General features: G+C 74.0%; 46 protein-coding genes, 2 tRNA genes, 1 pseudogene and 1 riboswitch. Of the genes and pseudogenes, 27 read left to right on the forward strand and 22 right to left on the reverse strand.

All coding sequences use genetic code 11. The features are described from left to right. Positions 1-291: 291 nt before the first annotated feature. Positions 292-1,593, reverse strand: a pseudogene (locus ACIG5E_RS33295) (SpoIIE family protein phosphatase); the annotation flags it as partial. 170 nt (positions 1,594-1,763) lie between these two features. Further along, complete coding sequence (locus tag ACIG5E_RS33300; RefSeq protein ID WP_396539904.1) at positions 1,764-3,212, reverse strand: NAD(P)/FAD-dependent oxidoreductase; 1,449 nt, start codon at positions 3,210-3,212, stop codon at positions 1,764-1,766. A gap of 477 nt (positions 3,213-3,689) precedes the next feature. On the opposite strand from ACIG5E_RS33300, the gene ACIG5E_RS33305 reads away from it, so the two are divergent. Continuing rightward, a complete protein-coding gene (locus ACIG5E_RS33305; RefSeq protein ID WP_396539906.1) occupies positions 3,690-4,562 on the forward strand; it encodes a TetR/AcrR family transcriptional regulator in 873 nt (290 codons plus the stop codon). Positions 4,563-5,009: 447 nt separating this feature from the next. Next, positions 5,010-7,268 (forward strand): sigma-70 family RNA polymerase sigma factor, encoded by a 2,259-nt coding sequence (locus tag ACIG5E_RS33310; protein WP_396539908.1) that lies wholly within the window; start codon positions 5,010-5,012, stop codon positions 7,266-7,268. A gap of 122 nt (positions 7,269-7,390) precedes the next feature. On the opposite strand, the gene ACIG5E_RS33315 is transcribed toward ACIG5E_RS33310, so the two are convergent. From ACIG5E_RS33315 to ACIG5E_RS33325, 3 genes are all read right to left on the reverse strand, one after another. Beyond that, complete coding sequence (locus ACIG5E_RS33315) at positions 7,391-8,095, reverse strand: DsbA family oxidoreductase (protein ID WP_396539910.1); 705 nt, start codon at positions 8,093-8,095, stop codon at positions 7,391-7,393. Between the two features lie 115 nt (positions 8,096-8,210). After that, the gene (locus tag ACIG5E_RS33320; RefSeq protein WP_396539912.1) at positions 8,211-8,732 is read right to left on the reverse strand and encodes a universal stress protein; all 522 of its coding nucleotides are present in this window, start codon (positions 8,730-8,732) and stop codon (positions 8,211-8,213) included. Positions 8,733-8,853: 121 nt separating this feature from the next. Further along, positions 8,854-11,016, reverse strand: a complete 2,163-nt coding sequence (locus ACIG5E_RS33325; RefSeq protein ID WP_396539914.1) for an asparagine synthase-related protein — start codon at positions 11,014-11,016, stop codon at positions 8,854-8,856. A 719-nt stretch (positions 11,017-11,735) separates the two neighbouring features. Here ACIG5E_RS33325 and ACIG5E_RS33330 point away from each other — a divergent pair. The 9 genes from ACIG5E_RS33330 to ACIG5E_RS33370 all read left to right on the forward strand — a co-directional run bounded on the left by ACIG5E_RS33330 (position 11,736) and on the right by ACIG5E_RS33370 (position 22,375). Continuing rightward, positions 11,736-13,163, forward strand: coding sequence for an MFS transporter (locus tag ACIG5E_RS33330; RefSeq protein WP_396539916.1), 1,428 nt, complete (start codon positions 11,736-11,738; stop codon positions 13,161-13,163). Positions 13,164-13,259: 96 nt separating this feature from the next. Next, positions 13,260-13,321: transfer RNA gene (locus tag ACIG5E_RS33335), tRNA-Ser, on the forward strand. Positions 13,322-13,753: 432 nt separating this feature from the next. Then, a complete protein-coding gene (locus ACIG5E_RS33340) occupies positions 13,754-15,331 on the forward strand; it encodes a TROVE domain-containing protein (protein ID WP_396539918.1) in 1,578 nt (525 codons plus the stop codon). 593 nt (positions 15,332-15,924) lie between these two features. Beyond that, on the forward strand, positions 15,925-17,160 hold the full coding sequence (gene lhgO / locus ACIG5E_RS33345; protein WP_396539920.1) for an L-2-hydroxyglutarate oxidase: 1,236 nt from the start codon (positions 15,925-15,927) through the stop codon (positions 17,158-17,160). Between the two features lie 209 nt (positions 17,161-17,369). After that, the gene (gene trmB, locus ACIG5E_RS33350; RefSeq protein WP_396539922.1) at positions 17,370-18,200 is read left to right on the forward strand and encodes a tRNA (guanosine(46)-N7)-methyltransferase TrmB; all 831 of its coding nucleotides are present in this window, start codon (positions 17,370-17,372) and stop codon (positions 18,198-18,200) included. A 116-nt stretch (positions 18,201-18,316) separates the two neighbouring features. Further along, entirely contained in the window at positions 18,317-19,645 is a 1,329-nt protein-coding gene (locus ACIG5E_RS33355; RefSeq protein WP_396539924.1) for a PrsW family intramembrane metalloprotease, read from the forward strand. 65 nt (positions 19,646-19,710) lie between these two features. After that, a tRNA-Met gene (locus ACIG5E_RS33360) sits at positions 19,711-19,784 on the forward strand. A gap of 200 nt (positions 19,785-19,984) precedes the next feature. After that, positions 19,985-20,806, forward strand: coding sequence for a hypothetical protein (locus ACIG5E_RS33365; RefSeq protein WP_396539926.1), 822 nt, complete (start codon positions 19,985-19,987; stop codon positions 20,804-20,806). A 432-nt stretch (positions 20,807-21,238) separates the two neighbouring features. Beyond that, positions 21,239-22,375 carry a hypothetical protein gene (locus ACIG5E_RS33370; RefSeq protein ID WP_396539928.1) on the forward strand — a complete coding sequence of 379 codons (1,137 nt, stop codon included), beginning with the start codon at positions 21,239-21,241 and terminating at the stop codon, positions 22,373-22,375. Here ACIG5E_RS33370 and ACIG5E_RS33375 read toward each other — a convergent pair. From ACIG5E_RS33375 to ACIG5E_RS33390, 4 genes are all read right to left on the reverse strand, one after another. Further along, positions 22,372-22,818, reverse strand: a complete 447-nt coding sequence (locus ACIG5E_RS33375) for a GNAT family N-acetyltransferase (protein ID WP_396539930.1) — start codon at positions 22,816-22,818, stop codon at positions 22,372-22,374. The two genes, ACIG5E_RS33370 and ACIG5E_RS33375, sit on opposite strands and share 4 nt — an antisense overlap. Before the next feature lie 10 nt (positions 22,819-22,828). Next, the gene (locus ACIG5E_RS33380; RefSeq protein WP_396539933.1) at positions 22,829-23,632 is read right to left on the reverse strand and encodes a hypothetical protein; all 804 of its coding nucleotides are present in this window, start codon (positions 23,630-23,632) and stop codon (positions 22,829-22,831) included. Between the two features lie 92 nt (positions 23,633-23,724). Further along, the gene (locus tag ACIG5E_RS33385; protein WP_396539935.1) at positions 23,725-24,459 is read right to left on the reverse strand and encodes a sensor domain-containing protein; all 735 of its coding nucleotides are present in this window, start codon (positions 24,457-24,459) and stop codon (positions 23,725-23,727) included. Between the two features lie 109 nt (positions 24,460-24,568). Next, positions 24,569-25,156, reverse strand: a complete 588-nt coding sequence (locus tag ACIG5E_RS33390) for a GNAT family N-acetyltransferase (protein ID WP_396539937.1) — start codon at positions 25,154-25,156, stop codon at positions 24,569-24,571. A 42-nt stretch (positions 25,157-25,198) separates the two neighbouring features. Here ACIG5E_RS33390 and ACIG5E_RS33395 point away from each other — a divergent pair, with 42 nt between their 5' ends. After that, complete coding sequence (locus ACIG5E_RS33395) at positions 25,199-26,074, forward strand: hypothetical protein (protein WP_396539939.1); 876 nt, start codon at positions 25,199-25,201, stop codon at positions 26,072-26,074. A gap of 77 nt (positions 26,075-26,151) precedes the next feature. Here ACIG5E_RS33395 and ACIG5E_RS33400 read toward each other — a convergent pair whose 3' ends face one another. After that, entirely contained in the window at positions 26,152-27,009 is an 858-nt protein-coding gene (locus ACIG5E_RS33400) for a M23 family metallopeptidase (protein WP_396539941.1), read from the reverse strand. Between the two features lie 12 nt (positions 27,010-27,021). Beyond that, a riboswitch (cyclic di-AMP (ydaO/yuaA leader) is annotated at positions 27,022-27,180 on the reverse strand. Positions 27,181-27,376: 196 nt separating this feature from the next. Between ACIG5E_RS33400 and ACIG5E_RS33405 the strand changes: the two genes are divergently transcribed. The 11 genes from ACIG5E_RS33405 (at position 27,377) to ACIG5E_RS33455 (ending at position 37,511) form a co-directional block, all read left to right on the forward strand. After that, positions 27,377-27,667, forward strand: a complete 291-nt coding sequence (locus tag ACIG5E_RS33405) for a YiaA/YiaB family inner membrane protein (protein ID WP_396539943.1) — start codon at positions 27,377-27,379, stop codon at positions 27,665-27,667. A 100-nt stretch (positions 27,668-27,767) separates the two neighbouring features. Further along, entirely contained in the window at positions 27,768-28,592 is an 825-nt protein-coding gene (locus ACIG5E_RS33410) for an alpha/beta fold hydrolase (RefSeq protein WP_396539945.1), read from the forward strand. 55 nt (positions 28,593-28,647) lie between these two features. Continuing rightward, the gene (locus ACIG5E_RS33415; RefSeq protein ID WP_396539947.1) at positions 28,648-29,226 is read left to right on the forward strand and encodes a TetR/AcrR family transcriptional regulator; all 579 of its coding nucleotides are present in this window, start codon (positions 28,648-28,650) and stop codon (positions 29,224-29,226) included. A 297-nt stretch (positions 29,227-29,523) separates the two neighbouring features. Next, positions 29,524-31,704: a SpoIIE family protein phosphatase gene (locus ACIG5E_RS33420; protein WP_396539949.1), complete on the forward strand. Its 2,181-nt coding sequence runs from the start codon at positions 29,524-29,526 to the stop codon at positions 31,702-31,704. A gap of 281 nt (positions 31,705-31,985) precedes the next feature. Further along, on the forward strand, positions 31,986-33,227 hold the full coding sequence (locus ACIG5E_RS33425) for a sensor histidine kinase (RefSeq protein ID WP_396539988.1): 1,242 nt from the start codon (positions 31,986-31,988) through the stop codon (positions 33,225-33,227). 68 nt (positions 33,228-33,295) lie between these two features. Beyond that, positions 33,296-33,709, forward strand: coding sequence for a roadblock/LC7 domain-containing protein (locus ACIG5E_RS33430; protein ID WP_030289775.1), 414 nt, complete (start codon positions 33,296-33,298; stop codon positions 33,707-33,709). Next, positions 33,706-34,053, forward strand: a complete 348-nt coding sequence (locus tag ACIG5E_RS33435; RefSeq protein ID WP_380416133.1) for a DUF742 domain-containing protein — start codon at positions 33,706-33,708, stop codon at positions 34,051-34,053. Before ACIG5E_RS33430 ends, ACIG5E_RS33435 begins: the two co-directional genes overlap by 4 nt. After that, on the forward strand, positions 34,031-34,657 hold the full coding sequence (locus ACIG5E_RS33440; protein WP_396539951.1) for a GTP-binding protein: 627 nt from the start codon (positions 34,031-34,033) through the stop codon (positions 34,655-34,657). The genes ACIG5E_RS33435 and ACIG5E_RS33440 overlap by 23 nt, the downstream gene beginning before the upstream one ends. Next, positions 34,654-36,138 carry a cytochrome P450 gene (locus tag ACIG5E_RS33445; RefSeq protein ID WP_396539953.1) on the forward strand — a complete coding sequence of 495 codons (1,485 nt, stop codon included), beginning with the start codon at positions 34,654-34,656 and terminating at the stop codon, positions 36,136-36,138. Before ACIG5E_RS33440 ends, ACIG5E_RS33445 begins: the two co-directional genes overlap by 4 nt. Next, a complete protein-coding gene (locus ACIG5E_RS33450; RefSeq protein WP_396539955.1) occupies positions 36,123-37,208 on the forward strand; it encodes a cytochrome P450 in 1,086 nt (361 codons plus the stop codon). The genes ACIG5E_RS33445 and ACIG5E_RS33450 overlap by 16 nt, the downstream gene beginning before the upstream one ends. Positions 37,209-37,211: 3 nt before the next feature. Further along, the gene (locus ACIG5E_RS33455; protein WP_396539957.1) at positions 37,212-37,511 is read left to right on the forward strand and encodes a hypothetical protein; all 300 of its coding nucleotides are present in this window, start codon (positions 37,212-37,214) and stop codon (positions 37,509-37,511) included. Positions 37,512-37,576: 65 nt separating this feature from the next. Here ACIG5E_RS33455 and ACIG5E_RS33460 read toward each other — a convergent pair whose 3' ends face one another. Beyond that, entirely contained in the window at positions 37,577-38,386 is an 810-nt protein-coding gene (locus ACIG5E_RS33460; RefSeq protein ID WP_396539959.1) for an isocitrate lyase/phosphoenolpyruvate mutase family protein, read from the reverse strand. A gap of 11 nt (positions 38,387-38,397) precedes the next feature. Further along, a complete protein-coding gene (locus tag ACIG5E_RS33465) occupies positions 38,398-38,889 on the reverse strand; it encodes a carboxymuconolactone decarboxylase family protein (RefSeq protein WP_396539990.1) in 492 nt (163 codons plus the stop codon). Positions 38,890-39,022: 133 nt separating this feature from the next. On the opposite strand from ACIG5E_RS33465, the gene ACIG5E_RS33470 reads away from it, so the two are divergent. Both ACIG5E_RS33470 and ACIG5E_RS33475 read left to right on the forward strand, forming a co-directional pair. Continuing rightward, entirely contained in the window at positions 39,023-39,802 is a 780-nt protein-coding gene (locus ACIG5E_RS33470) for an NRDE family protein (RefSeq protein ID WP_396539961.1), read from the forward strand. Between the two features lie 236 nt (positions 39,803-40,038). Further along, the gene (locus tag ACIG5E_RS33475) at positions 40,039-40,956 is read left to right on the forward strand and encodes an undecaprenyl-diphosphate phosphatase (RefSeq protein WP_396539963.1); all 918 of its coding nucleotides are present in this window, start codon (positions 40,039-40,041) and stop codon (positions 40,954-40,956) included. A 58-nt stretch (positions 40,957-41,014) separates the two neighbouring features. Here ACIG5E_RS33475 and sigJ read toward each other — a convergent pair whose 3' ends face one another. After that, positions 41,015-41,911 carry an RNA polymerase sigma factor SigJ gene (gene sigJ, locus ACIG5E_RS33480; RefSeq protein WP_396539965.1) on the reverse strand — a complete coding sequence of 299 codons (897 nt, stop codon included), beginning with the start codon at positions 41,909-41,911 and terminating at the stop codon, positions 41,015-41,017. Between the two features lie 168 nt (positions 41,912-42,079). Between sigJ and ACIG5E_RS33485 the strand changes: the two genes are divergently transcribed. After that, the gene (locus tag ACIG5E_RS33485; protein ID WP_396539967.1) at positions 42,080-43,510 is read left to right on the forward strand and encodes a PLP-dependent aminotransferase family protein; all 1,431 of its coding nucleotides are present in this window, start codon (positions 42,080-42,082) and stop codon (positions 43,508-43,510) included. A gap of 85 nt (positions 43,511-43,595) precedes the next feature. On the opposite strand, the gene ACIG5E_RS33490 is transcribed toward ACIG5E_RS33485, so the two are convergent. The 9 genes from ACIG5E_RS33490 to ACIG5E_RS33530 form a co-directional block, all read right to left on the reverse strand. Further along, entirely contained in the window at positions 43,596-43,811 is a 216-nt protein-coding gene (locus ACIG5E_RS33490; protein WP_396539969.1) for a DUF6126 family protein, read from the reverse strand. Between the two features lie 30 nt (positions 43,812-43,841). Further along, the gene (locus tag ACIG5E_RS33495) at positions 43,842-44,477 is read right to left on the reverse strand and encodes a helix-turn-helix domain-containing protein (protein ID WP_396539972.1); all 636 of its coding nucleotides are present in this window, start codon (positions 44,475-44,477) and stop codon (positions 43,842-43,844) included. Between the two features lie 133 nt (positions 44,478-44,610). Next, the gene (locus ACIG5E_RS33500; protein WP_396539992.1) at positions 44,611-46,323 is read right to left on the reverse strand and encodes a pyruvate dehydrogenase; all 1,713 of its coding nucleotides are present in this window, start codon (positions 46,321-46,323) and stop codon (positions 44,611-44,613) included. A gap of 148 nt (positions 46,324-46,471) precedes the next feature. Further along, entirely contained in the window at positions 46,472-48,877 is a 2,406-nt protein-coding gene (locus tag ACIG5E_RS33505) for a glycoside hydrolase family 65 protein (RefSeq protein WP_396539974.1), read from the reverse strand. 218 nt (positions 48,878-49,095) lie between these two features. After that, complete coding sequence (locus tag ACIG5E_RS33510; RefSeq protein ID WP_396539976.1) at positions 49,096-49,842, reverse strand: HAD family hydrolase; 747 nt, start codon at positions 49,840-49,842, stop codon at positions 49,096-49,098. A gap of 101 nt (positions 49,843-49,943) precedes the next feature. After that, entirely contained in the window at positions 49,944-50,744 is an 801-nt protein-coding gene (locus tag ACIG5E_RS33515; RefSeq protein ID WP_396539978.1) for a VOC family protein, read from the reverse strand. A 193-nt stretch (positions 50,745-50,937) separates the two neighbouring features. Further along, a complete protein-coding gene (locus ACIG5E_RS33520) occupies positions 50,938-51,387 on the reverse strand; it encodes an SRPBCC domain-containing protein (RefSeq protein WP_396539980.1) in 450 nt (149 codons plus the stop codon). A gap of 106 nt (positions 51,388-51,493) precedes the next feature. Then, on the reverse strand, positions 51,494-53,149 hold the full coding sequence (locus ACIG5E_RS33525; protein ID WP_396539982.1) for an LCP family protein: 1,656 nt from the start codon (positions 53,147-53,149) through the stop codon (positions 51,494-51,496). A gap of 330 nt (positions 53,150-53,479) precedes the next feature. Then, positions 53,480-55,162, reverse strand: coding sequence for an LCP family protein (locus tag ACIG5E_RS33530; RefSeq protein WP_396539984.1), 1,683 nt, complete (start codon positions 55,160-55,162; stop codon positions 53,480-53,482). A gap of 380 nt (positions 55,163-55,542) precedes the next feature. Between ACIG5E_RS33530 and ACIG5E_RS33535 the strand changes: the two genes are divergently transcribed. Next, positions 55,543-56,262: a G1 family glutamic endopeptidase gene (locus tag ACIG5E_RS33535; RefSeq protein WP_396539986.1), complete on the forward strand. Its 720-nt coding sequence runs from the start codon at positions 55,543-55,545 to the stop codon at positions 56,260-56,262. Positions 56,263-56,412 lie beyond the last annotated feature (150 nt).

Consider the following 56,412-nt stretch of genomic DNA (forward strand, 5'->3'; position numbering starts at 1 on the left):
GGGCTTCGTCATCCAACTCGCTGCTGTCTTCTGCGGCTTGACGCCCCGTCCGACGTTTCAAACTCTAGCCGATCCCCGCTCCGAAAAGCGAATCCGGTCGCAATCCGATAAAACGAGCACGCCGAATAAGCACCGAGCCGCGACGCGAAAAGCGAAACGACCGGTACGGACCGGAGTGGTGTTTCAAGGGATTGGCTGCCCCGGGGCCGTCCGCGCTGATGCGTGTCCGGTGCTCCCTGCCAGGCAACTCGAAGAACATTAGACCTCTGGGGTGGCCGAGTCAAGCGCCGCAAGCGAATTTTCGGCGCCCTCCTCCGCCGGCAGCTGGAAGGCCAGGACGGCGACGTCGTCGTCGTGTTCCGAGGTCACGCCCATCGCCCGCAGCAGCCGGGCGCAGATCACCTCGGGAGCGCCGATCGCGCCGGTGAGGGTGCGGGCCAGCAGGTCGAGTCCCTGGTCGATGTCCTCGTCGCGGCGCTCGACCAGGCCGTCCGTATAGAGGACGCCGGTCGTGCCGGGGAGCAGGCGCAGGATGTGGGAGACGTGCAGGCCACCGCCGGTGCCGAGCGGGGGGCCGTTCTGCTCCTCGCTGCGCAGGATGGTTCCGTCGGGGCAGCGCAGCAGCATGGGGAGGTGGCCGGCCGAGGCGTAGGAGAGGGTGCGGCGCTGCGGATCCCAGACGGCATAGGTGCAGGTGGCGATCTGGTTGGCGTCGATCTCCATGGCGAGGCCGTCGAGCAGGCACATCACCTCGTGCGGGGGCAGGTCGAGGCGGGCGTAGGCGCGCACGGCGGTGCGCAGCTGGCCCATCACGGCGGCCGCTCGCAGGCCCCGGCCCATGACGTCGCCGATGACGAGTGCGGTGCGCCCGCCGGCGATGGCGATGACGTCGTACCAGTCCCCGCCGACCGCGGCCTCGGCGCCGCCCGGCTGGTAGGTGGCGGCGACCCGCAGGCCGGCGGGCTGGTCGAGCTTCTGCGGGAGCAGGCTGCGCTGGAGAGTGACGGCGGCCTCGCGCTGGCGGCGTTCGGCTTCGCGCAGCCGGGCGGCGGCGAGGACCTGGTCGGTGACCTCGGCGGCGAAGATCAGCACTCCGGCGGGCGGGCCCACGATGGGGGTGTCGCCGGTGTCGCCGGTGCCGAGCGGGACGCAGGAGACGTTGTAGTAGCGGTTGCCGGTGAGGCCGAGGATGCAGCGGGCCTTGACGCTGCGGGGGCGGCCGCCGCGGATGACCTGGTCCATCAGGGGCAGGACGCCCATGGTGCCGAGCTCGGGGAGGGCCTCACCCGCGGGCAGGCCGGTGGGGCGGTCGCCGAAGAGTTCGCGGTAGGCCCGGTTGGCGTAGCCGAGCTGGTGGAGCGGGCCGTAGGTGACCGCGACCGGGGCGGGGATCCGGTTGAGGACCTCGCGCAGGTTCTGGGGTTTGTGCGGGTCGAGGAGTTCGGCGGCGGTGGCGGCGCTGATCGGGTCGCGGGGGCCGGGCACGACGACGCCGTCGGTGGAGGGCGTGCCCTCGTCGGTGCCGGCCCCGTTGGGTGGGGCGGCACGCCAGGGGACTCCGGTGAGCCGGGCGCTCCAGCGCATGAGGTTCAAACGACGGCCGCTTCCTCGTTTTCCAGGCATATCATCACTTTTTGTGCGCACATCAGCACACGGGGTAATGACCAGTTCGGGCTGATCCTGTCAGGCGGAGGGCCGGTTCCGGAAGTCGCACGCCCGGCGTGGCCGTCGGATCGGCCGTCGACCCCGGGCGATGGGCGCGTTCATCGGGGAGCTTCCGGCCCGGCCCCGGACGGTCGGCCCGTGCCGGAATCGAAACCGCCCTCGAAGGCCGAACGCGGGTGCTCTATCGCCCCCAGTGAGACCACCTCGCGGGAGAACACCCCGCCCAGCGCCCAGTCCATCAACACCCGCACCCGGCGCTCCGCGCTCGGCAGCCGCCGCAGGTGCCGCGCCCGGTGCAGCCACCACGCCCGCCGTCCGGTGAGCCGACCGCCGCGCCGGGTGTGGGCGACGGCCCGGTGCAGGCCCAGCGAGGTCGAGCAGACGGCCGGGCCGGGCCGGTACGCGACCAGCCCCGGCGCGTGCGGTCCGCCGTCCAGGGCCAGCGCGATGTTGCGGGCCAGCAGCCCGGCCTGGGCGAAGGCGTGCTGGGCGTTGGGCGCGCAGGGGGCGCCGTCCGCGTTCGGATCGGGGACGGCGGCGCCGTCGCCCGCCGCCCAGACGCCGGGCAGGGCGCGTCCGTCCGGCCCGACGGCCTGCAGGGTGGCCAGGCAGCGGATGCGGCCGAGGGCGTCCAGTGGCAGATCGGTGTCGCGCAGCATCGGGGAAGGCCGGATGCCCGCCGTCCAGACCAGGGTGCGGGCGCCGAAGCGGCTGCCGTCGGAGAGCGCGGCGACCCCGCCGACGGCGGACTCCAGGGTGGTGCGCAGCCGGATGTCGACGCCGCGTTCGCGCAGCTGGCCGAGGGTGTGCTCGGCGAGTTCGGGCGACTCCTCGGCGAGGATCCGGTCGGTCGCCTCGACCAGCACCCAGCGCAGGTCCTCGGCGCGGACGTTGTGGTGGCCCCGTACGGCGGTGCGGGCCATGTCCTCCAGTTCGGCGAGCGCACCGACGCCCGCGTAGCCGGCGCCGACGAAGACGAAGGTGAGCGCGGACTGCCGCAGGGCGGGATCGCGGGTGGCGGAGGCGAGGTCGAGCTGTTCCAGCACGTGGTTGCGCAGGTGCACCGCGTCGCCGACGGTGGAGAAACCGAGCCCGTGCTCGGCCAGGCCGGGCACCGGGGCGGTCCGGGAGACCGATCCGGGGGCCACCACCAGGACGTCGTAAGGGAGTTTGAGCGGCATCGGGGTCTCGCCGGGGCCCGCGGCGTCGGCCAGGGCGCGGCGGGCGGCGTGTTCGATCCGGGTGATCCGGGCGGTGAGCACCCGGCAGTGCGGCAGGGCCCGGCGCAGCGGGACGACCACGTGCCGCGGGTCGATCGAGCCGGCCGCGACCTCGGCCAGCAGCGGGTGGTAGGTGGAGTAGGCGTGGGGTTCGACGACGGTGATCTCCACCTCACCGCGCCGCAACCGCTCCCGCAGGCCACGCTGGAGGTGGAGCGCGGTGGCCATCCCGGCGCAGCCGCCGCCGGCGATCAGGATCCTGATGGTGCACCTCCTGCCGATGTGACGTTTCGTCCCGGCCTCGCGGCCGGGAGGGTGTCCCCCCATCACGCCCCCCTATGAAGGACCGGCGGAGGTGGTCTTGTCCACAGTCCGTACGGGGCTGGTTGCGACGGAAGTGACGGCCGTGGCCAGTTGTGCTTGCTGGGCGACTTTCTGACGCACTTTCGGCCGCGAAGAGCCGTGAACTATGGTCGGATTGTGTGCCGGAGCGGCCATCGCCATGACAACCGGCGGCGACGCACCGTGGAGCGGCCACTACGGCCAGTTCCAGCGTTGGCGTGAGAACCCGACTGGGGGACCGTCATCCGGGGAAGGGTAGTTCCCGGACGAGGCCCCGGGCGGTGCCGACGCGCTGAGCCGGACGTCAAGGCGGTCCGGCGGCACGACCGTGGTCACCGGAACGGGACGGGCGGCACTAGCGATGGGTCATCTGGTCATTTCTGACGGGCTGAGCTGCACCGGGGGGTGCAGGGGCGGGCGACGACAGGGTCCGGTTTCGGACGCCTGCGGGGGAGAGTTGGGATGATGGAACAGAAGCAGGTGTTGGGGCGGGCGGGTGCACCGCACGCCGGACAGGGCATGGTGCCGGAGCAGCGCGGCCCGGTGGACCTGCCGCAGGGCGGGAAGGCGTACGCGGCCGTCCCGTACCGGGCGGAGCCCCCGCAGACCACCGCGCCGGTACCCGGGGCCCGGTTACGGGTGGACGCCCGGCGGAACCTCGAGAGCGTGCTGCGGGCCGCCCGGGAGGTGTTCGGCGAGTTCGGCTACGGCGCTCCGATGGAGGAGGTCGCGCGCCGGGCCGGGGTCGGGGTCGGCACGGTCTACCGGCGCTTCCCGAGCAAGGAGGTGCTGGTCCAGCGGATCGCCGCCGAGGAGGTGGCCTGGCTGACCGCGCAGGCGCGGGAGTCGCTGTACGGCGGCGACGGCGCCTGGGATGCGCTGGCCGGGTACCTGGCCCGGGCCGTGGGCACCGGGGCCGGGCGGCTGCTGCCGCCGGAGGCGTTCCGGTACGCGGAGGAGCTGGGCCGGGTGCCCGAGCAGCGGACGCCGGAACCGCCGGCGACCGTCCGCTTCGACCTGCGCGGCGAGGAGGCGCGGTCCGGGGCGGCGGCCGAGCCCTCGTCGGCGGACGCCGATCCGCGGCTGCTGCTGCAGCTGTTGGCCGCCCTGGTGGCGCGTGCGGGTGCGGCGGGCGAGTTGCGGCCGGGCGTCACGGTGTCGGACGTGGTGCTGGTGCTGACCGCGTCGGTGCCGGTGCACGCGGCGCGGCCCTCGGTCTCGGCGCCGACGGCCGCCGGTTTCACGGCGATTGGTCCGCAGACGGACGGTCAACCGGCCGCGGGGCCGTCGGACCGGCTGCTGCAGATCCTGCTGGACGGTCTGCGGGCGCGCTGAGTCGTCACCGGGCGCGCTGATCCGGCGGCGGCCCCCGGCCTTTGCGGTCGGGGTGCCGGACAGGGTGCTGGTCGTGGTGCCGCACAGGGTGCCCGACCGGCTGCGGGCGACGCGTCGGACAGGTACGGTCGACGCGCTGGACGGGCAAGGGAGTTGGGTGAGACACCGGCGCGCGCACAGGGCACGCGCGCCGGGGGCGGGCGTCGCACGACCCCTCGCCGCACGCTGGGCGAACACATCCGCGACGGCCCCTCGGAAGAGTGGGTACCGGCCGGTCCGGCTACCGCCCGTCCCTGCGCTATGCCATCCTTTGCCCGTGGTTGGAGCCAATGTCCCGATGCGCGCCCTTCGCGCGCCGTCGGCGCCGTACGCCGGGGAACCGTGCGCCTACGCACTCCCGCGCGCCCTGCCACACTACGGGGGCTGTCGTGGAATCTGGGGTCCGTTGTGAGCGCCGAGGAACAGAACGACTACGGGTACGGCCTCGACTTCGGGGGGCTCTCCGGTAGTACGGCCGAAGGGTCCGCCGCGGGCCCCGGCGGTACCGACGCCGCCCAAGTACCGGGCGCCACGGCCGGTTCGGGCGCCGGGCACGTCCCGGACCAGGGCGGATGGCCCAGCCGCGAGTCGCTGTCCGCCTCCGCCGCCGCGCTGCCGCCCGGTCGGGTGCCCGGCCAGGCCCCGGCGGGCCGGGGCGGCGTCGCCCCCGAGGCGTTCGTCGGCGACGGCCGCCCGGCCCGCCCGACCGTGCCCGCCCCCGCCGACCCGGTGGACGGCGAGCGCCCGCCCTCCGACGCCGAGTTGACCGCCCGGGTCCGGGCCGGCGACGACACCGCGTACGAGGAGATCTACCTCCGGCACGTCGACTCGGTGCGCCGCTACGCCCGCACCTGCTGCCGGGACAGCTTCACCGCCGAGGACCTCGCGGGTGAGGTCTTCGCCCGCACCCTCCAGGCGCTCAAGGCGGGCAAGGGACCGGAGTTCGCCGTCCGCGCCTACCTGCTGACCGCCGTGCGCAACGTCGCCGCCGCCTGGACCCGCAGCGAGCGGCGCGAACAACTCGTCGACGACTTCGGCGTGTTCGCCCAGAGCTCGGCCGCCGTGGTCGACTTCGACCTGGCCGACCCGGGCGCCGACGCCTGGGCCATGGCGATGGCCGATCAGCGGATGGTCATGCAGGCCTACGCCGAACTCCCCGAGGACGACCGGGTGGTGCTCTGGCACACCGAGGTCGAACGGGAGTCCCCGAAGACCGTCGCCGTGATGCTCGGCAAGACCGCCAACGCCACCGCCGTCCAGGCCCATCGGGCTCGCGACCGGCTGGCCGCCGGCTTCCTCCAGGCGCACGTCTCCGGCAGCCAGGAGAGCACCTGCGAGGTGTACGCCAACCGGCTCGGGGCGTACGCGCGCGGCTCACTGCGCAAGCGGGCCTCGGCGGAGGTCGGCCGGCACCTCAAGGAGTGCGACCGCTGCACGGCGGCCTGCCTCGAACTCACCGAGATCAACACCGGTCTACGCGCGCTGCTGCCCGGCGGTGTGCTGGTCTGGGTCGGGGTCGGCGGGTTCAGCGCCGCCGCGGCCGCCGTGGGCGGTGTCGCCGCGGTCGGCGGTGCGGCCGCGGCGGGAACGGCGGCGGCCGCGGCCGGGTCCTCGGGCACGGCGGCGGGGGCCGCGGGCGCTTCGGGTGCGGCCGGTGCCGCGGGTGCTTCCGGTGCTTCCGGTGCTTCCGGCGGGAGCGCGGCCGCTGCCGCGGCCGGCGAGGGCCTGGGCACCGCCGCCAAGGCCGGGATCGCCGCCGCCGTCGCGATGGCGGCCGCCGCGGTGGCCGCGTACGCGCTGACCGGCTCGCCCGAGCCGAAGCCCCCCGTGGCCGCTCCCCCGGCCACCTCCGCACCGGCCCCCTCCGCACCGGCCTCGCCCGCCCCGGTGGCGCCCGCGCCCGCTCCGCCCGCCCCGGCACCCAGCAGCGCGGCCCCCGCCCCGGCCCCGGTCCCGGAACAGCCCACGGCCAGTCCGAGTGCGAGCCCCAGTCCGAAGCCGAGCCCGAAGCAGACCCAGGCCCCGGTGGCCACCCAGGCCCCGCGGCACGAACCGACCCCCGGGCCGACCATCGAGGCACCGGTCGTCCCGACCCCGACCCTCCCGCCGCTGCCGACGCCGGAGGTGCCTGAGGTGCCTGAGGTGCCAGTCGTCCCGACGCCCACCATTCCGCCGGTGCCGGAGCCGACCATCGCCCCGCCGACCCCGCCCGCGCCCACCGACTTCTGGGGCGACTCCCTGCCCGTGGTCAAGCCCGGCAACCACCGGGTGCCGCCGGAGGGTCCGAGCATCCGGCAGAAGGGCAGCTACAGGTTCTGGCAGCGCGACGGCGGCTGGATCGGCGGCGAGTACCGCCCGCACGCGATCACGGTGCACGCGCCGGCCACCACGCTGATCGACCTCAACCGCAGCTGCACGTCCTTCGACGCGGTCGCCGGGGTCGACGACGCCACGCTCAGCCCCGGCGGGGTCGTCTTCACCGTCCAGGGCGGCGACGGCAGCACCCTGTGGCGCTCCCGGGCCCTCGGCGCCGGGGACGACGCAGTGCCGCTGCACGTGCCGCTGGCCGGGCAGAAGTCGATCCGGCTGGTGGTCACACCGGTGCACGGGATCTGGTCGGCGCTGAACATCGCGGACTGGGCGCAGGCCCGGTTCAGGTGCTCGTAGAGGTCCGGACATGGACCGAGGCCCGTCCCGGGGGCTGCTGACAGCTCCTGGAACGGGCCTCGGGCCTGCTCTGCTCTCGTGCTCTCGTGCCCTCGTGCTCTCGCGCTCTCCTGCTCTCCTGCTCAGATGGCGCAGGAGCCGTCCGCGCAGGCCTCCCCGGCCGGGGCGACCGGCACCGGGGCCGGGCGGCGCTCGCCGATCTCGGCGGCGACCTGCTCCAGCACCTTGCGGAAGGTCGCGGCCTCCTGGCCGCCCTGGACCGCCCACTTGCCCTCGAACACGAAGGTCGGCACGGCGCTGATGCCCAGCTCACGGGCCTCGGCCAGCTGGGCGCGGACCTCGGCGGTGCCCTCGTCGCCCGCCAGGTAGGCCGTCACCCGCTCGCGGTCCAGGCCCGCCGCCACGGCGACGTCGGCCAGCGCGGCGCGGTCGCCGACGTCCACGCCGTCGGTGAAGTGCGCTTTCAGCAGCGCCTCCTTGAGCCGGCCCTGCACCTTCGCGCCGTACTCGGCCTCGGCGAGGTGCAGCAGGCGGTGGCCCAGGAAGGTGTTGGCGTGCAGGGCGGCGTCGAAGTCGTACGTGATGCCCTCGGCGAGGCCCAGCTCGGCCACCCGCGCGTCCATCGCGACCGACTGCGGGCCGTAGCGCTCGGCCAGCCAGGCGCGGTGCGGGCTCGCCGTCGCGGGCGCGTCCGGGACCAGCTGGTACGGGCGGTAGACGACCTCGACGTCCTCCTTGCCGGGGAAGTCCGCCAGGGCCTGCTCGAAGCGGCGCTTACCGATGTAGCACCAGGGGCAGGCGATGTCGGACCAGATCTCGACCTTCATGTCGGGGGGCTCCAGGGGGCGTCTCGTGCGGATGTACGGGATGGATGAACGATGAACCATCTCGGTACATTCCCGACACAGCCCGACACCGCCCGACCGCCCGGCCCCCGCCGGGTCAGCCCTCCGCGGGCGCCGGCACCACCAGGACCGGGCAGGCCGCGTGGTGCACCGCCGCCGAGCTCACCGAACCCAGCAGCAGCCGGGCGAAGCCCCCGTTGCCCCGGGTGCCGAGCACCAGCGTGTGCTGCCGGGTCGACGCCTCCAGCAGCACCTCGATCACGTTGCCCAGCACCACGTGCAGCGACATCTCCCCCGCGTACGGCCGGACCCGTTGCCGCAGCACGGTCGCCACCGCCCGGCGCAGCCCGTCCGCCATGCTCTCGACCAGCGTCTCCACGCTCTCCTGCACCAGCTCCGCCATTCCCGGCGGGTAGCCGGCCGGCGCCGGGTTCACGACGGCCAGCACGTACAGCGGCAGCCCGAACAGCTCCGCCTCCGTCATCGCCCGGTCCAGCGCCCACAGCGACCCGTCCGACCCGTCACACGCGGCCAGCACCCCGGGCGGCCGCCCCGTCGGCGGCCGCCCGAGCACCGACAGCACCACGGGAACCTCCCGCCCCGGGCTCACACCGGCCACCGCACACTCTCCTCACCGCGGACTCACAGCCCCGCCATCATCACCCGCCCGGCGCCATCGCCCGGGCCAGCCGCGCCGGACGAGGGGACGGGGGTGGTGCAGGGCGGGGCCCGGCGGGCTGTCAGGGGGTGAGGGCCGGGGGGTGGGGGTGGGGGAGGCCGGTCCAGCAGGCGCCGTGGCGGCGGGCGCGGAGGCGGCGGAGCCAGAGTTCGGTGGAGACGAGGTCGGCGAGGCCGGCGAGGGCGGCCGGGGAGAGGGGGGTGGCGGGGTCGGCGGAGTGGGCGAGGCCGGCGCGGACCGCGGGGAGGTCGATGAGGCCGGCTTCGGCGAGGAGCGGGGCGTCGAAGAGCTCGGCGAGGCCGTCGGCGGCGAGGCGCAGGCCGGCCCGGGTGGGGGCGGTGCGGTCGGGGCGGGGGCCGCGGCCCCAGTCGGGGGGCAGGTCGGTGCGGCCGGCGCCGGTGAGGACGGCGTGCAGGAGGGCGTGCCGGGCGCCGGGTTGGAGGCGGACGTCGTCGGGGAGCAGCCGGGCGGCGCGGACCACCTGGTTGTCGAGGAAGGGTGCGTGCAGGCGCTGGCCGGGGCGTTCGGCGGCGTGTACCAGCGTGCGGTAGGAGCGCGCCTGCCGGTGGAGGGCGTGACGGGCGCGGTGCGCGCCGGGGTGCTCCTCGGGCGCCGGTTTGCGCGCCGCCAGCCGTAGCCGGAGGGCCACCGAGGAGAGCGCCTCGTCGGAGAGCCAGCGGGCGGCCGGGCCTGGGACGCACCAGGCGAGGTCGACGGCCGAGCGGTCGCCCGCCGTGCCGGCGCCGTCCGGGACGTGCCGGGCGGTCAGTTTGGCGGCCGCCTCGTCCAGCGCCTCGGCGTAGCGGACCCGGGAGAGCCGGTGGGCGGCCCGGACCACGGTGAGCGGGGTGCGCAGCGCGCCGGCCAGTACGCCCGCGGCGGCCCGGTCGGCGCCGGCCAGGGCGGCGACCGGGGGCAGGAGTTCGCGGGGCCGCCCGGCCCGGATGAGGTCGGCGAGCCGGGCCGGGTGGCCGTCCAGGACCTGGCGGGCGCCGTAGCCGGTGAGGTGGTCGGTGCCGCCGGCGTCGAAGCGGACCTCGGCGCGGGCGGCGGCCACGAGTTCGGGGCCGGGCTCGTCGGTGAGCGGGCCGGACTGCGGGTCGGCGCGCAGGACGGCGTAGGGGAGGGTGTCGGGGCCGGGGTCGAGCACGGTGTGCCGCAGCCGCGGGGTGTCGGGGGCGAGGGCGAGGGTGGTGGGCGGTTCGGTCTCGCCGAGCGTGACGGCGGCCAACTGCTCGGGGGCGGACGGCTCCTGGGCGGCCCCCCGGGCCCAGGAGCCCTTGACCGCGCCGCTCCTGGCCCCGGCAGCGCTCCTGGCGCCGACCGCGAGCGGCGCGGCCCCGACGGCCGTGGGCACCGGCGGCAGCGGTACGGCGGCGGCGAGCAGGGCGACGGTGGCGGAGGCGGTGCCGTACGAGAGGTCGACGCCGAGCCGGGCGCGCCCGGCAGGTCCCGTGGCCGGTGCGGCGGCCGGTGCGGTGGTGCGGACCCGGGAGCGGACGGATTCCAGCAGCGCGCGGGTGAGTTCGCGGATGGCGGGCGCCTCGTCGCGCGGCTGTTCGGCGCCGGGCGGCTCGTCGTAGGCGTCGAGGTACGGGCGGCCGCCGCGGATGGCGAGCACGTGGCCGGGCGGTACCCGCTGGACGCCCAGGTACGGGGTGCCGGTGCCGAGCGCCTCCGGGGACTCGGGGCAGGCGAGCCGGGCGGCGAGGTGGCCGGTGTCGAGGGCGGCGCCGACCAGGTCGGCGAGCGGGAGGGCGGCGGTGGCGTACGCGGTGCCGCCGGCCCAGGGGGTGTGGAAGACGGGTTGGGCGCCGGCGAGGTCGGTGAGCAGCAGGGTGGAGCGGGTGCCGGTGCGCAGTACGACGGTGTAGCTGCCGGGCCAGGCGGTCAGGTGGCGGACGGCGCCGCCGCGGGCGGCGGCGAGGCCGGCGGCGAGTTCGGCGTCGGTGGCTCCGCAGTGGCCGAGGACGGCGAGCCGGGTGGTGGCGGGGGTGTCCTCGACCGGGTCGGGGGTGGTCGGGCCGGTGCTGACGGCCGCGGGGGCGCCGGGTCGGAGGGTGACCAGGCGGATCTCCTCGGGTCGCCAGTCGCCCACGGCCCAGAGCGGGTTGGGGCCGGTCCACAGGGGGCGCGCGGCGATCGGCGTGACCGTGGCGAGGGCCTCGTGCGCCGGCGTTCCCGCCCGGGGCGCGCCCGTGCTCCAGCCCGTCAGCCACCGCATCGCGCCTCCACCGGACGAGGACCTGCACTCGCGCGGCGCGTCCGGCGCCGGGCGGGCGGCCGGGTGGGGTGCCGGGGCGGCCCGCACGCGCGTCCGGGCGTGCCCTCGTTCCGGCGCGCCGTCAGGAGACATCGTGCCACCACCGGACGCTGCCGGGGCCGGTGTCGTCGGTTCCGGTTCTGTTTCGCCGGCGCTGTGGCAGCCCCCGGGCGGGACTTCGGCGGGGACGGATGCGGGCGGGCCGGGCCTCCCCCTCCTTGGCCCGGACCGCCCGGACGGCGCCCTTGACATGGGCATCGCGAGATGGCCGAAAGGCGTCGCCCCGCCCGGGAGGGCATCCGCATGCCCTCCCGGACTTCACCGCCGCCCGCGGGGATTGAGGCGGCGGCATCCCCCGGCCCGCCGGGTCCTCGACGGCGGGCCGACCCACGACCACCAGCGAATCGCCGAGCAGCCGGTCGGGCCAGGGGGCACGGCCGGGCGCACGTGAACACGGGACCGGAGCACGACGCTCCGGCGCGCGGCGCGGCCGAACCGCTCCGAGAGGTCCGGACCAACGGCCGCCACGGCCCGGCACGGCAGCGCCGGGTGCGCGATCCCGCCATCCGGAATGCGGCCTCTTAACCGTCGGAACGCGTCCGACTACTCTAGGTACAGCAGCTACGGCCCGGTGCCGCCCGGGCCCCGCGCACAAGGCCGCAGGAGGTGCCGCCGCCACCATGACCGTCAGCCCACGAGGACCGAACGAACGGCTCGGCACGCTCCTGACCCTCGCCCAGATCAGCAACGCCGGCCTGGCCCGCCGGGTCAACGACCTGGGCGCCCAGCGCGGATTGACGCTGCGCTACGACAAGACCTCGGTGGCCCGCTGGGTCAGCAAGGGCATGGTGCCGCAGGGGCCCGTCCCGCACCTGATCGCCACCGCGATCGGCGGCAAGCTCGGCCGGCCCGTCCCGCTGGAGGAGATCGGCCTGGGCGACACCGACCCGGCGCCCGAACTCGGCCTGGCCTTCCCGCGCGACGTCGCCGATGCCGTGCGCTCCGCCACCGACCTGTTCCGGGTCGACCTCGACCTGCGCCGCGGCCCCGGCGGCGGACGCTGGAGCGACAGCCTGGCCGGGACCTTCTCGGTCGCCGCGTACGCAACGCCCGTCTCCCGCTGGCTGATCAACCCGGCGGACGGCTCGGTGGCCCGCGAGGTGCCGCGCTCCCCCAGCGAGAACTCCTCGTACCGGGTCGGCCACTCGGACGCCGTCAAGCTCCGCGAGGCCGCCCAGGAGGCCCGCCGCTGGGACTCCAAGTACGGCGGCGGGGACTGGCGTTCGTCGATGGTGCCGGAGTGCCTGCGGGTGGAGGCGGCGCCGCTGCTGCTGGCCTCGTACAGCGACGCGGTCGGCCGGGCGCTGTTCGGCGCGACCGCCGAACTGACCAGGCTGGCCGGGTGGATGGCCTTCGACACCGGACAGCACGAGGCCGCCCAGCGCTACTACATCCAGGCCTTGCGGCTCGCCCGGGCCGCCGCCGACGTGCCGCTCGGCGGGTACGTGCTCGCCTCGATGAGCCTGCAGGCCGGCTACCGGGGCTTCGCCGAGGAGGCCGTCGACCTCGCCCAGGCCGCACTGGAGCGCAACCGGAGCCTGGCCACCGCCCGGACCATGAGCTTCTTCCACCTGGTGGAGGCACGCGCCCAGGCCAAGGCGCGCAACGCGGCGGCTTGCGCGACGGCGCTCGGTGCGGCGGAGAGCGCACTCGAACGAGCACGCGCCGGGGATCCCGACCCGGCGTGGATCGACTTCTACGCCTACGACCGGCTGGCCGCCGACGCCGCCGAGTGCTTCCGCGACCTCGGAGTGCCCTCCAAGGTCCGCCAGTTCACCCGCGAGGCACTGGCCAAGCCCACCGAGGGCTACGTCCGCTCGCACGGCCTGCGACTGGTGGTCTCGGCGATGGCCGAGGCCGAAGCGGGCAACCTGGACGCCGCGGTCGCCGCCGGCGAGCGCGCCGTCGAGGTGGCCGGCCGGATCTCCTCGCAGCGCAGCCGGGAGTACGTGGTGGAGATGCTGCGGCGGCTGGAACCCTTCCAGGGTGAACGCCGGGTACGGGAGTTGACCGAACGGGCGCGGGCGGTGATCGTCGCCCCGGCGTGATGCGCGGGAGCCGCGGGAGCCGACGGAGAATCACCTGACGATAAATGAGGTGCACCGGCGGGAGGGGCCTGACTAAGGTCTCTCTCGTCCAGGTGCGCAGGCAGAGGTTACTTCCACTCTTAATGGGCAGGTCGCGGGTTCGAGTCCCGCCGCCGGTACTTCCATGCCGGTGTAGCTCAGTAGGTAGAGCAGCTTCGTCACCTCAGCCGTCCTTGAACTCTGGACACCTAAACGTGAATAGAATTCCGCACCTCCCGGTGCGACGGCAGCGGTTACTTCTGGTAGACGCCGGATTTCCGGCGTAGCGGTTCAAGTCCGCGAAACACCGCGGCCACCTTTGATCTCGGGAGGCAGTTGCGCTTCGGAATGCCCGGTGCGCAGGCGGGGGTTACTTCGGATCTTGCGGTTCCGGGTTCAAGTCCCGGGCGTGCCGTGCGCGAGCACGGCCGCTAGCTCAATTCGGAAGAGCACAAGGCATATACCTCCGCCGAGGCCGGTCGTTGGACAACGACCGGCATGATCTCGGGCACTCCTCAGCGCGGCATGCCTCCCTCCCGTTGACGACCAAGCACGCCGAGGGGGGCTGCAGCATGTCCAGGTTCAACATCCGCAAGGCCAAGGCGAGTCCGAGTTCGCCGGTGACCACCACCGGGCGGCGCGGCCTCACCCACGAGGGCGGCACCGGTTACGTCCGGGACCGCAAGTCCGAGCTGTTCCTGCTGGCCGTGGCCAACCTGGTCGGCCAGGACACCTTCTACGAGCGCGGCGGTGACCGCGACGACCGCTACACCGCGCTGGTGCGCGAACTCGCCGTCGCCGAGCCGGAGTGGACCCTCGGGCTGCTGCGCTGGCTGCGGTCCGGGGCGCAGATGCGCACCGCCGCACTGGTCGGCGCCGCCGAGTTCACCCGCGCCCGGCTGGACGCCCGTGCCCACGGGTACTCCCGGCAGGCCGTCGACGCGGTGCTGCGGCGCGCCGACGAGCCCGGCGAGCTGCTCGCGTACTGGACCTCGCGCTACGGCCGGGCGCTGCCCAAGCCGCTCAAGCGCGGCGTCGCGGACGCGGTGCGGCGGCTGTACGACGCCCGTTCGCTGCTCAAGTACGACACCGCGAGCAAGGGCTACCGCTTCGGCGACGTCCTGGAGTTGACCCACCCCACGCCGGACCCGGACAAGCCCTGGCAGGGCCCGCTGTTCGCGTACGCGCTGGACCGCCGGCACCGGCCGGAGGAGGCCGTCCCGCCCGCCGCCGACCGGATGCTGACCGCCAACCGCGAGCTGCTCGCGCTGCCGGTCGAGCAGCGCCGGGCGGCCGTCACCGCCGAGGGCGGCGCGAAGCGGCTCGCCGCCGCCGGGCTGACCTGGGAGGCGCTGGCGGGCTGGCTGCAGGGGCCGCTGGACGCGGCCGCCTGGGAGGCGGTCATCCCCTCGATGGGCCCGATGGCGCTGGTCCGGAACCTGCGCAACTTCGACCAGGCCCGGGTGTCGGACGAGGTCGCGGCCGAGGTGGCCGGGCGGATCTCCGACCAGGGCGAGGTACGGCGCTCGCGCCAGTTCCCGTTCCGCTACCTGGCCGCCTACCGGCACGCGCCCTCGCTGCGGTGGGGGCACGCGCTGGAGACGGCGCTCGGCCACTCGCTCGCCAACGTGCCCGAACTGCCCGGCCGGACGCTGATCCTGGTCGACCGCTCCGGCTCGATGTTCGACCGGCCGAGCGCGCAGACCCAGCTCAACCGGGCGGACTCGGCGGCGATCTTCGGCACCGCGCTGAAGGTCCGGGCGGCCGAGGCGGACCTGGTCGAGTTCGGCAGCAGCAGCCGGGCGATCAAGGTCGGCCGCGGGGAGGCGGTGCTGCGGGTGCTGGAGCGGTTCTCCAACCTCGGCGGCACCAACACCGCCGAAGCCGTCCGCACCCACTACCGGCGCCACGACCGGGTGGTGATCGTCACCGACGAACAGACCGGCTTCGGCTACCGGGGCAGCGACCCGCTCGCCGCCGTCCCGGCCCGCGTGCCCGTCTACACCTGGAACCTGGCCGGCTACGCCCTGGGCCACGGCCCCAGCGGCGACGCCAACCGGCACACCTTCGGCGGCCTCAGTGACGCGGCCTTCCGGCTGATCCCCCTCCTGGAGGCGGGGTCCGATGCCGGCTGGCCCTGGGAGGCGTAGCGGCGAAGGCCGGCGGTGCACGGGGTCGGGGCCCGGCGCACCGCGACCCGGCCGGACGGGGGGCGGCGGTGGCGCGCGGAGTCGGGGGACTCGGCGAGCGATCGCCACGGCCGGACGGGGGGTGATGGCGGTGCGGAGTCGGGGGACTCGGCGCCACCACGAACGGCCGGTCCGGGGGGACCGGCCGAAGCCCCGGGGCGGAGCCACCAGGGGGGAGGCTCCGCCCCGCGCCCGAGGTGGGCGGCAGAACACTGCCGCCCACCTCGGCATGCCACCTGCCGGACGACGGCGGGCAGCTCCCGAATCCGGCGCACCGAGCGTCGAACGGGCGGAGGGTCGCGCAGCCGCGCAGCGGAGCCTTGACGGGCCGACCGGTGCGCGCGGAAAGCGGCAGCACCCGCCGCCCGTCGCGGAACACCCGTCACAGCAGCACCGGCAGCCGAACCCCGCCACAGCATCGGCACCGCAGCCCGGGCAGCAACCGGGAAACGGACCCCGGCAACCCCGACCCGTGGCAGCATCGGCACCGCAGGCCCGACGCCGGACCGCGCCGGGCCGGCACCAGGTGCCGGGCGGCGGACGAGGAGCACAGGGTGGCGGACGAGTTCGATGTCGTGGTGGTCGGCGGCGGGATCGTCGGGCTGGCCACGGCCTACGCCCTGACCAAGGCAGCAGCAGGGCTGCGAGTGGCGGTGCTGGAGAAGGAGAGCGGCTTCGCGGCGCACCAGACCGGGCGCAACAGCGGCGTGATCCACAGCGGCGTGTACTACCGCCCCGGCTCCTACAAGGCCCGTTTCGCCGTCGCGGGCGCCGCCGAGCTGGTCGAGTTCTGCCGTGAGCACGGCATCCCGCACGAGGTCACCGGCAAGCTGATCGTGGCGACCGACGACGCCGAGCTGCCCCGGCTGGCGGGGCTGGCCGAGCGGGGGCGGACGAACGGGATCCCGGTGACCGAGCTGGACCGGGCCGGGATCGCCCGGTACGAGCCGGAGGTCGCCGGGCGGGCCGGGCTGCACGTGGGCACGACCGGCATCTGCGACTTCCCGGCCGTCGCGACGGCGTACGCCCGGCTGGCCCGGGAGGCGGGTGCCGAGCTGCGGCCCGGTACCGAGGTGCGGACGCTCGCCCGGCGCCGGGACTGGGTGACGGTCGGGACCGCCGGCGGGGAGCTGCGCTGCCGGGTGCTGGTGAACTGCGCCGGTCTGCACAGCGACCGGATCGCCCGGCTGACCGGGGACGACCCGGGGATGCGGATCGTGCCGTTCCGCGGCGAGTACTACGAACTGGTCGAGCAGCGCCGGGAGTTGGTGCGCGGTCTGGTCTACCCGGTGCCCGATCCGGCCTTCCCGTTCCTCGGGGTGCACCTGACCCGGGGCATCCACGGGGACGTCCACGTCGGCCCGAACGCGGTGCCAGCCCTGGCCCGCGAGGGGTATGACCGGCGCACCGTCCGCCCGCGCGACCTGGCCGAGACCCTGGCCTTCCCCGGCACCTGGCGGATCCTCCGGCGGCACTGGCGGTACGAGGTGGGCGAGTTGCACCGTTCGCTGTCCAAGCGGGCGTTCACGGCCGCCGTCCGGCGACTGCTGCCCGCCGTGACCGCCACGGACCTGGTGCCGGCCGCCGCCGGGGTGCGGGCGCAGGCGGTGGCCCGGGACGGCTCACTGCTGGACGACTTCGCCTTCGCGGGCTTCGACCCCGAGGACCCGCGCTCCCCGCGCCGTGCGGTGCACGTGCTGAACGCTCCGTCCCCCGCCGCCACGGCCTCGCTGCCGATCGGCCGCGAGGTGGCCCGCCGGGCCCTGGCCGCCCTGGAGGCCGGCGGATGAGCGAGCGGAGCGAGCGAATCATCAAGGGGTGCGCGTGGGCGAATGCCCCCGCCGAGCGAAGCGAGGTGGGCGGATGAGCGAGCGGAGCGAGCGAATCATCAAGGGGTGCGCGTGGGCGAATGCCCCCGCCGAGCGAAGCGAGGTGGGCGGATGAGCCCCGTCACACACCCCGGCGGGTGCCCCGCGCGGCCCCGTAGACTCGGGTGATTGTGACTGCCACCGCCCCGATCCCCCAGCAATCGCCGTCCGCCCGGCTGTCCGCGGCGCCGGCCGCCTACCCCGCGCCGATGTACCCGCACAAGGCCACCGAGGAACAGCACCGGGAGCGGCGCATCCGCAGCTTCCAGCCGCGCCGGGGCCGGATGACCAACGCCCAGGCGGGCGCCCTGGACCGGAGCTGGGAGAAATACGGCGTCCCGATCGACGGCACCCCGCTCGATCTGGGAGAGCTGTTCGGCGGCCTGCCGGTCACCCTGGAGATCGGCTTCGGCATGGGCGAGACCACCGCCGCGATGGCCGCCGCCGACCCGTCGATGGGCATCCTCGCCGCGGACGTGCACACCCCCGGCCACGGCAACCTGCTCGGCATGCTGGAGCGGGACGGTTCGCAGAACGTCCGGCTGGCCGCCGGTGACGCCGTCATCCTGCTGCGCGACATGCTGCCGGACGCCTCGCTGGCGGGCCTTCGGGTCTACTTCGCCGATCCGTGGCCGAAGCCCAAGCACCACAAGCGCCGGCTGGTCCAGGCGTCCTTCCTCGACCTGGTGCTGCCCCGGCTCGCCCCGGGCGCCCTGGTGCACTGCGCGACCGACTGGGAGCCGTACGCGGAGCAGATGCTGGAGGTGCTGTCCGCCTCCCCGGAGCTGGAGAACCTGCACCCCGAGGGTGACGGGACCGGCTGGCTGGAGCCCGCGGACCACCCGGACGGCAGCATCCCCGGCTACGCGCCCAGGCCGGGCTGGCGGCCGGTCACCAAGTTCGAGCGGGCCGGGATCGCCAAGGGCCACGTGGTGCACGACCTGCTGTTCCGCCGCCGCTGACCCGTCAGCAGCCGTTCGAACGGGCCCCGGCGGGCTGACCGGCCGGTCGGGCCCCGGACGAACCGTTCGTCTCGAGTCCTCCCGACGGGCCGTCGCCGTGGCCTACCCTGTGCCGCATGGGCAGCCCGTCCGGCGGCGGCCCGGGCGTCTGGCTGGGGCGGGCGACCGTCCGCACCGCCGCCGACGCACCGGGGACGGCCCCGCGCACCGGTGACACCCGGACCATCCCGGGACCCCGCAGGCGCCGGGCCCACCGGCTGCTGCCCCGGCCCGGCGTCGCGTCACCGCCGGCCGCGGCCGCCTCGGCATCCGGTCCGGACGGACCACCGGAGGCGCCCCCGGGCCGCAGCCGCTCGATGGCGCTCTCCTCGGTCACCCCGACCGCCGTGCTGATCCTGATCGGCTGCGGGGTGCTGATCCTGCACCTGGTCCAGCGGCAGACCGGCACGGTCGGGCTGCTGGTGGGCCTGGGCCTGGCGATGGTGCCGTTGCCCTTCGTGCTGGGCGGCCTGGCCTGGCTCAACCTGACCGCCCGGGTGCCGCTGCGGCACACCGTGTTCTGCCTCGGCTGGGGCGCCTGCGCCGCCACCACGGTCGCGATCCTCGCCAACAACTGGACCGCCGACTACCTGACCGCCCACCGGGGCGCGCTCGGCGGACTGCTCGGCGCCGGGATCGCCACCCCGGTCATCGAGGAGAGCGCCAAGGCCACCGCCCTCCTGGTGCTGCTCCTGCCGCTCGGCCAGCGGCTGCGCTGCCACGGCCGCCGCTCCGGGCGCCCCTGCGCGCCGCTGCTGCAGCGGTCGCCCGCGCCCCGGCGCACCGGCCCGCACCGGCACCGCCCGGCCGGACCGCACGCCCAGGGCCGGCTGCGGCTGCGCCCGTACCTGCGGCCGCTGCCGTACCTGTGCCCGGCCCCGCCCTCCCCGGGCACGCCGCACCGCCGCTCCCGGCCGCGCACCCTGGCCGCCGGGGTGGTGCTCGGCGGGATGACGGCCTGCGGCTTCGCCTTCACCGAGAACGCCCTCTACCTGGGCCGGGCGTTCACCACCGACCAGCGCAACCGGCTGGACAGCATCGGGCTGGGCGACCCGCCCAGCCTGCGCGACTTCGACAGCACCGTGCAGACCTTCGTGCTGCGCGCCCTGCTCTCCCCCTTCGCCCACCCGCTGTTCACCGCACTCACCGGGATCGGTCTGGCCGTCACCCTGACCACCGGGCGGCGCTGGCTGGCCCGGCTGGCCGCCCCGACCGGGCTGCTGACGGCGATGGTGCTGCACGGCACCTGGAACGCCGCCGCCGACCTGGGGACGGACGGGTTCCTGGTGGTGTACGGGGTGCTGATGGTGCCCTGCTTCGTGGCGCTGGTCTGCTTCGCGCTCTGGGCCAGATCCCGCGCCGCCCGGCACGCCTGGCGACGCGGACGGCGGCCCGCAAGGGGGTAGCGGCAGCCTGCCCGAAGAACCGATTTCCCATCTCGGCGACTTCCACGTATTGTTGTGTTCACCGACGCGGGGTGGAGCAGCTCGGTAGCTCGCTGGGCTCATAACCCAGAGGTCGCAGGTTCAAATCCTGTCCCCGCTACTCAGTAGCCGAAGGGCCCGGAGGATTCTTCCTCCGGGCCCTTCGCGTTTCCCGAGGACGGACAGAGCACGGTCCCGCCACGAAGCGGTAACGGGAGCGGAATCCAAGATCTCCTGTCATACGGCTCCCCCATACTGAGGAAAAAATTCATCCAAGTGGGGGACGGCGGGGGGCCGTGCCCTGGATAAGGAACGACCTCGATGCCGTCGAAGCGACTGGCCAGTACCGCCGCGATCTGCCTCCTCCTGGGGGCCGGTACGGCCGCCTGCGGTGACAACAAGGACTCGGACAAGGCCGCCGCGCCCGCGACCAGCGCCGCCGCTGCCGCGACTCCGACCGCCACGCCGACCCCGACCCCGACCGTGGCGAAGCTCGACACCGACAAGCTGAGCGCGCAGGAGATCGAGAAGCAGGCCAAGGACGCCCTGGCCTCGGCCACCTCGCTCAGGATCTCCGGCAAGATGACGTCCGACGAAGGCGTCATGACCATCGACATGGTGATGGACAGCAAGGGCCAGTGCCAGGGCACCATGGCCCTGCCCGGCATGGGCTCCTTCGAGATGATCAGCGACGGCAAGGCGTACTTCATGAAGCCGGACGTGCAGTTCTGGAAGACCTTCGGCGGGTCGAATCCCAAGGTGCTCGCCCAGCTCAAGGACCGCTACCTGACCGGCTTCCAGAACGACCCCAAGATGAAGGACATGACCGACTTCTGCAAGCTCACCGACGCGAGCAGCCAGATGCTGGACGACGGGTCGAGCACCCCCAGCAAGGGCAGCGCCGGCACCGTCAACGGGGTCAAGACCTTCAGCCTCAAGGAGAAGGACGACCAGGGCGAGGAGTCGGTCCTGCACATCGCCACCGAGGGCACGTTCTACCCGGTGCGGCTGGAGAAGACCACCGGCAAGGACCAGGGCCAGATCGACTTCACCGACTTCGACAAGCCGGTGACCATCCAGACCCCGTCGGCCGACAACGTGATCGACTACACCAAGTTCCAGGACACGGTGAAGAGCGCCTGACCGGCGCCCGCGAAAAATCCGTTGCCCTCCTCAGAGGAGGCTGCCTACAGTGGCAGCACACTGAAGGGAGGTGATCCTGAATTGAGTAACATCAGGATGCGTGAGGTGGCTGCTCGCTAGAGCCGCCCCTGCCTGCGCAGGGTGAGGCCCCAGGCCTCCGGCAGGCGAAATCCACAGCAGTCACCCGGTCCGCGGGCTCACCGGTACATCCCCGGTGCCTCGGGCGCCAGGCCAGTGCACGGGCCGGCGCCGAGGAGCAGCCCGCGGGCCGTCTGCGTTTCCGCGGCCGTTGCCGAAGCTGCTTCCAGCCGCCGGACCCGTCGTAGCGGCGGCGCCCCCGGTGCGTTCCCGTGGCGGGGCCGCGGCGCTAGAGTCGGCGCGGCCCCGCCACGGGACGACGGGGCGCAGCGGAGCGGACACAGGGGGTGGGCGATGGCGGTGGCACGGCGACGGGTCGGCACGTCGGCGCTGCGGACGGCGCAGTGGACGGCGGCCGCGGTGCTGGGCGGTACGGGCCTGCTCGGGCTGCTGCTGTTCGCGCTCGGCCGAGCGCAGGCCTGGCAGGCGCTCGGCGGCGGCCTGGTGGTGGCCGGCGCCTCGACGGTACTCGGCGGCGCGCTGGGCTTCCTGTTCGGGGTGCCCCGGGTGAGGAGCGACTCGGGTGAGCCGCAGGGCTCGTACGCGCCGAACACCAATCTGGAGCAGGTCTCCGACTGGCTGACCAAGGTGCTGCTGGGCGTCGGCTTGACCCAGCTCGGCTCGCTCGGCGAGCGGCTGCACCAGCTCGGTACGGCGCTGGCACCCGTACTCGGCGGCGAGGACGCCGCGGTGCCGTTCGCGGCCGCGCTGGTGCTGTACTTCCTGGTCCTCGGCTTCCTGGCCGGCTGGCTGGTGACCAGGCTGGCACTGCCGCGGGTGCTGACCGAGACGGACGAGGCGCTGGACCTCTTCCTGGCCGGTCAGGACCGCGACCGGCGGGGCGACAAGGTGGGCGCCGATGACCTGCGGGTGCGCGCGATGCAGCAGCTCGGGCTGCTCGGCGGCAGCGCCGGGCAACCCGCCGCGCTGGCCGCGCAGTTGCCGCCCGCCATGGGTTCCCCGGCCGGGCCGGACGGCGTGGTGGCAGAGGTCCGCTCGACCGCGAAGCGCTCGGCGCTGACCGCCGACCAGGTGCGGGACCTCTTCGCGGACGGCACCGAGGGTCGCCGGATCCAGGCGCTCGCGCTGATGCAGGGCGACCCCTCGCTGGCGGACCTGTCGAGCGTGCTGGACGCGATCGAGCACCCGCACTCCGATTTCGAGCAGTACCACGCGCTACTGGCCGCCCGGGGCCTGCTCTCCCGACTGCCCGGCGCCGAGGCGCAGCGGCTGCGGGACGCGGTGGCGGCGCAGCTGGTCGACCCGCAGGGCATTCCGTACGGGTCGGACCGCAGCTGGCTGGCGGAGAAGATCCTCTCCCGGCTGCCGGCGGCGGCCTTCGTCCCGGCGCAGCCGTCGGCCGCTGCCGGGAGCGGTGAGCCTGCGAGTTCTGCGCAGGGCGCCGGGCAGTCGAATCCGGACAGGCCCTAAACGGTGAAGCGCAGTTCGGGCTGTTCCCAGGGGGTCTTGGGCTGCGGCGGGCGGGTGCCGGTGCGCTCGGCGCCGACCTGCAGGTAGAAGCCCTCGGCGGGCGGGTGCGAGACGACCTTGACCGCCGCGATCCCGGCGGCCCGGGCTCGGTCGAGCATGTCGGTGATCAACGCCCGTCCGATGCCCAGCCCTTGGGCCTCGTCGGCGACGAACATCAGGTCCAGTTCGGCCGGTTCGTGGATCAGCGCGTAGAAGCCGAGCAGTCGGTCGTCGGTGCGGTCCACGGCCATCCGGACTTCGTGGCGTTCGACGTAGTCGGGCTCCACGGCGTAGCCGTCGATCATGGCGGAGTACGCCCCGCGGTAGGCGCTGGAGGCCTGGATCAGTGCGGTGAGCCGGTCGGCGTCGGCCGGTCGGGCGGACCGGATCGTGGTCTCACTCATGGGGCTGAGTCTAGGGGCAGACCGGCCCAGTGACCATTACAGCGGGCTCGGCGACGGCGACCGGCGGGAGCGGCGGCCGGCGGGAGCGGTGGTCGGCGGCCCGCAGCACCAGGACCCTTCGGGCGCGGCCGTCCCCGTGCGGCACCCGGCGGACCTCGCTGGCTATCCGGCGCTCGCCCAGCGCGTACCGCAGCCGGTCGAGGTGTCCGCAGCGGCGGCCGCGGCCGTCGTTCAGCGGCTGGACCCGCACCTCCCCGTCCGCGGCCGTCACCCGGACCAGCTCGGCCAGGGCGGCCAACTGGTGTTCCGGGCCGAACAGTTCGGGGTAGGCGAAGAGCAGGTAGCCGCTCAGGGTGAGGGCGAAGGCGCCGTCCGCGAAGGGCAGTCGGGGCAGCGCGGCGGCCACGTAACGCTGCGGGTGGGCGGCGGCGTCCTCCGTGAACAGCCGGCGGGCGCGGTCCCAGCTGCGCAGGTAGCGCTCCGGGCGGTTCGGGCGGGACGGGCGCGGCGAGGGGTACAGCTCGGGGCGGGCGGCCATCGCGACGGCCATCGCCGCCCGGGCGGCCAGCGCCCGGGCGGCGACCTCGGGCAGCGGCAGCGCGTACGCCGGGTCGGCGGCGATCACCCGGCAGCCCAGCTCGCGGGCCTCGGCGGCCAGGCCCGCCGCGCCGCCCGGGCAGTCCAGCAGCGGGCCGGGCAGGGCGGCGAGCCGGGCGCGGGTGAGGCCGAACAGTGCGCAGTACTCGTCCAGCGGGCGGGAGGTGACCAGGACGTCCGGCTCCGGGGCGGGGTCCTGGGCCGGGGCGGTGATCACCTGGTCATCCGAACACGGGGCCGCCCCGCCCGCATTCGAAGCGCGTCCGGATGCGGGCGGGGCGGGGTACGACGGGCGGGCGGTACCGGGGCTCAGCGGCCGAGCAGCCCCTGGGCGGCGGCCCGGTTGACGCTGGTCAGGCCGCGGACCAGCCGCGCGGTGAGGAAGATCAGCAGCACTCCGATCGCCGAGAACGCGGCGATCTGCCAGGTGCCCTCGACGTAGTAGGCGTGCCGGACGTGGTGGCTGTCGGTGTAGTCGAACAGCTGGTAGCCGTGCCACGAGGTGTAGTGCGGGAAGACCCAGTGGTAGAGCGGGTAGAGCGCCATCGCCCAGCCGAGCACCAGGAACGTCAGGGTCATCGAGAAGCTGAACACCGCCCAGGGGAACATCACCAGCTGGTACAGCGCGGCCTTCCAGCCCGGCCCGTCGGCCAGCCGCGCGGTGATCGCGCCCCAGTTGCCCGGGCGCACCTGGCGCACCGGCGCCGGGCCGGGCACGTCCAGGGCGAGCATCCCGCGCACCCGGGCCCGCTCCGCCCGGCCCAGGCCGCGGGCGGCGCTGGTCAGACCGGCCAGCACCGGCAGGCCGAGGACGGTGACGAAGGTGCCCAGGCCGAGGGAGAACAGGGTGACCGAGACGGTGAAGCCGACGATCGCCACCGGCAGGCCGGTGAGCGCGTAGCCGACCTCGCGGTAGTACTGCCCGGAGAACGGCGCCCGCCAGAAGCCCGGCGGCTGCTCGGTGCGGCGGGCCCGGGCCGGGCGGGTGCCGTCGCCGTGACCGTCCGGGCCGTCCCACTCCTGACCCAGCGTGCTGTTGCTCATCTCCCGGCCCCCGGCCCCTCGTTCTCGCGGTCTCCCGTACTGACGGACTTCAGTCTGGCCGGAACGCGGCCGGGAGGACATCCGGGGGACCGGCGGATCAGGGGTGGGGTTAACCCCCCTGCGGCGGGGCGAGCGGGCCGGTCCACTCGTCGGAAAGCAGCGAGTACTGGTACGAGTCGGACCAGACGCCGCCCTTGTACAGGTCGTGCCGGACCCGCCCCTCCAGCTGGAAGCCGAGCTTGGTGAGCACCTTGACCGAGGCCGTGTTGTCCACGTCGACCCGGGCGACCAGCCGGTGCAAACCGAGCGGGCCGAAGGAGAGTTCGCAGAGCAGCCCGGCGATCTCGCCCGCGTAGCCGCGGCCCCACACCGCGCGGCTCAGCACGTAACCGAGGTAGGCGGAGCGGTACTTGCCGAGGGTGAGGCTGGCGTGCGCGATCGGCAGCGCGTCCTCCGGGTCCTCGGCGTCCTCGCGCCGGACGACGGCGAGCCGGTAGGTGTCCCGCTCCTCGGCCATCGCCTCCTCCAGGTAGAGCTCGATCTGGTCAGCGCAGGTCTCACGGTCACGCGGTTCGAAGGGGAGGTAGCGGGTCACCTCCAGGTCGCTGTACAGCGCGTGCAACGCGTCCAGTTCCGCCGGGGTGTGGTGGTACTCGCGGATGGCGAGCCTGGGGCCGGTGAGGCGTACGGGGACCATGGCTGCCGACCCTATCCCCGTCCGACGGCTACCGTTCGGAATATGAACGACGAAGACCTGCGGCTCGCCCCGCGCACCAGGGCCGCCGACCTGCTCGCCTGGGCGGCAGCCGGGCAGGACCGCGCGCCGGTGGCCGAGGCGCCGCTGCACGCGGTGCTGGCTCTGCTGGAGCTGGGCGAGGGCAGGATGCACGACGGCTGGCCCGAACTGACCTCCGACGCGGTGGAGCACCTGCTGTACGAACGGCTCCACCTCTACGTCCAACCCGCGCCGGAGGAGGACCCGCTCGCGTACGGCGACGCCGTACGGCTGCTGGTCGACCACCAGCGGGCGGCGAAGCGGCTCAACGCCAAGCGCCAGGAGCGGCTGCACGCCGAGGCCGAGTGGCAGGGCGAGGTCGCGGCCGGGCTGCTGCGCCGCGCCGACCTGGTGACCTGGCCCCGGCTGTACGCGGTGCTGCTGCACGCGCACGGGGTGGACGTGACGGACCTCGCGGCCGTCCGGGACTGGCTGACCGGCTTCGCCGGCCTCGGCGAGGAGGAGCGGCTGGCCGGGTACGAGGCGCTGGTGCCGACCGGCTGGCTGGACGAGCCGGACGAGCCGGGCTGGGGGCCGGGCCGGGTGCTGTCCGTCGGCATGGCCACCGACGGCGCGCGGCGGCTGCTGGAGCAGGGCCTGATGCGGCGCAGCTACCGCAACCTGGCCGAGCTGACCGCGCTGGGGCGGCCGATGCCGGACGAACTGGCCGGGGGCTTCGAGGAGTTCGAGGCGGCGGCGGCCGAGGTGGCGCTCGACCTGCTCGGCGAGTGGACGGTGCCCGGGCTGCCGCGGCTGCTGGTGGAGGAGTTCCCGGAGCTCGCGCCGGAGCCGGGCGCGGAGGAGATCGACGCGTACCTGGCGCAGCTGCCGCCGGAGTGAGGTGGCGGGGGGGGGGAGCAGCCCCGGGCGTGCCCCGGGGCTGCTCCCCCCGACGTTGTGACGGGTTCCCGGGGCCGTTACGGGTTGAGGCCGTGCTGCTGGAGCCAGGTCTCCGGGTCGACCGGGGCGCCGCCGCCGGGGCGGACCTCCAGGTGCAGGTGCGGGCCGGTGACGTTGCCGGTCGCGCCGACCTTGCCGATCTGCTGGCCGGAGGTGACCTTGCCGGAGCCCGTGATGATCGAGGACAGGTGGCAGTACCAGATCTCGGTGCCGTCGGGCAGGGTCTCGACGATCCGGTAGCCGTACGCGCCGGACCAGCCGGCCGAGGTGATGGTGCCCTGGCCGACCGCGTAGACCGGGGTGCCGGTGTCGGCGGCGAAGTCCAGGCCGGTGTGCAGGTGGGCCCAGTAGCGGGCGCTCTGGCCGTAGTGGGCGGAGAGGTTGTAGTCCTTCACCGGCAGGGTGAGGGCGGCGGCCTTGGCCCGCTCGGCCTCCTCGGCGGCGCGCTTGGCCTCGGCCTCCTTGGCGGCGGCCTTGGCCCCGGCCTCCTGGGCGGCCTGCACGCGGGCGCTCTCCTCGGCGGCGGTGCGCTGGCTGTCGGCCTGCTGCTGGATGCGGGCGGCGAGCGCGAGGCCGGGATCGGCGGCCAGGGCGACCGGGGTCTCGTCCGGGGCCTCGACGGCGGGCGCGGCGGCCGGGGTCGCGGAGGCGAAGCCGGTGGCGCCCAGGGTGGCGGCGACGGCGGTGACGCCGAGCAGCGGGGAGGCCCCTCGGGTCTGACGCGGCATCCGGTGGCGGTTGGCCTCGGCCTCCGGGACGAACGGGTCGGCGGGGCCGGAGTCGCGGGGCTCGGAGCCGTTCGGGCCGGGGTGGTCGAGGAGCTGGGTACCGGCTGCGGGGCCGGCCGGGTGTGCCGGGGTGTGCGTCGACGCCACGGAGGCGCGCTCCTTTCCTTCCTTCGCGCCTACCGGGTTAGCTGACGGGTTCGGAGCAGGAAGGTCTCCTACGGCCGGGCCGGAGCCCCGCCGATTCACCCCAAGGAACATGGTTCCCCGGCTCCCTGGCCTGCCCGGAGGCCGGCCGGCGGGATTAGGCGACGGCGCACGGTGCCGTCTGGGTACGGCGTTGACGACCGCGCTGCGTTATCAAACGTTAATCCTAGGAGGCCCTGATTCCAAGCCATCCGTCCGCGACGGCTGGGGAACAGGTGATCGGACGTCAACGAACGACCCCTCAGCCACCCGGTTCATCTGAGTACTCCTACTCATGTGCACCCCGGCCGGCCCACCGCATCCTGGCGCCATGAGCGCACCGATGCAGTCACGCACCACGGCCGCGTACTACGCCCAGGCCGTCCTCTCCTTCGCCATCTCCGGCACGGCCCTCGCCGCCGGGATCGCCTACCTGCCCGTCGGCGGCTGGACCCGGGCCTTCCTCGGGATCGGCCTCCTCTACACCGTCACCTCCTCGTTCACGCTGGCCAAGGTGATCCGGGACCGCCAGGAGTCCTCGGACACCGTCGCCCGGGTCGACCAGGCCCGGCTGGAGAAGCTGCTCAGCGAGCACGACCCGTTCAGGGTCGAAGGGACCTGAACGGGGCCCTTCGCGTGAGCCGCGACCCCTTGACGGCTAAGGCTATTAGCCGTAGCTTTATGGCTATCGGCAGCAGCGAGCGAGCCCGTGGAGGCCCACCATGAACGGCACCATCACCCCGAGCACCCAGTACCTCGACGTCCCCGGCGGCCGCCTCGCGTACGACGACACCCGGCAGGGCGAAGGCACCCCCGTCGTCCTGCTCCCCGGGATGCTCGACTCCCGCCGCGCCTACCGGCACCTCCACCCGCTGCTCACCGCGGCCGGGCGCCGGGTCATCACCATGGACCTGCGCGGCTTCGGCGAGTCCTCGATCGTCTGGGACGACTACAGCCCCTCCGCCGTCGCCACCGACGTCCTCGCCCTGCTCGACCACCTCGGCATCGAGCGGGCCGTCCTGGTCGGGCAGTCCTACACCGGCGCGACGGTCGTCAAGCTCGCCGGGGACGCACCCCAGCGGGTCGCCGGGATCGCGCTCATCGACGCCTTCGTCGAGCACCGGGCCAACGCGCTCATGAAGGGCGTCATGGTCGTCATGGGCGCCGCGATGGTCCAGTGGCCCGCGGTCTGGGGCTACTACCTCCGCAAGATGGCCTTCCCCGGCCCCCGGCCCGCCGACCTCGACGGCTACGTGGACGGGCTGGTCGCCGCCCTGCGCACCCCCGGCCGCAGGACCGCCACCCGCGGCCACGTCACCGGCGACTCCGCGCCGATCGGCTGGAGCGCGGCCGTCCGCTGCCCCGCCCTCGTGCTGATGGGCAGCAAGGACCCCGACTTCCCCAAGCCCGAGGCCGTCGCCGACCTCCAGGCCGAGAAGCTCGGCGCGCGGAAGGTCATGATCGAGGGATCCGGGCACTACCCGATGGCCGACAACCCCCGGGCCGTCGCCGACGCCCTGCTGCCCTTCCTCGCCGAACTCGCCTGAACCCGTACTCGCCTGAACCCGTCCTCCCCCCACGCTTCACGGAGAACCAGAAGCCATGCCCCGCGTAGGACTGACCCCCGACCAGGTCGTCGACCACGCCCTCGCCCTCATCGACGACCAGGGCACCGAAGCCCTCACCCTCGCCTCCGTCGCCGCCCGCGCCGGAGTCGCCACCCCCTCGCTGTACAAGCACGTCAGCGGCGGTCTCGCCGAACTCCGGCGGCTCATCGCCGTCCGGGTCACCGAGGAACTCGCCGACCGGCTCGCGGAGGCCGCGGTCGGGCGCAGCGGGGACGACGCCGTCACCGCCGTCCTGCGCGCCTACCAGGCCTACGCCACCGAACACCCGCACCGCTACACCGCCCTCCCCCAGGCCCCCCAACCCGACGACGACCTCACCCACGCGGCCACCCGCCTCGTCGGCGTCATCGTCGCCGTCCTCCGCGGCTACGGCCTCGACGGCCCCGAGGTGATCCACGCCGCCCGCACCGTCCGCTCCCTCGCCCACGGCTTCGCCGCCCTCTCCATCACCGGCGCCTTCCAACTCGCCGAAGACCTCACCACCACCCACAACCGCCTCATCGCCACCCTCACCACGGGCCTCCACTCGTGGCCGAAGGCGGAGGAGGAGTAGGAAGTCGGCCCGGCAGCCGCCGCAGCGACAGAGGCGAGGAGTCAGCCGAAACGGCCCCGCGCGAATGGCCCACACCAGCGAACGAACGCACGAGAAGTCGGCCTCGTCGACTTTCGGCGCTCCATCTGTATCGCAAACCCGCTCCCGTGCGGATGGGCGCGCAGCGGCGAACGAGTGCGCGAGAAGTCGGCCCCGTCGACTTCTCGCGCAGGCGCCGGGCCGCTGTGGCGTGCGGGTCGGGTGTGGGCGGAGGGAGGGGTGCGGCCGTTGGGGGTGGAAATAGGGTATGAAGATTTAGTGCCCATCCCCCAGGACGAGAGCCGGACGAGCGCCCGCAGCCCGATGCGCTGCGTGCGCTTATTGCTGGGTTGCACCAGTGCCGCCGAGTTGCTCGGCACCGTGCTCGCGGAGGGGCCGGGCTGGATCACCGGGGAGGGCTCGGCGCTCTACCTGCTGGACTCCGCGGGGATGCTGCGGCTGACCGCCTCGCACGGGCTGCCGGACTGGGCGCACGAGCGGTACGGGCTGGTCGATCCGGCCGGGGAGCTGCCGGCCGCGATGGCACTGCGGCTGCGGCGCCCCTACCTGCTGAGTCCGGAGCACACCAGCATCGACTACCCGAACCGGAACGCCGGCATGGGGACCGGGATGATCTCGGTGGCGACCCTGCCACTGGTGGTGGACGAGCGGGCGATCGGGGTGCTGGCGCTCGCGCTGGCGCACCGGGGCACGGTGCCGCCGCGGGACCTGGACGTGCTGGAGACGATCGCCGGGGCCTGCGCCCACCGGCTGCACCACCTGCTCGATCACCTGCTGGACCACGCGGACGCCCGGCCGGCGCGGCAGGCGGGCCCGGATCCGGCGCTGGCGCACCCGCTGCTGTCGCTCGCGGTGCGGGCCGCCGGGCACGGCGCCTTCGAGCGTGACCTGGTCACCGGGGAGAGCTACTGGGACGCCGCCGCGTTCGCGGTCGCCGGCCGGCCGGTGGCCGCTGACGGGGCCGCGCCGGAGCTGGAGCGGATCGTCCACCCCGAGGACCTGCCGGACGTGCAGGCCGCCCTGGCGGAGGCCCTGGCGAGCGGCGGGCGCTACCGGATCGGCTACCGGGTGCTGCGCCGGGGCGGGAAGGTGGCGCGGGTCGAGGAGTCCGGGGAGGTGATGCTGGACGTGCACGGACGTCCGGTGCGGATCGCCGGGCTGCTCGCCGACGTGGACCACCGCGGGGACCGGGACGCCGGGCCGCAGCACGACCCGGCCGGGGCCCGGACGGCGCTGCTGCTGTCGCTCACCCGGGCGCTGTCCCGCGCGGTGACGGTGCGGGAGGTCACCGCCGCCGTCACCGATGTCGCCCGACCGGCCTTCGGCGCCGCCGGCATCGTGCTGGACCTGGTGGACGAGGGCCGGCTGCTGCCGGTCTCGCACACCGTGTACGGCGGCCCGCGCCGCGCCGAGCTGACCCGGCTGGCGGACCTGTCCGAGGGGATGATGCAGCACTCGCTGGCCCGCTCGGCCCTGCTGTTCAGCGAGCCCGGCGGAAGGCCGAGGAGCGCGGACGCCCCGGCCGCCTGGGCGGTGCTGCCGCTGGTCGCCTCGGGTCGGCAGGTCGGCTCCTGCCTGATCACCTTCGCCGCCGAGCGCGCCTTCAGCCGCGAGGACCGCACCCTGTACTCGGCGTTCGCCGGCATCCTCGCGCAGTCCCTGGAGCGGGCCCGGCTGTACGACACCCACCACCACCGGGCCGGTGAGCTGCAGCGCGCGATGCTGCCGCGCACCCTGCCCCGGCTGCCCGGGATCGCCACCGCGGCCCGCTACCTGCCGAGCACCGAGGGCATGCAGATCGGCGGCGACTGGTACGACCTGCTGAAGCTGCCGGACGGCCGGATCGGGCTGGTGATCGGCGACGTGCAGGGCCACAACGCCGAGGCGACCGCGGTGATGGGCCAGCTGCGCAGCGGGCTGCGGGCGTACGCGACGGACGGGCACGACCCGGCCGCCACGCTGGCCCGGACCAGCCGGCTGCTGGCCGAGCTGGACACCGAGCTGTTCGCGACCTGCCTCTACCTGACCCTGGACCCGGCGGACGGCAGTCTGACCGCGGCCCGGGCCGGGCACCCGGCGCCGGTGCGGATCGCCGCCGACGCCACGGCCGTCGAGCTGGAGCTGCCGGGCGGCCCGCCGCTGGGGGTGGACCCGGGGCAGCCGTACCCGCTGGCCACCGGTCGGCTGGCGGGCGGCGAGACGCTGCTGGCGTACACCGACGGGCTGGTCGAGGACCGCGAGGAGGACTACGACGAGTCGGTGCAGCGGATGCTGGGCGGGCTGGAGCTGTGGGCCCGGCAGACCGGTCCGGGGCGGATCGGCCCGGCGCCGGCGCTGGAGCGGCTGGCCGATCTGCTCACCCTGAACGTGACCGAGCGCCGGTCCCGGCCGGACGACGTGGCGCTGCTGCTCCTGCACCGGATGCCGCCCCTTCCGTAACCCGGGGCGGAATTGTTCACCTGCACCGAATGTCGTCCGTTCAACAACATCGTGCACACCAGTCCCCCACATCCCGGGACGCGAATCAGCCATCACCCGTCACATCGACGGGGTTCGGAAGACCCTGGACGAACGACCGGGCGGCTCGTCAGGGCACCGGGATCGCGTCCGAACAACACCGGGATGACGGCGTATTGACTCGATATTGACGAGATCCAGTCAGATGGCGAGATCCGTTCACACCTTCGTAGGATCATCGCCCTAGAATTCGCCGCGTGACGATGACTCAGTGGTGCGCAACGGCTACCGGCGTGCTCGCCGTCCTCGCCCTCGTGGCCGCCTCGCGGTACCGCGCCGTGTCCGTCACCCAGCGCGGCCGGGCCGACCGGCTGGAGGGCGAACTCGCCCGGCTCCAGGAGCAGCTGACCTCCGAGCTGTCCCGCCGGGGCGCCGACCTGGCCGCGGTCCAGCAGGAGCAGGAGCTCACCGCCTCCACCCAGCGGGCCTTCCTCAGCGTGGCCCGCCGGATCCTCGTCATGGCCCACGACCAGCAGGCACTGCTCGACGAGATGGAGCGCACCCACGACGACCCGGCGCTGCTGGAGGGCCTGCTCAAGGCCGACCACGCCGCCGCCCAACAGGCCCGGCTGGCCCAGACCCTGGCCGTGCTGTGCGGCGCCCGGGCCGGACGGCACTGGCCCGAGCCGGTCTCGCTGGAGGACGTGGTGCGCGGCGCCCAGTCGCGCATCCTGCCGTTCCAGCGGGTGGTCGTCCGCAGCCGGATCGAGACCGCGGTGGTCGGCGCCGCCGCCGAGGCGCTGATCCACGCCATCGCCGAGCTGCTGGACAACGCCACCCGCTACTCCCCGCCCAGCACCCAGGTGTTCGTCACCCTGACGCCGGTGCACAACGGCGCCGTCATCGAGATCGACGACGGCGGCGTCGGCATGCCCGAACAGGCCGTCGCCAAGGCCGCCGCCGCGCTCGCCGGGGGCAGCAGCCTGGAGGTCTCCCGGCTCGGCGAGGTGCCGCAGTTGGGGCTGGCCGCGGTCGGCCGGCTGGCCGAGAGCTACGGCTTCCGGGTCACCCTCAGCTCGGCGCCCTCGCCGTACGGCGGCGTGCGCGTCGTCGTGCTGCTGCCGAACGCCCTGCTCACCGAGCCGCTGCCGCCGACCGTCCCGGGACTAGGGCTCGGGTTCAGCGGGGACGACCCGGCCTTCCGCCCCGACCCGGCGTTCACCTCCACCCCGCAGCCGACCGCCGGCGCCGCTCACCCGCTGGTGGAGCCCCCGCCCGCCGGCCGCCCGCCCGCGACCGGCGACGTCCCGCCCCCGCTGCCCCGCCGGAGGCACCGGCGCGACCACGGGAACCGCCCCGCCCAGCACGCCGCTCCCCCGCCGCCGCCCGAGCCGCCGTACCGCTCGGCCCGGGACGCGCAGGCGTTCATGACGATGTTCCAGGCCGGGACCGCCAACGGCCGGTCGGCCGCCCGCGCCCAGGGCCGGCCCCCCGGCCCGCACTGACCGTTCCCGTCCCGCTTCCCCGAGTTCCCCCGGCTTCCCCCGACTTCCCCAGCGCTCCGGAGAGTTCCATGACCACCACCCCCGATCTCGGCTGGCTGCTCGCCGACATCATCGCCGTCCCGCAGGTCCAGCACGCCGTCGTCGTCTCCAACGACGGCCTGGAGATCGGCCGCAGCGCCGACATCGCCCGCGAGGACGCCGAGCGGCTCGCCGCCGCCTGCTCCGGGCTGCAGTCGCTGGCCCGCGGCGTCGCGGCCGGCTTCGGCGGCCCGGGCAGCGCCACCCGCCAGATCATCATCGAGTACGGCGGCGGCTACCTGTTCATCGTCGCCGCCGGGGCCGGCGCCCACTTGGCCGTGGTGACCAGCGAGGCGGTCGACGCCGGGCTGGTCGCGTACCAGATGCAGGTCCTGGTCGAGCGGATCGGCACCCACCTGACCAGCCCGCCGCGCGTCGACCACGCGGCGGGGGGCCACCGGTGAACGGGCCGGTCCGGCCCTACGTGATCACCGGCGGCCGCAGCCGCCCCACCCGCACCGACCTGGCGATCGAGAGCCTGGTCAGCGCGTTATCCGAGCCCCCGGCACTGCCCGAGCACGTCCTGCTCAACCGGGAGCACCGGCGCATCCTCGGGCTCTGCCACAGCCTGCTGTCCGTCGCCGAGGTGGCGGCCCACCTGGGGCTGCCGCTCGGCGTCGTCAAGGTGCTGGTCGGCGACCTCTGGGACCTCGGCGCCGTGCAGGTGCTCCCGCCCGTCCCGCAGGCCGAACGCCTGCCCACAACCCTCCTGGAAGAGGTGCTCGTTGGCCTCCGCCAACTCCGCTGAAGCCCCCGCCTCCCGGCCGGCCGGGCCGCAGTACCTGCCGTCCTCGGTGCAGGGCGCGGTGAAGATCCTGGTCACCGGCCCGTTCGGGGTCGGCAAGACCACGCTGGTCGGCTCGCTCAGCGAGATCACCCCGCTGCGCACCGAGGAGACCATGACCGCCGCCAGCAGCGGCGTGGACGACCTCACCGGGCGCGGCGACAAGACCACCACCACGGTCGCCCTGGACTTCGGCCGGATCACGCTCAACTCCCGGCTCGCGCTGTACCTGTTCGGCACGCCCGGGCAGCAGCGGTTCTGGCCGCTGTGGGACGACCTGTCGCGCGGCGCGCTCGGCGCCATCGCGATGGTCGACCTGCGCCGGCCGGACGAGAGCTTCGACGTGCTCGGCCGGCTGGAGGAGCAGCGCATCCCCTTCGCGGTGGCGGTCAACACCTTCCCGGACACGCCGAGTTACCCGGAGGAGGAGCTGCGCTCGGCGCTGGACCTGCTGCCGGAGGTGCCGATCCTCTACTGCGACGCCCGGGACCGGCGGCAGTCCTACGACCTGCTGATCGACTTCGTCGACCACCTGCACCGCAGCTCGCTCCTGGAGCTGCGGCGATGACCGCTCCCGAGCCCCCGCGGGCGCCCGGCGGCTGCCCGGTCGCGCACGGTGCCGCCTACGGCGGGGCCCCGCACAGCGGCGGGCTCCCCATGGGCGTCCCGCTGACCCCTCTGTACGGGCAGGCCGTCGCCGACGACCCGCACGGCCTGTACGCCCGGCTGCGCGAGCGCTACGGACCGGTCGCGCCGATCGAGCTGGAGCCCGGGGTGGAGGCCTGGCTGGTCCTCGGCTACGGCGAACTGCTCGAACTCACCCGCAACGAGGCGCTGTTCTCCAAGGACTCGCGGCACTGGCGGGTCCCCGCCGAGGGCCGGCTGGCCCCCGACTCGCGGCTGCAGCCGATGACCGCCTGGCGGCCCACCCTGCTCAACCTGGACGGCGCCGAGCACCAGCGGCTGCGCGCCGCCGTCTCGGACACCCTGGCCCAGATCGACCACCGGCAGCTGCGCGAGACCACCGAGGCCGCCGCCAACGGACTGATCGACAGCTGGGGCCCGGACGGCACCGCCGACCTGATCGGCCAGTACGCCCGCGCGCTGCCGCTGCTGGTCTCCACCCAGCTGGTCGGCCTGCCCACCGGCAGCGGGCCGCGGATGATCGAGCTGATCAGCCACTTCGTCGACAGCGGACCCGAATCGGTGCGCGCCGCCGGTGAGTTCCAGGCGACCCTGGCCGAGCTGGTCCGGCACCGCCGGACCGCCCCCGGCGCCGACCTCACCTCCTGGCTGCTCGCCCACCCGGCCGCGCTGACCGACGAGGAGGCGGCGCACCACCTGGTGGTGCTGATGATCGCGGGCAACGAGACCTGCATCAACTGGATCGGCAACACCCTGCGGCTGCTGCTCACCGACCGGCGCTTCCGGGCCACCCTGACCGGCGGGCGGCTCACCGTCTCCGACGCGCTGGAGGAGGTGCTCTGGCGCGACCCGCCGACGCAGAACTTCCCCGGCCGCTGGGCCACCGGGGACACCGTGCTCGGCGGCCAGTACATCAGCGCCGGGGACATGCTGGTGCTCGGCCTGGCCGCGGCCAACGCCGACCCGGCCGCCCAGGGCGCCGCCTCGGCCGCGCAGGGCTCGCTCGGCGGCAACCGGGCCCACCTGGCCTGGGGGGCGGGCCGGCACGTCTGCCCGGCCCAGCACCCGGCCCGGATCATCGTCGAGACCGCGATCGAGACCCTGCTGCATCGCCTGCCGGACCTCCAACTGGCAGTACCGTCCGGCGAGTTGTCCTGGCGGCCGTCCCCCTGGTCGCGGGCCCTGGTCGCCCTGCCGGTGCTGTACAGCGCCTTCACCCCGCCCCGCCCGCCAGCCCCCGAAAGGCCCGCATGGACACCACCGACGACGCCCGCGGCTCCCGACCCGAGCCCGTCCGGCTCGACCCCTTCGGACGCGACCAGCACGGAGAGAACGCCCGGCTCCGGGCAGCCGGCCCGGCCGTCCTGGTGGAACTCCCTGGTGGGGTGGTGGTCTGGGCGGTAACCCACCACGACACCCTGCAGTCGCTGCTGGCCGACCCCCGGGTGGGCAAGAACCCCGCGCTGTGGACCACCTTCCGGGAGGGCCGGCTGCCGTACGGCTGGCCGCTGCTCAACTTCATCGCCGTGCCCGGCATGATCACCGCGGACGGCGAGGACCACAAGCGGCTGCGCGGGCTGGTCAGCCAGGCCTTCACGCCGCGCCGAATAGCCGCGCTGGCCCCCGCGATCGAGGCCCGGACGGTCACCCTGCTGGACGCGGTGGCGAAGCTGGAGGGCCCGTTCGACCTGCGCGAGCACTTCGCGTACCCGCTGCCGATGCAGGTGATCGGCGAACTGCTCGGCCTCGCCGCGGAGCAGCAGGACCGGCTGCACGCGCTGTCCGACACCCTGGTCTCCAGCTCCGCCACCCCGGAGGCGGCCCTCGCCGCCCAGCGGGACCTCAACGCCCTGCTGGCCTCGGTGGTGGCGGCCAAGCGGGCCGAGCCCGGCGACGACCTGACCACCGATCTGATCGCCGCCCGCGAGGCCGGGGGCGGGCTCAGCGAGGCCGAACTCGTCGGCACCCTGCTGCTGATGCTGGTCGCCGGGCACGAGACCACCCTCAACCTGATCACCAACGCGGTACGGGCCCTGCTCGCCCACCCCGACCAGCTGCGGCTGGTGCTGGACGGCACGCAGCCGTGGTCGGCGGTGGTGGAGGAGACGCTGCGCCACGACTCACCGGTCGGCCAGTTCCCGCTGCGCTACGCGATCGAGGACATCGAGGTCGGCGACACGGTGATCCGGCGCGGTGAGGCGCTGCTCGCCTCGTACGCGGCGGCCGGACGCGACGGCGGGCACTACCCGGACGCCGACCGCTTCGACCTCACCCGGCAGCCCGCCCGGCACCTGTCGCTCGGCCACGGCCCGCACTTCTGCCTCGGCTCGGGGCTGGCCCGGCTGGAGGCGGAGACGGCGCTGCGGCACCTGTTCGGACGGTTCCCGGGGCTGGCCCTGGCGGAGGGCGCACGGCCGGAGCCGATCGGCTCGTTCGTGAGCAACAGCGTGCGGACCCTGCGGGTGACGGTCTGAGCCGTGGGGTTACCTGAGGGCGGCCCGGTCGTTCGGCAGGGCATGAAGAAACTCGCCACCCTGGCCGCCCTCACCATGGCGGGCCTCGCCCTCGCCGCCCCGGCGGCCTCCGCCGCCAGCCAGATCGCCAGCTCGCCGGACGCCACCGGCGGCCTGACCGACGGACTCGAAGTCTCCCCCGCCGACCTCGCGCTGAAGACCGCGAGCAAGCTCCCGGTGGTCGGCCACACCGCCGACGAGGTGGAGGCGATCGGCACCAACCAGATGTCCCACCCGGGGCTCAGCGGGCAGATCAACCCCTGATCGGGCGCCGGGCGGGCGGCTGACCGACCCCCGTCCGGTCAGCCGTCCGTCACAGCCGGTGCCGCTCAGCCCGCGAAGAGGCCGTTGAGCTCCGGATAGGTCAGTCCGCCGTCCAGGGAGGTGTACGTGCCGCTCGCGTACACCTCCTCGGCCGCGCGGCGAACCGCCGCGTAGGCCACCTTGGCCAGGCCCGGGCCCAGGCTGATCCTGGCCACCCCGAGCTCGGCCAGCTCGGCGACCGACGGGAAGCCGGGGGCGGCCAGCACGTTCAGCGGGGCCGGGACGGCCTCGACCAGGGCGGCGATGGTCTCCGGGTCGGCGACGCCGGGGACGAACACGCCGTCCGCGCCCGCCTCGACGTACGCCCGCAGCCGGCGGACCGCCTCGTCGAGCCGGCCCTCGGGCTCGCCCAGGCCGCGCAGGAAGACGTCGGTGCGGCCGTTGACGAACAGCGGGACGCCCGCCGCGTCGGCCGCCGCCCGGGCGGCCGCGATCCGCTCGGCGGCCTCCTGCGGGGCGTACTCCGCGTCCTCCAGGTTCACCCCGACCGCGCCGGTGGCGAGCAGCGCGGTGATTGTCTCGCCGACCCCGGCCGGGGTGTCCGCGTAGCCGCTCTCCAGGTCCGCGGTGACCGGCAGGTCGACCGAGCGGACCACCTCGGCGGTGCGGGCCAGCACCTGCTCGCGGTCGGCGCCGCCGCCGTCCGGGCTGCCGAGCGACCAGGACACGCTGGCACTGGCCGTCGCCACCGCCCGCGCCCCGGCGCCGGCCACCAGCCGGGCGCTCGCCGCGTCCCACACGTTGGCCAGCACCACGGGCTCGCCCGGGCGGTGCAGCTCCTTGAGCAGCCGGGCCTTCTCCCGCTGGGTGGTCATCGCGGCCCCGCTCACTTCGCGGCCGGGCTCATGCGGGTGGACACGGCGATCCGGTTCCACGCGTTGATGGTGGCGATCAGCGCGATCAGCTGGGCCAGCTCGGCCGGCTCGAACCGGGCGGCGGCCTCGTCGTACACGGCGTCCGGCACGTGGCCCTGGGTCAGCAGGGTGACCGACTCGGTGAGGGCCAGGGCGGCGCGCTCGCGGGCGGTGAACCAGGGGGACTCGCGCCAGGCCGGGAGGGAGACCAGGCGGTGGTCCTGCTCGCCGTTCTTGCGCGCGTCGGTGGCGTGCATGTCGATGCAGAAGGCGCAGCCGTTGATCATCGAGGCGTGCACCTTGACCAGCTCGGCGAGAACCGGGTCCAGGCCCTGCCGGGAGGCCCGGTCCACGGCGATCATGGCCTGGTAGAAGTCGGGCGCGAGCCCCGGCATCCGCAGGCGCTGCTCGGGGGCGGGCACGGTCTCGTTCGGGGCGTCGGTGTTCGTCGTCACGGTGGCCAGCCTAGGAGCCCGCTGGCCCGCGGCTCTGGTGCATTCGGCACCGAGCTCCTTGGGCCACTTCCGGTGCACGAACAGGCGTGCGAGGATCGCTGGCAGAGATCTTCGGCAGGACGGCGTCAGGGGGAACGGGACCGTGTGCACGGCCTTCGTCAGCATCGAACCGGAGGCGGCGGTACCGGTGCTGCTGCTGTCCGTCCGGGACGAGTACCTCGGGCGCGCCTGGCTGCCGCCGGACCACCACTGGCCGCAGCGGCCCGAGCTGGTCGGCGGACTGGACCTCGCGGCCGGCGGCACCTGGCTGGCCGTCGACCCGGCCCGGCGCACCGCCGCCTGCCTGCTGAACGGCTTCGGCCCGCTCGCCCCCGCCGGCACCCGGCTCAGCCGCGGCGAACTGCCGCTCACCGCCGTCCGCGAGGGCGGGATCGGGCACCTCGACCTGACCCCGTACGACCCCTTCCACCTCGTCCAGGTCCGCCCCGACGGCGCCCGCGTCACCAGCTGGGGCGGCGGGCTGCGAACCGAGCACGAACTGCCCACCGGGCTCAGCGTGGTGCTCAACGACGGCCTGGAGGGGCTGGCCGCCAACCGCACCGCCTCCGAGCGGATCCGGGCGCTGATGGCGGCCCGCGCCGACCACTTCCGGGCCCGCCTCGCCGCCGCGCCCCGCCCGGAACCGGGCGCCGAGGGGGCGACGGAGCGGGCCTGGGGCGGCTGGCTGCCGATCGTCACCGGCGACGGGCTGGCGCTGGACGAGGACGCCGCGCTGATCCAGCGCCGGGACTTCGGCGACGGGCGGATCTGGGGGTCCTCCTCGATCTCCCTGCTGGCGCTCGGGCCGGAGCTGCTGCGCTACGACTTCGCGACCGCGCCGGTGCCGGCCGACGGGTCGGGGTGGCGGCGGGTGGCGGTCTGAGCCGGGAGCGCCCGGACCGGACTTCGCACCGGGCCGTACCGTCCGCCACCGTGCCGTCGCCTGGGCTGCCGGGCGTCGTGACCGGGCTGCTGGCCCGTCAGCTCGGGGCCGGTGACACCCGGACATACGCTCGATGAACTTCTGGCGGCGGGGCTGCCGGGCGTCTACATGCCGGTAGTAGCTTCGCGGAGGCCCCCGGAATCGGCGGGCCGCAGACCTCCGAGCGAAGGTGCGCGATGTCCACCCTGACCTACCCGGAAGCGATAGGCGTCGGCCTGCTGCAGGGTGTGACGGAACTCTTCCCGGTCTCCAGCCTGGGCCACAGCATCCTGCTCCCGGCCGTGATCGGCGGGAAGATCCAGCGGGACCTCGACATGACCGCCGACGGCTCCTCCTACCTCGCCGCCCTGGTCGCCCTGCACCTGGCCACCGCGCTCGCCCTGGTGGTGTTCTTCTGGCGGGACTGGGTCCGGGTGGTCAGCGGCCTGTTCGGCTCGATCCGGCACCGCCGGGTGCAGACCCGGGACGAGAAGCTCGCCTGGCTGCTCATCATCTCCACCATCCCGGTCGGCGTGGCCGGCCTCGTCCTGGAGAAGGCGTTGCGGCACGCGCTCGGCAAGCCCCTCCCGGCCGCCGTGTTCCTCGCCCTCAACGGGCTGGTGCTGCTCGGCGCCGAACGGCTCAAGCGCGGCGGCTCCGGCCGCCGCCGGGCCGGGCACGCCGCCCCCGTCGACGAGCCGGGCCTCGACCCGGCGGTCGCCTCCGACATCCGGCTGACCAGGCTCGGCTACGGCCAGGGCGCCTGGATCGGCGCCGCCCAGATCCTCGCGCTGTTCCCCGGCATCAGCCGCTCCGGCGTCACCATGAGCGCCGGCATCCTGCGCGGACTGCACCACGAGGACGCGGCCCGGTTCTCCTTCCTGCTCGCCACCCCGGTCATCCTGGCCGCCTCGGTGCTGAAGGTGCCCGAGCTGTTCAAGCCGGAGAACTCCGCCGTCCTCGGCCCGGTCGCGGCCGGCAGCGTCGCGGCCTTCGTGGCCGGCTACGTCTCGGTGCGCTTCCTCACCAAGTACTTCGAGACCCGCAGCCTGACGCCGTTCGCGGTGTACTGCTTCCTGGCCGGCGTCGGCAGCGCGGTGTACCTGTCGCTCTGAGCGAGACCGCCCGACGGGCCGTCCGGCGGGCTGCCGGACGGCCCGTCGGCGTTCACGGCTACGCGGTGAGGCCGAGGGCGGCCAGCCGGGTCGGGTCGGTGAGGATGTCCAGACCGGTGATCCGGCCGTCGTGGATGGTGAACGACATGACCGACAGCGCGCGGCCGTCGGCGAAGGACACCACCCCGGGCGAGCCGTTGACCAGCACCAGGCGCGCCTCGGCGGCGAAGCGGGCGAAGGTGACCGCCTGCGCGGCGACGTCCGCCGCACCCCTGCGCAGCACGCTCGGCACCAGCGTGCCGCCGTCGGAGCGGGCCAGCACCTCCGGGTCGAGCACGGCCAGCAGGGCGTCGAAGTCGCCGCCCCGGGAGGCGGTCAGGAAGGCCTCCACGACCGCGCGCTTGCGGTTGTCGTCCGAGTCGGCGGCCGGGGTGGCGCCCTGCACCCGGCGGCGGGCCCGGGAGGCCAGCTGACGGGTCGAGGCCGGGGTGCGGCCGAGCACCTCGGCGATCCCGTCGAACGGCACGTCGAACATGTCGTGCAGCACGAAGGCCACCCGCTCCGCCGGGGAGAGCGTCTCCAGGACGACCATCAGCGCGATCCCCACCGAGTCGGCGACCAGGATCCCGTGCACCGGGTCCAGCGTCGGCAGCCCGCTCACCACCGGGTCCGGCAGCCGCACCTGCCCCTCCTGCTCGGGCAGCGGGTCCTCCCGGCGGGAGGCCCGGGAGCGCAGCTGGTCCAGGCAGACCCGGCCGACCACGGTGGTCAGCCAGGCCCCGAGGTTGCGCACCTCGCGCGCGTCACTGCGGCTGAGCTTCAGCCACGCCTCCTGGACGGCGTCCTCGGCCTCGGCCACCGAACCGAGCATCCGGTAGGCCACGGACCGCAGTTGGGGGCGCTCCGCCTCGAACTGCGCGGCCAGGAGATCCACCTGGGAAATTTCCTCGCTCATCGGTCACATCCTCGCGTCGGGATCCGTCGGGTCAGTGACGGACGCTAACCGACCAGGAGGATCGTGGTGATCACCGCTTGAACGGCGAAGCGTTCCGGGATCAACACCACCATCGAGGAGCCCGCCGGCGCCGCGTGGTGAGCCGACGCGGCACGGGACAATGGGGCCGTGAACGGCTCCTGGACCTCCTTCGGCGGCGACCTGCACCTGGACCTCACCGAGCGGCGCGCCGCCGGCACCGGGCTGCGGGCCGCCCTGGAGGACGCCCTGCGGGAGGCCGTCCAGGACGGGCGGCTGGCACCCGGCACCCGGCTGCCCTCCTCCCGGGCGCTCGGCGACGACCTCGGCATCGCCCGCAACACGGTGGTCGAGGCGTACGGCCAGCTCACCGCCGAGGGCTGGCTCAACTCCCGGCAGGGCTCCGGCACCACCGTCGCCCGGCGGGCCGCGCCCTCACCCGCCGTACGGCCCGCCCGGCCGCGGGCGCGGCGGCCGGCCGCCCGGCACAACCTGATGTCCGGGCGGCCCGACCTCTCGCTCTTCCCCCGCACCGCCTGGCTCGCCGCCGCCCGCCGCGCCCTCGCCACCGCGCCGCACGAGGCGCTCGGCTACGGCAGCCCGCTCGGCCGGATCGAACTGCGGGAGGCCCTCACCCACTACCTGGCCCGGGTCCGCGGCGTGCGCACCGACCCGGACCACCTGCTCATCTGCAGCGGCGTCCAGCAGGGTCTCGGACTGCTCTGCGCGGCCCTGCGGGAGCGCGGCGCCCGGTCGCTGGCCGTCGAGGCGTACGGGCTGCCGCCGCAGCACGCCGCGGTGCGGGCCGCCGGGCTGTCCACCGTCGCGCTGCCGCTGGACTGCGAGGGCGCGCTGGTCGACCGGCTCGACGCCCGCAGCGGGGCCGTCCTGCTCACCCCCGCCCACCAGTACCCCACCGGCGCCCCGCTGTCCGCCGACCGGCGGGCGGCCGCGGTGCGGTGGGCGCGCGAACAGGACCGGTACGTGGTCGAGGACGACTACGACGGCGAGTTCCGCTACGACCGGCAGCCGCTCGGCGCCATGCAGGCGCTCGACCCGGAGCGGGTGGTGTACGCCGGTACAGCCGCCAAGAGCCTCGCCCCCGGCCTGCGGCTGGCCTGGCTGGCGCTGCCGGACGCCCTGGTCGAACCGGTCGCCCGGCTGAAGGTGCTGGCCGACACGATGTCCCCGGTGCTGGACCAGCTGACGCTGGCCGAGCTGATCACCTCGGGGACGTACGACCGGCACGTGCGGCGCTGCCGGCTGCACTACCGGCGCCGCCGCGACCGGCTGGTCGCGGCCCTCGCCGAACACGCCCCGCAGGTCCGGGTCACCGGCATCGCGGCCGGTCTCCACGCCGTGCTCCAACTCCCGCCCGGCTCGACGCCGGAGGCCGAACTCGTGGCCCGCGCCCAGGCCGCCGGCCTCGCCCTCAGCGGCCTCGGCTGGCACCGCGCCGACCCGGAGGCGGAGGAGGCGGAGGAGGCCGGGCCCGCCCTGGTGATCGGCTACGCGACCCCGCCGGAGCACGCCTTCCCGGCGGCCCTGGAGGCCCTGTGCGGGGTGCTCCGCGCGGGGTGAGGGCCCCGGGGACGCCGGACGTCCGCCTCCGGCGGGGTCGGAGGCAGGGTCGGAGGCGGAGGCGGACGAGCCCGGAGTGGGTCGACTACCGGTTGCGGTTGCCCAGTTCGAACAGCAGCATGATGAAGCCGGCGAAGACGTGGATGCCCGCGGTGTAGATGACCAGGCGGAGGTAGACCCGCTTGTTGGCCCACTTGCCGGCGTCCATGGTCTTCGGGCCGGTGGCGGTGTCGGCGGCGCCGACCGGTACGGCGGCGGCGGCGGTGGTGGTGACGGTGGCGGTGGTGGTGGGATCGGCCATGGGGATCTCCTCCGAGGGTCTGACGGCAGGTCAGTGGGTCGCGGCGGGGCCGCCGCCGAGGCAGAGTTCGCCGCCGGGGCTCTGCAACAGGGTGTGGATGAAGAGCAGTTCGACGCCGGAGTCGGACTCGGCGGCGATGCAGTGCGGGGTGAGCGAGTCGTAGTGGGCGGAGTCACCGGGGGCGAGGTGGTGGACGCGGTCGCCGAGGGTCACCCGCAGCTCGCCGCGCAGCACGTACAGCCACTCCTCGCCGGGGTGGACCCGGACCACCGCGTCCTGGACGCCCGGCGGCACGTGCACCCGCAGGGCCTGCATGGCGCGACCGGGGGCGCCGGCCCGGCGGTAGCCCCAGCCGCCGGCCCGGCCGGGCTCGATGGCGCCGCCGCGGACCACCGGGTCCGGCTCGACCATGGCCTCGCCGAGCAAGCCCGAGACCGAGGTGCCGTAGGCGCGGGCGAGGCCGAGCAGCACGGGCAGCGAGGGCTGACGACGGCCGGTCTCCAGTCGGGACAAGTAGGCTGGGGAGAGACCGACCCGACCCGCCGCGACCTCCAGGGTGAGCCGGCTGCTGAGCCGGTGCTCGCGGAGGCGGGCGGCGAGGCCGGCGACCTCCTGGTCGTCGAGCTGGTCGCCGGCGTCGGGGGTGCCGGTGGAGCTGGTGGTCATGTGACCAGTGGACACCCGGCATGCCGCCCGGGCAAGAAATTTGCCTCAGAGGCAAACCCTCATGAAGTACTCCCAGCGCCCGAAGTGACCGAAGTCGCCCAAGTGTTCACGGCGCCCGCAGTGCTCACAGTGCTCACGGCCGGGGGATGTTGCGCAGGTTGCTGCGCGCCAGGTCGACCATCCGCCCGACGCCGCCCGACAGCACCGTCCTCCCGGCCGCCAGCGCGAAGCCCTTCAGCTGGGCGGCGGTGATCCGCGGCGGGATGGACAGCGCGTTGGGGTCGGTGACCACGTCCACCAGGGCCGGACCGGGCCGCTCCAGCGCCTCCGCCAGCACCTCCCGGACCCGGGCCGGTTCGGCCACCCGCTTGGCCGGGATCCCCATCGCCCGGGCGATGCCGGCGTAGTCCACGTCCCCGTTGTCGATCTCGAACTCCGGGTAGCCGGAAACCAGCATCTCCAGCTTGATCATGCCGAGCGCGCCGTTGTTGAAGACCACCGTCTTCACTGGCAGCCGGTGCTTGGCCACCGTGAGCAGCTCGCCGAGCAGCATGCCGATCCCGCCGTCGCCCGCCATCGCGATCACCTGCCGCCCCGGGCAGGCGAGTTGGGCGCCGATCGCGTGCGGGAGGGCGTTCGCCATCGAGCCGTGCAGGAAGGAGCCGATCACCCGGCGGCGGCCGTTCGGCTGGAGGTAGCGGGCGGCCCAGACGTTGTTCATGCCGGTGTCCACGGTGAACACCGCGTCCTCGGCGGCCACCTCGTCCAGCACCGAGGCGACGTACTCGGGGTGGATCGGCAGGTGCTTCTCGATGTCCCGGGTGTAGGCGCCGATCACGTCCTCCAGGGACCGGCAGTGCTTGCGCAGCATGCCGTCCAGGAAGGAACGGTCCTGCTTGGCGTCCAGCAGCGGCAGGACGGCCCGCAGGGTGGCCGCGACGTCGCCGTGCACGGCCAGCTCCAGCGCGGTGCGGCGGCCCAGCCTGGTCGCGTCGTGGTCGACCTGGACGGTGTGCACCTGCGGCAGGAAGGAGTCGTACGGGAAGTCGGTGCCCAGCAGCAGCACCAGGTCCGCGGAGTGCAGGGCCTCGTGGCAGGCGCCGTAGCCGAGCAGGCCGCTCATCCCGACGTCGTACGGGTTGTCGTACTGGATCCACTCCTTGCCGCGCAGCGAGTGCCCGATCGGCGCGTTCAGCGCCTGCGCGACCGCCATCACCTCGGTGTGCGCGCCCCGCACCCCGGCGCCGCAGAACAGGGCGACCCGGCGGGCCGCGTTGAGCAGCCGGGCCAGCTCCTGCACCTGGGACCAGGGCGGTGCGGCGACCGCCTGCTCGGTGAGGAAGTGGCTGGTGCCGGTCGGCCCGGCGGCGGGCAGGGCGGCGACGTCCCCGGGGAAGGCCAGCACCGAGACGCCGTGCGAGCCCAGCGCGTGCTGGACGGCGACCCGCAGCAGCCGGGGCAGCTGGGCGGGGGTGGAGAGCATCTCGCACCAGTTGCTGCAGTCGGTGAACACCCGCTCGGGGTGGGTCTCCTGGAAGAAGCCGGTGCCGATCTGCCCGGACGGGATGTGCGAGGCCAGCGCGAGCACCGGCAGGCCGCTGCGCTGGGCGTCGTACAGGCCCTGGACGAGGTGGGTGTTGCCGGGGCCGCAGGAGCCGGCGCAGACGGCGAGGCGGCCGCTGAGCTCGGCCTCGGCGGCGGCCGCGAAGGCCCCGGCCTCCTCGTTGCGGACGTGCACCCAGCTGATGCCCTCCGCCCGGCGGATCGCGTCGACCACGGGGTTGAGGCTGTCGCCGACGACGCCGTAGACCCGCTCCACCCCGGCCTGCCGGAGCACCTCCACCATCTGTTCGGCCACGGTCGCCACGGGGGACTTCCCTTCGATCGCCACAGGACACCTGAACCCTCCGACGGGGCGGGAGGGCGGTGCACCCGGGGCGGGCCGAACGGGTGGGACGCGGGGCCCGGACGGCCCCGCGCCCGGAGTGGGTGGGCTACTCCGCCGCCAGGTGGTCCTGCTGGCCGAGCTTGCCCGCGACCAGGCCCGCCTGGGCCTGACGCCGGGCGGGTTCGCGGCCCGGGGGCTGGGCGCAGCGCTCCTGGGCGGGCGGGACGGTGGTGGGCAGGGTGACCGGGGAGCCGGCCTTGACCTGGACCGTCTCCCCGTCGTGCCGCAGGTGGATCACCTCGCCGCGGCGCAGCGTGTAGGTGGTGCCCGCGTGGGTGATCCGCACGCCGAGGAGTTGCTCGCGCACCAGCAGGGAGAAGCTCAGCTTCATCAGCCCGGAGGGCAGCCGGGGCCGGAAGTCGAGCACCTCGCCGTGGTCGCGCAGTCCGCCGAAGCCGGCCACCAGGGCGATGCAGGCGCCCGCGAGCGAGGCCATGTGAAGGCCGTCGCGGGTGTTGCCGCCGAGGTCGTGGAGGTCCATCAACGCCGCCTCCGCCGTGTAGTCGTAGGCGAGGTCGAGCTGGCCGACCTCGGCGGCGATGACGGCCTGGGTGCAGGCGGACAGCGAGGAGTCCCGGACGGTGAGCCGCTCGTAGTAGGCGAAGTTGCGGGCCTTCTGCTCGTCGGTGAAGGCGTCGCCGCGGACCTGCATGGCGAGCACCAGGTCGGCCTGCTTGACCACCTGTTTGCGGTACAGGTCGAAGTACGGGTAGTGCAGCAGCAGCGGGTACTTCTCCGGCGGGGTGTCCTCGAAGTCCCAGACCTGGTGGTGGGTGAAGCCGTCGGCCTGGGGGTGGACGCCGAGGTCCTCGTCGTACGGGACGTACATCGCGGCGGCGGCGTCGCGCCAGGCGGCGGTCTCCTCGGTGTCGACGCCGAGTTCGCCGGCCTCGCGCGGGTGGCGGACGGCGGCCTCGGCGGCGGCGCGCAGGTTCGTCTGCGCCATCAGGTTGGTGAAGACGTTGTTGTCGGCGACGGCGCTGTACTCGTCGGGGCCGGTGACGCCCTCGATCCGGAACTTCCCGGCGCTGTCGTGGTGGCCGAGCGAGCGCCACATCCGGGCGGTCTCCACCAGGAGTTCGAGGCCGTACTCGCGCTCGAACTCCTGGTCCCCGGTGGCCCGGACGTAGCGGGCGACCGCGGTGGCGATGTCGGCGCCGATGTGGAAGGCGGCGGTGCCGGCCGGCCAGTAGCCGGAGCACTCCTCGCCGCGGATCGTCCGCCAGGGGAACACCGCGCCGGACAGGCCGAGTTGGGCGGCCCGTTCGCGGGCCAGCGGGAGGGTGGTGTGTCGCCAGCGCAGGGCCTGGTTGACGGCGCCCGGCAGGCAGTAGGTGAGCACCGGCAGCACGAAGGTCTCGGTGTCCCAGAAGCTGTGGCCGTCGTAGCCGGGGCCGGTCAACCCCTTGGCGGGGATGGCGCGTTCCTCGCTGCGGGCGCCGGCCTGCAGGACGTGGAAGACGGCGAACCGGACGGCCTGCTGGAGTTCGACGTCGCCCTCGATCTCGATGTCGCTGGTCTCCCAGAACTCCCTGAGGAAGTCGGCCTGTTCGGCGACCAGGCCGTCCCAGCCGGTGTACCGGGCGGCGTTCAGCGCGGCCTCGACCTGGTCCCGGACGGCGGGCAGCGAGCGGGTGCCGGACCAGCCGTAGGACATGAACTTGACCAGCCGGAGCTTCTGTTCGGGCTCCAGCACGGTGGTGACGCTGATCCGGCAGTGGTCGGACTCGGCCTCGGCGACGGTGTCGAGCCGCTCCGGGCCCTCGATGACGTGGTCCATCCCGGCGGCGACCCGGATGCCGCTGAACCGGGTGCGGTGCACCAGGACGGCCTTGGTGCCGCTGGCGTGGTGCGCCTCGGGCTGCAGCGGAGCCTCCAGGACGGCGGCGGCGCGCGGATCGCCCTCGGGGCCACCGGGCAGCTGCTCGTTGGCGACCAGCTCGGACTGGAGCACGATCCGCACCGGCCCGTCCACCGCCTCGATGCTGTACTCCACGGCGGCGATGGCGCGCTGGGTGAGCGAGACGAGCCGGGAGGAGCGCACCCGGATGGTCCGGCCGGCCGGGGAGGTCCACTCGCACTCGCGGTGCAGCAGGCCCTCACGGAAGTCCAACCAGCGGGTGTGGCTGACGAGTTCGCCGTATCGCAGGTCGAAGGGCTCGTCGTCCACCAGCAGCCGGATGATCTTGCCGTTGGTGATGTTGATGACGCTCTGGCTGGACTCCGGGTAGCCGTAGCCGCCCTCGCCGTACGGCAGCGGGCGCAGCTCGAAGACGCCGTTGAGGTAGGTGCCGGGCAGGCCGTGCGGCTCACCCTCGTCCAGGTTGGCGCGCAGGCCGATGTGCCCGTTGGAGAGCGCGAAGACGGACTCGGCGCGGGCCATCGAGGTCGCGTCCACGCCGTGTTCGGTGATCTGCCAGGGGTCGACGGTGAAGTTGTCGGCAGGACTCATGCGCCCACCTCGCTGCGCTCGGCAGGGGCATTCGCCCACACGCGCCTTTCGATGATTCGCTCGCTTCGCTCGCTCATGCGCCCACCTCGCCGCGCTCGGCAGGGGCATTCGCCCACCCGCGCCTCTCGATGACTCGCTCGCTTCGCTCGCTCATGCGCCCACCTCGCCGCGCTCGGCAGGGGCATTCGCCCACCCGCGCCTCTCGATGACTCGCTCGCTCATGCCTCCTCCCCCAGCAGCTCGGAGAGGTCGTCGACGACCACCGTGGCGCCGTCGCGGCGCAGTTCGGCGGCCTGCCCGGTGCGGTTGACCCCGACCACCGCGCCGAAGCCGCCGGCCCGGCCGGAGGCGACCCCGGCGAGTGCGTCTTCGAAGACGACGGCGTGCGCGGGTTCGACGCCGAGCTCGCGGGCGGCGTACAGGTAGGTGTCCGGGGCGGGCTTGCCGGGCAGGGCCTGCTGCTTGGCGACCACGCCGTCCACGATCAGGTCGAAGAGGTCCAGGATGCCCGCCGAGCGCAGCACGTCCCGGCAGTTGGCGCTGGAGGAGACCACCGCGCTGGGCAGCCCGAGCGCGCGCAGCCGGCGCACGTAGGCGACCGAGCCCTCGTACGGCGCGACGCCCCGCTCGTGGATCAGCCGCAGCACGGTGTCGTTCTTGGCCCGGCTGATCCCCTGCACGGTACGGGCGTTCGGCGGGTCGTCCTCGGTGCCCTCGGGCAGGTCGATGCCCCGGCTGTGCAGGAAGGCCCGGGTGCCGTCGAGGCGTGGGCGGCCGTCCACGTAGGTGTCGTAGTCGGTGACGGCGTCGAAGGGGACGAACTGCCCGCCGGTGCGGGCGGCTTCGGCGCGCAGGAAGGTGTCGAAGGTGTCCTTCCAGGCCGCGGCGTGCACCGTGGCGGTCTGGGTGAGCACCCCGTCGAGGTCGAAGAGGAAAGCACGGATGTCGTCCGGTAGCCCCAGCATGGGTGCAGTCTGCCCCGGGAACGCGGGGGAAGCCGCCCATTCCCGGCGGCGCGTCGCGGGAAGAGCGGCTTCCGGTCGCCGCTGCGGGTTCGGGTGCGGGATCAGGGCGAGTCGGGCAGCTGGGCCTCGGGCGCCTGGATGACGGCGAAGACCGCGCCCTGCGGGTCCTTGACCACGGCCATCCGGCCGGACTGCATGTCGAACGGCGGCTGGATCACCGTGCCGTTCCGCTTGACCACGGCGTCCACCACGGAGTCGGTGTCGTCCACCGAGAAGTACGGCATCCAGTGCGAGGGCGTGCCGGCCCCCAGGTACTTCGGGATCTCCTGCATGCCGCCCACCGTGCGGTCGCCGACGTTCAGCGAGTAGTAGCCGTCCATGCCCTGGATGGTGGCCGGGCGCAGGCCCAGGGCCGGCTGGTAGAAGCGGCCCGCCGCGGTGGTGTCGGCGGTGTTGAGCTCGTTCCAGACCAGTGCGCCGGGCTCGTTGACCACGCCCGCGCCGATGAAGTCCATCGCCTGCCAGACGCCGAACACCGCGCCGGTCGGGTCGGCGGCGACCAGCATCCGGCCGATGGTGCCGACGTCCATCGGGTCGTACAGGACCGTGCCGCCGGCCCCGACGATGGCCGTCTTGGCCGCGTCGACGTCGTCCGAGGCCAGGTAGGTGGTCCAGGCGACCGGCGGCAGCGGCTGGCCCTCGGGCCCGGACTGCGTCATGATCCCGGCGACCGGGCGGCCGCCCAGCGTGCACACGGCGTAGCCGCCGAACTCGGCCGGGCCGATCTCGCCCTGCCAGCCGAACAGGTCGCGGTAGAAGTCGAGCGCGGCCTGCTGGTCGCTCGCCATCAGGTCGATCCAGCACGGGGTGCCGGGCTTGTACGGATCGGTCACTACGGGCATTGCTGGGCCTCCCGGAGGCGGTGGTGGCCGGCTGTGGTCGTCGGGCGGGCGGGGGCGCCGGCCCGACCGGTACGGCCGTCCGCGCGGACAGCGGTACGACGGAGGTACACCGCCCACCTTCGGTCCGCCGCCGCGTTCCCGCCACCGGACGGCGCCCTGGCGGGCGACCGGCGGCCCGGAGGCCACCGGCGGGTCACTCCTCGTCGTGGCGCATCACGGTGACGAAGTACGGCTGCACCTTGCCGCTCTGCGCGTAGTCCTTGAGCCGGACCAGCAGTTCGGCCCAGGTGCCGGCCACCATCGGGACGCCCTCCTCGCTGCCCGGCTGCCAGCCGCCGTGCCGGAACAGCAGCCGGGTGCGGTCGGGCGCGTCGGGCTGGTCGGCGAGGTCCCAGCTGATCCAGGTGCCGGCCCAGTGCGGCGGGAAGGCCCCGGCGTTGGCCCACAGCACCCGGTCCAGGTCGGCCCGCTCGCGGCGCAGCCGGAACGGCTCGGGCACGCCGGGGAAGTCGAAGAGCAGCACGTCGCCCTCGCGGTCCACGCCGGTGGTCCACCAGCTGGTCAGCCCGTCGTGGGTGTTGAGCGCGTCGAGCACGGCCGTGCGGGGCGCGGCGATGTCGATCTGCATGGCGATCTCGGGCATGGGGTCCGCCCTTTCGATGACCGGGGCCCCCTCTACGGCCCACGATGGCACGACCCCCGGGGCCACGCGCTCCGGGGGTCGTGCCGTCGGTAACGGGCGGGCGCGGTCAGCCGCCGCTGCCGTAGGTGGTGTTCGCGCAGATGTCGTCGTCCGCCGAGCGGGCGTCGTTGGTGACGGTGGTGGGCAGCGGCTGCGGGGGCGTCTGGGTGCCCGGGGTGGTGCTCGCGGTGCCGCCGGTGGTCGTCCCCATGCCGCTGGCCGCGGCGAAGTCCTGGCCGACGATCACCGAGATGCCCCGCGCGCTGCTGGGCTCCAGGCTGGCGCCGGGGAACAGTGCGGCGACCTTCTCCGCGTTCGTCTTCTGGCTGGAGCTGTACTCGATCGTGGTGGTCTTGTACTTGGTGTTCGGCCCCTGGCCCGCCGTGCTGGCCGTGAACTTGGCGCCCTTCAGCAGGTCGGTCGCCTTGCCGGCCAGGCCGTTGGCGAGCGTGCCGTTGTAGACCGCGACCTTGATCGAGGCGTTGGAGGCGTCCCCCGCCGGGGCGGTGGGCGTGCTGGGCGCGGCCTGCTGCGGGGCGGCGCTCGGGCTGGCGGCGGCGTCCGGCTGCTGGCCGGTGGCGTTCTGGCCGTCGATGGTCTGGTCGGCCTTGAGGATGTCCCAGAGCTTGTTGGCGTCCGGCTGGACCAGGTCGATGTTGGCGTCCTGGGTGCGGTAGCGCCAGGGCGCCGTCACGAACTTGAGGTCGTGCATGTCGATGTTCTTCAGCGACAGGCCGAAGGAGAGCAGCTTGTCCGCGGAGTCCAGCCCCGGGTCGACGGTGAGCGACTTGGTCGCCGCGTCGGCCAGCGGCAGCAGGTTGGTGGGGCTCAGCCCCTCCTTCTTCATCTTGGTGGCGAGCGAGCTCATGAAGGCCTGCTGGCGCTTCATCCGGCCGATGTCGGAGCCGTCGCCGATGCCGTGCCGCAGGCGGACGTAGTCGAGCGCCTGCTGCCCTTCGACGGTCTGCTTGCCCTGCGGGAGGACGAGGTTGCCCTTCTTGTGCAGGTTGGGGTTGATGTCGCCCTCGTAGATCGCCTTCGGCAGGCAGACGTCCACGCCGTTGACGGCCTTGGTCATCGCGGCGAAGCCGTTGAAGTCGACCACGATGGTGTGGTCGACCCGGATGCCGGTGACCTTCTCCACGGTGTTCTGGGTGCAGGCCGGGTTGCCGCTGTCGCTGCCGCCGACCGAGAAGGCGGCGTTGAACAGGTCGTTCCCGCCCTTGGTCCACTTGCCGTTGGGCAGCTTGCAGGACGGGATCGGCACGATCGTGTTGCGCGGGATCGAGATGCCGACGGCGTGCTTGTGGTCGGCATAGACGTGCAGCAGGATCGTGGTGTCCGAGCGGGCGCCGCCGTCCTCGCCGCCGCCGAGGTCGGAGTTGTTGCCGCCCCGGCTGTCGGAGCCGATCAGCAGGACGTTGACCGGCTTGTTGCCGTCGGCGTCGGCCTTGGCCTCCGGCGGGCGGTCGGTGGCTATCGCATCGGCGTCGAAGGACTTGATGTTGGCGTTCAGCTTGTAGTAGATCGCGCCGCCGGTGCCCGCGATCAGCACCAGCACGCCGGCCGCCGACCAGGCCACGATCTTCTTCACGTTCTTCTTGGGCTTGGCGCCGCGCCGCGCGGCCGCCCGTCCGCCGGACCCACCGTCCGCCGCGCCGCCGCCCTTGCCCTGCGCGGCGCGACGGGCCTCGGCCCGGCCGCCGGAACGCGGCGAGGGCACGGTGCCCGGTGTACCTTCCGCCGGGAGCGCGTCGGGCGCTTCCTCGCCCCGAGCCGGGCTCTCGCCCCTCCGACCTGACATGCGCGTACCTTTCACCGACGGAAGCGACGCCCCGGACGATCTGGCGCACCGCACAGGGGGAGACGGACCGGACCGCTCCCTGGTTGTACGTACGAAGGTCGATACAGAACGACCATCGCGGCTTCCGATCATATTGAGATCAGATAAGAACACTGGCCTTCGGTACACCAATGACCCCGGCGGGGAACGGCTGATCCCGCTCCAGACCATCCGAAAACGCCCGATTCGGACGGGTCGCCGCCGACCGGGTCAGAAGACGCAGGGGATGCCGCCGTCGGACTGGGCCTCGACCTTGGGACCCTGCATCGCCACGTTGGCGGCCGGGTCGCTCGGCGCGGCACTGGGGGCGGCAGGGCGGTCGGAGGCGACGCCGTCGAAGGAGGTGCCGAGGGTGACCACGACGTGGCCGGCGCCGGCCGAGGAGGACTCGGTGGCGGTGACGCCGTAGCGGGCGGCGATCTGGTCGGCTGCCTCCTTGGCGCCCTTGCCGTAGGTCACCGTGGTGGTCTTCGGCTTGGTGTGCGCCGGGCCGGTCGTCCCCTGTTTGAAGCCCAGGCCGACCAGGACCTTGGCCTCGCCGGCGGAGGACACCCCGGCGGCGGAGGAGGCGTTGAACACGTCCACCGTGGCGGGGGCGGCCGCCTGGGTGGCCGTGGCGGTCTGTGTCGGCGCCTGGGTGGCGGTCGGATCACCGCTCGGGGTGTCGGCGGGGGCGGGCGCGGCGGCGTCGGCACCGCCGAACACCTGCTTGACCACCTTCTGGATCTTCGCCGGGGTGACCAGGTTGACGTCCTGCGGCGGGTCGCCCCGCTTGGCCCCCGTGTCGTAGGTCAGCGTGTTGAACTCGACGTTGCCGCCGGTGAGGGCCGGAGCCTGCTGGGCGAAGTCGAGGATGTTCCACTCGTTGTCGATGACCAGGTCCTTCTGCACCACGCCGAACAGCTTCTGCATCGCCCCGAAGTCGCCGATGACGCCCTGCTGCTTGAGCTTGTGCATCACCGAGGAGATGAAGGCCTGCTGGCGGTGGGTGCGGGCGAAGTCGTCCGAGTCTCCGTGGCCGTCGTTCAGGTTGTGGCGCTGGCGGACGAAGGAGAGCGCGTCGGCGGCGTTCAGATGGCTGACGCCGGCCGGGAGCTTGAGCCCGGTGCCGCTGCCCTCGTGGGTGGCGGTCCTGGCGATGATCGGGTCGTCCACCGGGTGGGTCAGGCAGACGTCGATCGGCTGGAGCTGCTCGGCGATGTCGTAGAAGCCCATCAGATTGACCTCGGCGATGTGGTCCACCGGCTGGTCGACGAACTTCTGCACGGTGCGGATGGTGGCCGCGCGGCCGGCGTCCCGGCCGGCCTTCTCCAGGTCGGCGCCCTTGAGGCCCTTGGCCTTCGGGCTGTCATTGAACGCCTCCTTGGCGTTGCCGTAGGCCTCCTTGATCTTGGCCATGCCCATCTCCTTGCCGTCCCCGTTGAAGGTCATCACCCAGTCGTCGCGGGGGATCGACACCGCCTGCACCTTGCCGCCGCCCGCCGGTATGTGCAGCAGGATCAGCGAGTTGGTGTTGTAGCCGCCGATCTTGGAGTCGGCGCCGGCGTGCAGCTCGTTCTGGACGATGGCCGGGTCGACGTCGGAGCCGTCCATGTTCTTGCGGCTGTCCAGGCCGATCAGCAGCAGGTTGACCGAGTTGTCCAGGTGCTTGGGGGCGTCCTTCTTCGTCTGCTCGATGACGCTCGACGTGGTCATCCCGTCCGTGAGGGACGTGTACTCGTACCAGACCACCCCGCTGGCCGCGAACACCGCGAAGCCGACCGTGCAGGCCACCACCCGGCCCGCGATCAGCAGCGGCGAGCGCGACCCGCCGCCGGAGGCCTTGCGGGCGGCGGCCCGGCCGCTCTGCGGCGGCTGCTCGGCGTGCGGCGGCTGCTCGGCGTTCTCGGTCATGGCTCCCCCGGTCCCGGACCGACGGTCGGCCCGCCCTCGACAGGTCTGTCGCAGCCCAGCGAAACACACAAATGGATCAAGCCAAAGCAGTTCGACGTCAAATTGCCATCACTGGGACCGTTTTGAGGTCCGATCACACCGCCCCGGGCAGGCCGGTGACCTGAGACTGCTACGCAGGAAGGCCCTCGTCCGGGAAGGCGGGGGCCTTCGGGAGCTTCGTCAAGTCTTGTACTCAGTAGTGCAATTGACTCCCCAACATTCCAGCCGCACTCTTGCCGGGCTCATGACAGTCGGCAATTCTGTACTGCCACCCCTCAACGGCCGCCCCACGGCCGGGTTGGCGCGTGAACCTCCTGCTCGTCCCCCACGAAGGAGCCAGCATGCGCAAATTCCTGATCCGCCTCGCCACCCTCGCGGCTACAGCCACCACCCTCGCCGCGCCCGCGGCACCGACCACCGCGGCGGCCGCCCAGAGCCTGTCGTTCCGCCCTCTGGCGTACAACACCAATGGCTACAACTGGGGCGGCTACGCCGCCACGGGCAGCGGCTTCACCTCGGTCTCGGCGTCCTGGACCGAGCCGGACGCGACCTGCAACTCCACCAACGACCTCTACGCACCCTGGGTCGGCATCGACGGGTACGGCTCCTCCACCGTGGAGCAGACCGGCGTCGCGACCGACTGCTCCAGCGGCAGCCCGGTCAACCAGGCCTGGTACGAGATGTACCCGGCGAACCCGGTCTACCTGAGCCTCAGCTCGTACCCGGTGTCGGCCGGCGACCACATCAGCGCGTCGGTGACCTACGCCGGGAGCAGCAGGTACACCCTCAAGCTCACCGACTCCACCCGCGGCTGGACCTACAGCACCACCAAGTCCCTCTCCGCGCAACGGACCAGCGCCGAGGTCATCATCGAGTCGCCGACCGGGTCCTACCCCAACTTCGGCACGCTGAGCTTCACTTCGGCCACCGTCAACGGCAAGTCCCTCGGCTCCTACAGCCCCGTCGCGCTCGACCCCAGCTCCAACGGCGTCTTCGAGGCCAGCACCAGCGGACTCGGCTCCAGCGGCACCAGCTTCACCGACACGTTCCTGGCGGAGTAGCCACCGTACGCACGGAGCGAGGAGCGGGAAGTGGGGCCGCCCCCCCCCCGGCGGGGGGGGCCCCGGGGGGGGCCCCCCAGTGCCGCCGGAAAACACAAAATATAACGCCGCCCCAGGCCAAACCAAGCCGCGGCCCCCGCCCCTCGGGCG

This window comes from Kitasatospora sp. NPDC053057 (assembly GCF_044546945.1).
In the GTDB taxonomy this organism is placed as follows: domain Bacteria; phylum Actinomycetota; class Actinomycetes; order Streptomycetales; family Streptomycetaceae; genus Kitasatospora.

What these genes read in the sequence shown, in the direction of transcription:
- ACIG5E_RS33515 (WP_396539978.1), bottom strand. Translation starts at nt 50,744, where the DNA reads ATGCCCGTAGTGACCGATCCGTACAAGCCCGGCACCCCGTGCTGGATC.
- ACIG5E_RS33520 (WP_396539980.1), bottom strand. Translation starts at nt 51,387, where the DNA reads ATGCCCGAGATCGCCATGCAGATCGACATCGCCGCGCCCCGCACGGCC.
- ACIG5E_RS33300 (WP_396539904.1), bottom strand. Translation starts at nt 3,212, where the DNA reads ATGGGGGGACACCCTCCCGGCCGCGAGGCCGGGACGAAACGTCACATC.
- ACIG5E_RS33395 (WP_396539939.1), top strand. Translation starts at nt 25,199, where the DNA reads ATGAACGACGAAGACCTGCGGCTCGCCCCGCGCACCAGGGCCGCCGAC.
- ACIG5E_RS33390 (WP_396539937.1), bottom strand. Translation starts at nt 25,156, where the DNA reads ATGGTCCCCGTACGCCTCACCGGCCCCAGGCTCGCCATCCGCGAGTAC.
- ACIG5E_RS33370 (WP_396539928.1), top strand. Translation starts at nt 21,239, where the DNA reads ATGGCGGTGGCACGGCGACGGGTCGGCACGTCGGCGCTGCGGACGGCG.
- ACIG5E_RS33535 (WP_396539986.1), top strand. Translation starts at nt 55,543, where the DNA reads ATGCGCAAATTCCTGATCCGCCTCGCCACCCTCGCGGCTACAGCCACC.
- ACIG5E_RS33355 (WP_396539924.1), top strand. Translation starts at nt 18,317, where the DNA reads ATGGGCAGCCCGTCCGGCGGCGGCCCGGGCGTCTGGCTGGGGCGGGCG.
- ACIG5E_RS33415 (WP_396539947.1), top strand. Translation starts at nt 28,648, where the DNA reads ATGCCCCGCGTAGGACTGACCCCCGACCAGGTCGTCGACCACGCCCTC.
- ACIG5E_RS33460 (WP_396539959.1), bottom strand. Translation starts at nt 38,386, where the DNA reads ATGACCACCCAGCGGGAGAAGGCCCGGCTGCTCAAGGAGCTGCACCGC.
- ACIG5E_RS33410 (WP_396539945.1), top strand. Translation starts at nt 27,768, where the DNA reads ATGAACGGCACCATCACCCCGAGCACCCAGTACCTCGACGTCCCCGGC.
- ACIG5E_RS33365 (WP_396539926.1), top strand. Translation starts at nt 19,985, where the DNA reads ATGCCGTCGAAGCGACTGGCCAGTACCGCCGCGATCTGCCTCCTCCTG.
- ACIG5E_RS33305 (WP_396539906.1), top strand. Translation starts at nt 3,690, where the DNA reads ATGATGGAACAGAAGCAGGTGTTGGGGCGGGCGGGTGCACCGCACGCC.
- ACIG5E_RS33425 (WP_396539988.1), top strand. Translation starts at nt 31,986, where the DNA reads ATGACTCAGTGGTGCGCAACGGCTACCGGCGTGCTCGCCGTCCTCGCC.
- ACIG5E_RS33430 (WP_030289775.1), top strand. Translation starts at nt 33,296, where the DNA reads ATGACCACCACCCCCGATCTCGGCTGGCTGCTCGCCGACATCATCGCC.
- ACIG5E_RS33495 (WP_396539972.1), bottom strand. Translation starts at nt 44,477, where the DNA reads ATGACCACCAGCTCCACCGGCACCCCCGACGCCGGCGACCAGCTCGAC.
- ACIG5E_RS33505 (WP_396539974.1), bottom strand. Translation starts at nt 48,877, where the DNA reads ATGAGTCCTGCCGACAACTTCACCGTCGACCCCTGGCAGATCACCGAA.
- ACIG5E_RS33330 (WP_396539916.1), top strand. Translation starts at nt 11,736, where the DNA reads ATGACCGTCAGCCCACGAGGACCGAACGAACGGCTCGGCACGCTCCTG.
- ACIG5E_RS33385 (WP_396539935.1), bottom strand. Translation starts at nt 24,459, where the DNA reads ATGAGCAACAGCACGCTGGGTCAGGAGTGGGACGGCCCGGACGGTCAC.
- ACIG5E_RS33315 (WP_396539910.1), bottom strand. Translation starts at nt 8,095, where the DNA reads ATGAAGGTCGAGATCTGGTCCGACATCGCCTGCCCCTGGTGCTACATC.
- ACIG5E_RS33325 (WP_396539914.1), bottom strand. Translation starts at nt 11,016, where the DNA reads ATGCGGTGGCTGACGGGCTGGAGCACGGGCGCGCCCCGGGCGGGAACG.
- ACIG5E_RS33530 (WP_396539984.1), bottom strand. Translation starts at nt 55,162, where the DNA reads ATGACCGAGAACGCCGAGCAGCCGCCGCACGCCGAGCAGCCGCCGCAG.
- ACIG5E_RS33340 (WP_396539918.1), top strand. Translation starts at nt 13,754, where the DNA reads ATGTCCAGGTTCAACATCCGCAAGGCCAAGGCGAGTCCGAGTTCGCCG.
- ACIG5E_RS33375 (WP_396539930.1), bottom strand. Translation starts at nt 22,818, where the DNA reads ATGAGTGAGACCACGATCCGGTCCGCCCGACCGGCCGACGCCGACCGG.
- ACIG5E_RS33475 (WP_396539963.1), top strand. Translation starts at nt 40,039, where the DNA reads ATGTCCACCCTGACCTACCCGGAAGCGATAGGCGTCGGCCTGCTGCAG.
- ACIG5E_RS33510 (WP_396539976.1), bottom strand. Translation starts at nt 49,842, where the DNA reads ATGCTGGGGCTACCGGACGACATCCGTGCTTTCCTCTTCGACCTCGAC.
- ACIG5E_RS33405 (WP_396539943.1), top strand. Translation starts at nt 27,377, where the DNA reads ATGAGCGCACCGATGCAGTCACGCACCACGGCCGCGTACTACGCCCAG.
- sigJ (WP_396539965.1), bottom strand. Translation starts at nt 41,911, where the DNA reads ATGAGCGAGGAAATTTCCCAGGTGGATCTCCTGGCCGCGCAGTTCGAG.
- ACIG5E_RS33445 (WP_396539953.1), top strand. Translation starts at nt 34,654, where the DNA reads ATGACCGCTCCCGAGCCCCCGCGGGCGCCCGGCGGCTGCCCGGTCGCG.
- ACIG5E_RS33490 (WP_396539969.1), bottom strand. Translation starts at nt 43,811, where the DNA reads ATGGCCGATCCCACCACCACCGCCACCGTCACCACCACCGCCGCCGCC.
- ACIG5E_RS33500 (WP_396539992.1), bottom strand. Translation starts at nt 46,323, where the DNA reads ATGGTGGAGGTGCTCCGGCAGGCCGGGGTGGAGCGGGTCTACGGCGTC.